This is a genomic window from Hyphomicrobium sp. MC8b (assembly GCF_905067615.1).
Lineage (GTDB): Bacteria > Pseudomonadota > Alphaproteobacteria > Rhizobiales > Hyphomicrobiaceae > Hyphomicrobium_B.
Genome location: NZ_LR898465.1, coordinates 340,046 through 395,000, shown reverse-complemented (window position 1 = coordinate 395,000; position 54,955 = coordinate 340,046). Strand labels below are relative to the sequence as shown.

Here is a 54,955-nt window from a genome sequence, read left to right as displayed (position 1 = left end):
AGAACCTCAATCAACGTCGTTTACCGTGTCCCGGAACCGCGAAAATCGTCCCGTGACCCGGTCACACCGTTCTTTTTGACGTTCAAGTCGGCCGCGACGCGCGTTTTCAGATGCGCCGGACGCCGAATGGCGGCAAGCTTTGCCGCCTTGAACGCCGTTAGAGATCGCTTTGCAGGGCTGTGGGGGGCTGCTGCACGTGCTTCAAAGTCGAAAAAAGGCTCCGGCCACCAAGGAGGTCACCACTATTGTGACCGAGGAAGAGATCACTCTCTTCCCGACAAACGCCTATGGCGGGCGCGGCGGCAGCTTTTTTCAGCAGATCTATGAAGCCGAGACGAATTCCGAGCCAAGAGCAGGCGGCCGCTTCCGCTGGATCTTAAGCACGTGCTTGGCCGCCGCCATCGGCGCTATTGCCATTCTCATCGTAGTTTATGGCTCCTCCGACAGCGACCATCTGAACGACGGGCTGCTGCCGACCCTGAAAAGCATCGGCGAAGGCGCGCTCGTTCCGCAGGTCGCCATGACGCCGAAAAATGCCGACGGACTGAAGTGGGTCATGCCCAAATCGGACCGCCTCCAGCTGACGACCGGCGCCCTCTCGACCCGCTACATCATCCACGAGTCCTCCAAGAGCCGTCGCGACAGTCGCGAGTACGTTCGCCAGAAGCCTTATGCCCGCATCGTTGCGCGCCTGGCCCCGGTACCCGCCGACCAACGGGACGAGATCCCGCCCTTCAATCCTTTCAAGCTCTACGGCAGCAGTCAGCCATCCGAGCCCGACGCCGACGAAAGCGCCGGCAGCGGACTATCGAAGTCCGACGTCTCTTCGAAAGTCGTCGAACTGCTGGGCGGAATACTGCCTCAGGAAGACGGCCAGGAACTCGATACGCAGGAAGTGCAGGATATCGTCGAGCGTAGCGCGACAAGCGATACCGCCGGCTACACTGGTGACGGCTCCGGCGCGCCGCTCGACGGCGGTGGGGCTAGCCCGCCGTCCGACGCCGACGCCGGCTGGCAGCCGAAAGCCTCGACGACGGACAACTTAAACACGACCGACATCTACAAATCGGCGGAGGCCCCCGATGAGCCGACCGACGACTTCGAAGGCGGCAAAGTCATCGTTGTTTCTGTCGGCCCCAAAGATACCTTGGCCAAAATTCTCACCAAGGCCGGCGCGCCAGAATGGGACGTTCACAGCATGATCGAGGCCGGACACAGCATTTTCTCCGAAAACGCTTTGGTTCCTGGCCAAGAAGTCCGCATCACGCTGGTTCCTTCGCTCTCCGATCCCAACAAGATGGAGCCGGCGCGGTATTCGATCTTTTCCGACGGCCACGATCATCTCGTGACCGTCAGCCGCAGCGCCGCCGGCGAATTCGTCGGCTCGTCGAAGCCCCCCTTCGACGAAGAGCTTCAGCACGCCGCCAACGGCGACGACGATCCTCAGAGCGCGACGCTCTACGCCGCCGTCTACAATGCGGCGCGCAAGCAGAATATTCCGCAGGCGACCATTCAGAAGATCTTGAGCATCAACGCCTTCGACACCGACTTCCGCCGCCGCGTCCGTCCGGGTGACACGCTCGAGATGTTTTTCGACATGAAAGACGATCAATCCCCCGATGGGCCGCCAGGCGAGTTGCTCTATACGGCGCTGTCGAGCGGCGGGACGGTCTATAAATTCTACCGCTTCCGTTCGTCAGACGGCGTGGTCGATTACTACGACGACACCGGCAACGACTCGAAAAAATTCCTCATCCGCAAGCCCGTCCGCGGTGAAGACGTGCGCCTCACGTCCGGTTTCGGCATCCGCTTCCACCCGCTGCTGAACACACGGAAGATGCACACCGGCGTCGACTGGGCCTGCGCCATCGGCACCCCCATCATCGCCGCCGGCAACGGCACGATCGAAGAGGAAGGACGCAAGGGCTACTACGGCAATTACATCCGCATCCGTCACGCCAATGGCTACCAGACGGCATACGCACATATGAGCCGGTTCGGAAAATTCCATGTAGGCGATAAAGTCCGGCAAGGCCAAGTCATTGGCTTCGTCGGCTCGACGGGCCTGTCGACCGGCGCCCACGTGCACTTCGAGGTGCTCGTCAACAATCGCTTCGTCGATCCGATGTCGATCCAGGTGCCGCGCGAGCGCAAGCTCGAAGGCAAGGACCTCGCCGAATTCCAGAAAGAGCGCGCCCGCGTCGAAGAACTGATGCGCCTCGCCCCCGTTATGACGGCCAACAAATAGCGCCTTGCGAAACCACAGATCGCTCGCGCAGGCGAGCGAAGCTGGCTTGCCAGAGCCCGCCGCGCGTCCAATTAAACTCTATCAAAATTCTCGCTTATCGACGCGTCTAACGAACGCGGGCGCCCGCCGGGAAAATGAAAGCGGCATGCCATCGTGCGGCAGAGCGCTCGGCTAAAGACACGATGACATGGATCGCACGATAGAAATTCGCATTTCGGCATCGAATTCCCGGCGTATTTTCTCATTCGCACTTTCATGTCGCTTCCGCCGCTTGCCGGGATGCCGAAATTCCTCCAGGTCTCAGCCCGCCCTTCCCTTTTCCCAGTGAGAGGATCACGCCATGTCAGAGACAGTCACCACCAAGGACGGTGTAACCATTTACTTCAAAGATTGGGGCCCGAAAGACGCTCAGCCCATCGTGTTCCATCATGGCTGGCCGCTATCCGCCGATGACTGGGACGCGCAGATGCTGTTCTTCTTATCAAAAGGCTATCGCGTCATTGCTCACGACCGCCGCGGCCACGGCCGCTCGTCGCAGGTCAGCGAAGGCCATGACATGGACCACTACGCCGCAGACGCTGCAGCCGTCACTCAACACCTCGACCTGAGAAACGCCGTCCATATCGGCCATTCGACCGGCGGCGGCGAGGTTGCTCGCTACGTCGCGAAGTACGGTGAGCCGCAAGGCCGTGTCGCCAAAGCTGTTCTCGTCAGCGCTGTTCCGCCACTGATGGTCAAAACGGACGCCAACCCCGGCGGAACGCCGATCGAAGTCTTTGACGGATTCCGCACCGCGCTCGCTGCCAACCGCGCACAATTTTTTCTCGATGTGGCGTCAGGTCCCTTCTACGGCTTTAACCGCAGCGGCGCGAAAATCTCGCAAGCCGTGATTGAGAACTGGTGGCGCCAGGGCATGATGGGCAGCGCCAAGGCTCACTATGAAGGCATCAAGGCGTTTTCTGAAACCGATCAGACTGAAGATCTGAAGGCGATCACCGTCCCCACACTCATCCTGCAGGGCGACGATGATCAGGTTGTCCCATACGCCGATGCTAGCCTCCTGCAGGCGAAGCTGCTGAAGAACAACACGCTCAAGGTCTATCCGGGCTTTCCGCACGGCATGCTGACCACACACGCCGACGTCATCAATCCGGACCTGCTCGCGTTCGTGAAGAGCTGAGCACAAGCATTGTCAGCGATCGGCAACAAAGCGTTGTCGATCGCTGCATTTATGCGGAACCATTTGTGCACGTTCTGGATTCTCATGACGTAGCGCGCGATCAAAGCCCGAATCGCAAATGATGCTATAGATTGGGAATCAATACCGTCCGCGGGGGACGACAACGAGGGAGCAGATCATGAAGACGTTTGCAGGATGTCTTGTCCTTGCCGCCGGCATCATCGTCGCGCCGGTTGCCGCCAGCGCCCATGAACGCGTAACGGACGCCGCGCTTGGGGGTCTTGCCGGTGCAGTTGTTTTCGGACCGGTCGGCCTCGTGGCAGGCGGCGTCATCGGCTACACTGCAGGCCCAAAGATCGCCTGCAAGATCGGCGCGAAACGCTGCTATCGCCATCGCGCGCGCTACCGCCGGGACCGCGCGCGCAACTAGCCGAATAATCCTCTAGAACAGATCCGGGAAAAAAGATGGGCGGCTTAATTGCCGCCCGTCTTTTTCTTGGTGTCGCTCGCCAAAAACTTAATGATCAGCGCGCGTTGTTTCTTGTCGGACAAGCCGCTGAAGATTGCGCCCATATTGTTGCCGGGAACGACCGCATTCGGATTGGCAATCCACTGGTCGAGATTTTGCTCGTTCCAAGTGATGCCCGAGTCTTTGAGAGATTCTGAATAATCAAAACCTGGAACGGTGCCGGCCTTGCGGCCTACGACACCATAGAGTGTGGGACCGATACGATTGTCGCCCTTATCGAAAGCGTGACATTCGCGGCAATGTCCATTGAAAGCAAGTTCGGGATCGTCATCGTCGGCATGAGCGACGACCGACGCTGTTGTGCCGACCAGACCGATACCCAAGGCCAAAGCCGAAAGAACGATGGCGGAGTGAAGCGAGCGGGGGAGAAGCGGAATTTTTTTCATGTCCGTAAAAACTCGTCCTTGAAAGTTTCGGTTCCGGCTTGCCGCCTTACAAATTGGACAGCCCACAGCGTAATGCGAAGACTACCGGCGTTCGACAACGCCCAAGCGACAGACGACATTCAAAATAGATATGAATGAAAATTCCGGTTCCCAATTCGCACGAGTTCCACAAATCATGAAATATCGTTTAGATCATCGCCGCACGGCATCGCCCCTAGGGACACAGCGCAATTCAGTTCCGACTTCGACATTGAGGAAATCGTATCCGATGGACATCCGGCGAAACGGCTCGCGACCGAACAATCGCGGTTCCTCAGAGTACTTCACCGGCGACGTCCACATCGAACCTCTTGTGCAGGCCACGGCGCCCGCTCGTGTTGCATGCGCTATCGTTACGTTCTCGCCAGGCGCCAGGACAGCGTGGCACACCCATCCGCTTGGACAGACCCTTATCGTCACCGCAGGTCGCGGCTGGGTGCAGCGCGACGGCGAACCACCCGAAGACATTCATCCCGGCGACGTCGTCTGGTTTCCGCCCGGTGAGAAGCATTGGCACGGCGCCGCGGCCACCAACAGCATGGTGCACATCGCCATTCAAGAGTCGGTGGACGGTAAAACCGTCGATTGGCTTGAACAGGTCGGCGACGATCAATATCCCCCCGGTTGAATTGCCCTTTTTAAATATTTCCGCAGAAACGGCATTTACTTTCGACAATTGAATTGACGAACAAGGAAAATTGGCACCCAAAATTAACGCTGGGATGAGACCACCCATGGGGAGATCATCGCCGCATTCTAAACTGACAGGCGACGGGGGAAATCAGACGCGCAACCTTGGAGACACGCAGATGTCGTTTCGATTTTTTGCCTACCCATTTCTGGCGTTGATGCTCGCCGCAACCGGCGTTGCAGAGGGACAAACGAGCGACGCTGCGCAGGCCGCGTTCAAAAAGCTTGACGATTACCTGCAAAACAATCCTATGGATTTCGAGACGAAATTCAACGCCACCTCCGACGGCAACGAGCTTTATCACGGCACTGGCCATTTTATCCTTCGTCAGCCGACCGCATTGCGCGCCGACATCTCGCTCAACGCCAACACCTACGTCGTCATTTCAGACGGCACCGTGCTGACGATCTACGATCCCCAACAGAAGAAATATTCGCAGAACGCCGCTCCGGGCTCGCTTTCAGCGGCGTTCGGGTTCTTCGCCGGCGAGCTCGGCATCGACTCTCAAGTCCTGAATTTCATGGGCGTCGTGCATGAGGCCGTCAGCGGCAACGACGGCACGACGATCAAGGCCGCCGGCAACGAGTCCGTCGACGGCAAGTCTTGCGACAAGTTTACGGTCACCGGAGCATCCGGAGACGACACTTGGCAGGTCTGGATGGAGCAAGGCGACAAGCCGCTTTTCTGCAAGCTCGTCTATCACAGTGTCGACGGCCCGGCGCAAACGAACATGTTCCACTGGAACGCCGCTCCGAAGATTTCACCGGACACCTTCACATTCACGGCTCCGGCCGGCAGCACGAAGGTCGATGTCGGCGATCTCAACATGGTCTCGCCGTAACGACGGCAAATCAGCGGCCGGCGCTGCGCGCCGCCGGCCGCCCTGCAAATTCAATTCCCATTCCGGTACTCACATGGCGTTGCGCAATTCGACCCGCCGGTCGAGCTGCATCAGGTCATCGCGCGAAAACTTTGAGCGGTCGATGCCCATGAATGGCTGCGTCGCGCCCTCTGGGATCAGTTTCAGCTCTCCGTCGTAGCCGCCATTGCGCAAGTACGCCGCAACCGTATCGAGCCGCTTGCGTGACAGATCCATGTTGTATTCGGCCGTCCCGCGCTCATCCGCGTGCCCAGTGAGCGAAATGGATTTGAACTTCTTCAGCTGCACATAATCGAGCAGAAGTTTTGCTGTCTTCTCGCCGTCGGACGTCAGCGTCGCTTCGTCGAAAATGAAGGTCATCGGAACGGGTATCGTCGCCGACTGGGGATGCTCGGAACTTGCAACCTCGGGCGGCGTCGACGCCAATGCTTGAACCTCCGGCACGGCGCCGCTGTTCTGCGATGCCGGAGGAGGCGCGGTCGCCGTCGCCGTCACCGAGCTTCCAGTCTGCGCTTGCGCAGCAGCCTCCTCGCGCGCCGATGCGACGACGTTCTCGAAATTCTTAAGCAGAGCGAGCGATGGTGACGTCCCGCGCTGAGCGGCATCGCTCACCGCTGTCTGAGACGGCAGCGCCGCCGCCGGTTTGGCGTGAGAGCCGTTATCCTCGGCCGACGTTTCGCTTGCGATCTTGAATGTGCCACTCCGCAAGCTGAACTTCGGATCGGGGCCAGCAAACTTGTGATCCGTTGCAAGCGACCAGTCGCCGTTGTCATTCGCCTTGGCTGTCGCCACCGCGACATCGCCTTCAAACACCGTGACTGAGCTACCCGGAGCGGCACGTCCCGCAAAAACCGAAGTCGCACCCGACGTCGAGACCTCGGCAAGATCAAGCTTAACGCCATCGCCAGCCGATCCTTCGCTGCTCTTGCTCTTCTCTTTATCGTCCGGTTCGGCTCCAGCCTGCCGCGACGCTGACGAGACGGCATCGGCCTTTGATCCAGCTGCCGGAGCATTGGCGACCGAAACAGGTGCCGCCGCCTCGGAAGCCGATTTGTGAGCCTCGAAAACCTCGTCACCAGGTAGCCGGAAATGGAAGACTTGCGCCAGGGCGAAAGCTCCCGCGGACAAACACAGAAAAACGATCAATAAAACCCATCGGCGCATTGCAGGCCTCTCACAACGCGAAAGCGCGCATTTTCATACTCTATTAGGGCCTTTGCAAGGATCTGACGACATTACGCGGCAATCCTTCCCTCGCCGCTTTGGCCGAGCCCTAGTAACAAACGTCGCGCATTCACCGAAGTTGGCAGGACTTCCGACAGTCACGGTGCGTTTGCTCATCCAAGACTAGGAACTATGGCTCCGACGAGGAGAGATTGATGAAACCCAAAATACGTTCCGTAGCCCTCTCATCGTTCATCACCGTCACGGCTCTTTTGTCCTCTCATATCGCCATCGCCGACAACAGCAAGAACTTCGTCTGGACGGACGGGCCGACCACACGCCTTGAGGCTCTGGCGTTGCTCGAAACACTCAATTCCGAACTTCTGAGCCACGATAGCGCCACGCTCACTCTGGATCGTTGGTGCGAAGATCACAGGCTTGCATCACCGCCGACGCGTATCATCGCCGAGTTCGTCCACGGTGCCGAAAAGCCCCTCTCCGCCGAACAACGCCAAATACTTGGTGTCAGTCCATCAGAGCCGATCCGATATCGCCAAGTCCGTCTGAGTTGCGGAGGCCATGTGCTTTCCGAAGCGGACAACTGGTACGTGCCAAGCCGCCTCACTCCGGAGATCAATCATATGCTCGAGACGAGCGACATCGCATTCGGTCGCGCTGCGCAGTCGCTCAAGTTTCGACGGCACACACTTTCCGCAAAGCTTCTCTGGTCGCCCTTGCCGCACAATTGGGAGATGGCCGGCACCCTAACGAAACCGCACGACGGAGTTCCACTCGTTGTTCCACACCATGTGCTTCAGCACGTGGCCGTGCTGACGCTTCCCGATGGCCGACCGATCAGCCAGGTTGTCGAAACCTACACCGAGGAAGTGCTCGACTTCCCGCAACCAATCGCAAAACCCTGATCAACCTGGAACAGCTCGGAGAGAGCAATGCGAGCAAAGCATCACATTTCCTCTCTTCTGTTCGACGTGAGACTTTGCCGCGTTTTATCAAAACTTGTTTCACATCGAAACGAATGCAGCGATCACATGCACCCCCACGCGTACGGGAGATGAATCGCCGCATTCGCATCGCTGTCTAATGCCTGTCTAATCCGAGTGCGATGCGCACGCCGCGCGAAACGCCGGCTCTTGAACACGCGATGGCTCATTAGACATCGAGCTGCAAATTTCGTGCGGCTGCTCTGCGAGCAATTTAACAGCGGGGGTTGTTTCGGATTTGAAAAAAGCCCTTCCCAACGAGCAATCTGATGCGAGAGGGGAGGCACCCTCGACATCGCATCCCGTTCGCCACGCAAACAACTTTCAAGCGTTGCGCTGGCTTGCCGCAACATCCGTCATCTTGGCTCACTCATATGGGCTGCGTGATCTTCAGGGCGTCTACACGCACCTCACAGGCCTGGACCTTGGATGGTCTGCAGTCGTGATGTTCTTCACAATAAGCGGCTATCTGATCAGCGCGTCTGCGCAACGGCGGTCCGCTCTAGAATTCTGGCAAGCACGTTTTTTGCGGATCTTTCCGGGTCTGATTGTCTGCACGCTGGTGACGGCGCTCGTCATATCGGCGTTTTCGACGCTGAGTTTCAGCCAATTCATCACCGACCGGCAGACGCTTCGCTACATCTTCGGTTCGGGCACATTGCTATCGACTGAATATTCGCTTCCCGGAGCATTCCAGAATCACGCCGTCACATATGCAAACGGTTCGCTGTGGACGCTGCGATATGAGGTTGCGAGCTACTTCCTCGTTTTCGTGCTCTTCGTTTTATCATATCGGACCGGCATAATTTTCGCGGGAGCGATCATATCCACCGGCTTCGCGTGTGCTCTTGGCTATGGAGTGCCTACTGCGCTCGGTCACACGATCCCGGTGCAGGCGACCAATTTCCTCACCCTGTTCGTCCCGTTTGCCATCGGCGGGTGGTTTCAGGCGAGCAAACGAAGCGGCCCCAAACTGCTTTGGGTGGTGATCGCGATCGCGCTTGCGGCAGCGTTGATGCGCACGCCGACAAACACGATCTTTGCAGCAGCCGCGATTTCGCTGCTCACGTTGTGGCTCGCTTTCCGCCCTGCACGCGTGCTGACAAGACTGGATGCGCTTCCCGACTACTCGTACGGAATTTACATTTACGCCTATCCTATTCAGCAAATGACCATCCAGCTCCTTCCTGGTTGGCATCCCTTGGCGCAAGCGCTCGTCGCGTTTCTTGCCACCCTCGTGCCGGCTTCACTGTCATGGCACTTCATCGAGAAGCCGGCCATGGCGCTGAAGTCCATCCGGCTTTTTCCTGTCGCGAGAGATACCGTCTTATGAAATTTCCGATTCAGAAAATCTGGCGCGCTGCGCTCGTAGCCATCGCCTGCCTTTCGGCTTCGCCTGCAATTGCAGACAGCAAAGCGGCGTGGATGACCGGCGTCAACCTGTCGGGTGCGGAACTCAACGCAAAGAAGAGCCGGATCAATTTCGACTACGTTTTCCCGACGATCAAAGAGATCGAATATTTCCGCGCCAAGGGCTTTCGCTATTTCCGGCTCCCGGTGCTGATGCAGAGACTTTTCCAATTCGAAGGCGGCGTTCCGGACCCGACGCCGACGGCAGACTGGAAGCAGTTTGTCGCCTTGATCGACAAGGCCGCCAACATCGACGCGATTATCATCGTCGACTTTCATCAGTTCGGCCGAACCCAATCCGGCCTCATCGGACGCGACGCGGCAGCGACGCAGGAGTTCGTCGCGGCATGGTCGGAAACCGCGAAGCGGCTCAAAGATAAGCCCAACGTTATCTTCAATCTCATGAACGAGCCGCACGAGCAGACGGCGGAGGAGTGGCTTCCGGCCGCGAACGCCGGGATTGCCGCGATCCGCCAAGCCGGCGCCAAGCAACTGCTGCTGGTGCCGGGCTCCTACTGGACCGGCGCGCATTCGTGGACCACAACCCCGAACGCGCGCGTCATGACCGGCGTCGTCGATCCGGAGAACAACTTCGCCTATGACGTTCATCAATATCTCGACTCAAACAGTTCCGGCACATCGCCGGACGCCGTCCCCGGATCGGGAAGCGAACGGCTCAAGGCCTTCACCGAATGGGCCCGTCAAAATCACGCGCGCGGCTTTCTTGGCGAGTTCGGTTTTTCGTCCGCCGAGCCAGCCCTTCGCGAAGGCGCCGCGCTGATAAAGTATATGTCCGACAACCGGGACGTCTGGATCGGATGGACGTATTGGGCGGCTGGGCCCTGGTGGGGCGATTATATGTATTCGGTCGAACCCAAGAACGGGACCGACCGCCCTCAGCTTGATGTTCTCGTGCAGGGGAACAAATAATCCGTTTCTCTGGCTGCATCGTTGGCGGACATTCCCGTCTCAACTCGCGTCAATTCGACTGAACGGCATTAATCCCGAGTTCAGGATAACAGCGGGAAACTGGCGATGACGTGCGCAAAATAATCAATATCGCACGTCCCAACGGAGACTTTGCCATGATGAAGCTTTTCGCGCCTCTACTCGGTCTTGCTGCACTTATCGCCATCGATCTGTCATATGCCGCCACACCCGCTGCCGCCCTTGGTGGCTGCGGCCCGAACCGCCATCGCAGCAGCGTCACCGGCCGCTGCATCTGGGGCGGGCAAAATCAGGGATGGTGCAAACGGCATACCGGCTTTAGGGCCGTCCGCACGCCCAGCGGCAGAATGGTCTGCGTAAGACGTTAATCTGCGACCAGTTCTGATTAAGAACTTCACCATCCGGACGTGATGCCTCGCGCATCGCGTCCGAAATTTTTGTCCAACGCGATCGGCGGCCGGCGAAACGGCAAACGTCCACGGCGGCCGGCTCCGCGCAGCGGAGTCGCCGTGGACGATCAAACAACGCGCAACCGGCCGGCTCCACGAAGTGGAGTCGGTTGCGCCAATCAACAAAGAGGCGGGACGGCAGGGCCTCACGCTTTGGATATTTTGATTGGGGATGCGGACCATTGCCGCCCCGCGCATGCCAACTCTCCGCCTCGTCCCCGGCCCATATGTCCGGAGCCTCTCGTATGAGTGCGGATCGCTCCTGAACGATCCCTGAGTCGTCGAACCCGCCATCCGCCCCGCATCCCTTTATGCAAGAAGCGTTTCACCGCGCCGAGCACCCGATCGTGCTTGTCGCGCGGCAGACAGAGAACCCGCGGCTTACCGATTTCTCCGCGCGACCCCGCATGCTCTTCCCACTCACGTCTCGCGGCACGAGCTCATGCCCTTTGTCCTTCGTGAGAAGATGCGAGGGAGTATGCGGGAGGTTTCAAGAGCGGGGATAAGTTTTTTGCAGCGATTTCTATCGCCGTTAAAACCACACGCTCTCTCTCTGATCCGTCACCCCGGCGAAGGCCGGGATCCAGCCTAGTCAAAAACATGCGAGATGCTGAAGGAATTTACCCGACACGACCACTACGGCAGCGGCAGGCTCTTTCTGGCGCACTAGAGGATAGGTTTGAAAGTCGCCGAACGAAAACTACATATCATGACAGTTTCCTGCATCTTATTGCTGGGCAGTTCGCGACGCGCGATGCCACCGAAAGCGATCTCACGTCGGCCGATATGAAAGTTCCCTCTCCCTGCATCGATGTTTGCAAATTCAAGCACGCAGGACATTGCATCGGCTGCGGCATGACCAAAAAGCAGAAAAAGAAATTTAAGCGTCTCGACGGTCGAAAGGCAAAGCTCGCGTTCGTAGAAGCTTTGCGCCTGAGACAGATCGAGATCGGTCTCAAGACCAATTGGGAACGCGCCTATCGTCGCCGCTGCACAAAGAAGGGCATCGCGTGTCCGCTCGACCGGCTCCCATCGCTGCCCTCCAATGATCTGGACGACGGAATGTCATCCTCGGGCTTGTCCCGAGGATCCATCGATCAGCGGTCGGAGCAGCAAGATAGATCCTCGGCATAAAGCCGAGGATGACACCAGGCAAAGACCTAAGTTCCTCACCGAGTGTGGCGAAGCAGCCGTCTTGAACACACGTCGGCTGCTTCTTCTTATTTCAGATTAAACGCTGAATCAGCCGCGCGTTGCGAGATCGGTCAACGCCTGCTGCACAGAGCTGGACGCACGACTAGCAGTAGTGGACGGCTTATAATCTCCGTCAGCGTCTTTGACGCTTGAACGGTCTGGCCCCTTCGTCAGGTAGTCGCCGTCTGCGGCGCGTGTATTTTTAGACTGCGCCGGAGATGTTTTTTGTAGAGAGTTTGCGGCCGTTGAGTTGACTGAAGTGATGTTCACGATTTTTGCTTCCTCGAAAATATGTTGTCGCGAGATTGAGCACCGCCCGGCAAAGCACGCTTCAAACATTCGCTTGGCAGGAACCGACTCAACATATTTCGCCGCCGTTAGTTTTCTCTTATGCGCGAGGTGAAAAGCGCAGCTCGATTTCACTCGGCCTGTTACAGCTTTGTATGATTCACGTTGCTCGGCTCAGCGGCCGCTTTCAATCATACAAATCTGTGAGTAACGGACCACGTGACGCGTTCGAAATTCCTATGAGAGCGCCATACAATTTTGTGACTAAGGCGAGCACGTAATATAAATCGCGACACCGCGCTGCTCGGTTTGCGCTTCAGCTTTTGGCGACTGCAGCGAAGCGTCGACAATCTCCACAAGTCTCATCATGCAACGAAGAATGTGCGCATCAACGCTCTTCCCACTCACGTCTCGCGGCACGAGTTCATGCCCTTTGTCCTTCGTGAGAAGATGCGAGGAAGTATGCGGGAGGTTTCGAGAGCCGGGATAAGTTTTTTCACGCAGGATGTAGAGTGAGGTTAAAGGCTGAGGCCACTAAACGCGTAGGTGAGTGAGATGGGCGATCAAGACATCAAAGCCGCGCTCGACAGGCACTGGGCCGCGTCCGAGTCCGGTGACGACGATGCCGAGGATGAGATCTATCACGACGACGTCGTGCTGGAGTATCCGCAGTCCGGTGAGCGCATCAGAGGACGGCTCGCCATCCGCACGACACGCGGACTGCTGCCGAACAAGCACTTCACCATCCGGCGCGTGATCGGGAGCGGTGATCTTTGGACAACCGAGTACGTCATCAGCTACGACGGCAAACCATCTTACGTCGTCAGCATCATGGAATTTCGCGACGGCAAGGTCTTCCGCGAAACGCAGTACTTCGGTGATCCCTTCGCACCCTGGCCCGGCCGCGCGAAATGGGTGGAGATGATGGAAGGCAGGGAATAGCGGAATACGGATCTGTCGTGGATGGCCGCCTGCGCGGCCATGACGTCAGCAGAGTTGGATCTCATCTTTCAACACCGTCATCCCGGCGCAGAGCCTGCCCCGGCGGAGGCCGGGGCCGATCCAGCCAAGCCTGGACACGCGAGATGATGACGCTTGCCTGGGTGCCGACCTTCGTCGGCATGACGGCGTGCCTACCGCTTTCTAGAAGATGCGAGGAAGTATGCGGAAGGTTTCGAGGGCGGGCATAAGTTTTTTTAGCTACGTTTGAAAAACAGTTCGTCCAGCCAAGCCGCAGCTCTGCGAATTTCTGTCAGCCCGTTATCATCAGACGAAAGCTCCTTAGCTTTTTGACGGAGACTAGCAAGGATCGAAAGCAGCTTCTGTAAAGCGAAATTTTTATCCGACCATCCCTGAATTGCGATCGCTTGCTTACGCACGTCACCCAGGGTTTTTGGTTGCTCTAAGGAGCCATCGATAATGCTAGCGATGATCGACCTGGATCCCATCGACGGCATACTTTTCGCGGTAATTCTGCCCTTAATTCGATCCATGAGTCTTCCACGGGCAGAAGGGGACGCGCCTTCCTCAACCTTAACGGCACTCACAATGTCGGCCTCGGACAGCCCCGCTGACGACATGTAATAAAAAATCGGGAGCCAATGCTTATTTGAATGGCATGAATGCAAAACGTATTCAGCTGGAAACTTGACCTCAGCTTGCTCGATAAAATTTCGAAGCACATCACTATCTTTTATCGCCGTTCGGACAATCCGCTCTCGAATAAGGTTCTCCGGCGAGCCTTGCGAAACTTCGACATCCCCAACCAGACGAAGGGTGGCCGCACCGTCCTTCTGAACAAACTTTCCCTCGCGAACTAAATGCATTTTACTCAGCAGGTCAGAACTCATGTAAATTGGCCCAGAGCGATTATCGATGCGGCCATTTTTAAGATCCAGAACCGCCGCATCGCCACCAAGTTCAATCACCCTTTTTGCGAGATTCGCCGCTTCATGCCGTGCGCGTTGATCGCGCGCAGCAAGCATTCGGCGAAAGTCTGCCGGATGAATCGCACGACTTTCACCCGGATATCTGTAGTACACTACCCCAGCTTTAAAACTGTCTTCGTCTCTCGTTGCAATAACGGGTCCATCAAGCTCCGCGTGAACGTAGACGGCCCCCATAGCAATGCCATTTAGCACTACCTCCCCGAGTTCAAATCTCGGGCAAGGCTCCATCGCAGATTTGAATGCCTGAGCGAACTTACTAGGATCGTTGTTCGAAAACCTATCGTCTTTCAAACCCTTTAAAAGACCCGTCTGGTCCTCGACGCCAAACAGCACGTAGCCTCCGCGGTTATTGGCCAGCGCCGCGACAGCCCTCAACAGTCTGTCATTGCCGGGCTTCTGAAACGTGAGTTTGCATTCGACCTCGTCCGTTTCTACTCCTCGGAGGACGTGAGAACCGTTCTCAAATTCGAAAAGCGCCTCAAGGCGTTTCGGATGAACGGCAGAAAGAGAGGCGAAATCCAACAGCGTTTCAGCCAGATTCTGCGGGGCGAAGTCTTCCCTCGTGCGCCACTCACCCAAAAACTTGTCTAGCTCTTCGTCTCCCGCAGAAATAATGTCGGGTCCATAATCTCCCTGTTCGATGTTGGTTATTCGCCCATAATTTACAGGCCGATCAGGGTGCGTGAAATAAGCTTGAATGGTTGTCTTTTCCATTCCTCGCTTCAGCATAGCTTTGATCAATGAAATTTCTTGGTCGGAAATGCTTCTTCGTACTTTTTTCGCGTCGTTTCCAACCATTGCCTGGCCCGCCCGTCGATCAAAAATAAAATCTATCGGCAGGAGCACACGTTCTCCTACCAAGTGTCGCAAAAGATAGAAAAGGAGGCGCTGTGCTCTAGCACAACGCCGCGAAGTTTCTCAACTATGAAAGGAGATTTAATGTAGTCCCCGGCGGCCGGCTGCGCGGAGCGCAGTCGCCGGGGACCATCAATCAAGCCGCAGCTTTAATCGGCCAGCCGTTGATCGTCAGTGAACCATCACGCACCGACACAGTCACCGTATCGCCGTCCTTCACGCCGCCCGCGAGGATCTGCTCGGCGAGCGGGTCCTGCACGTTGCGCTGGATGACGCGCTTCAGAGGCCGCGCGCCGTACGCCGGATCGTAGCCGCGGTTCGCGAGCCACGCCTTCGCCTGGTCATCAAGCTCGATCGTGATCTTGCGATCCGCCAAGAGCTTCTGCAGACGCGCGATCTGGATATCGACGATCTTCGTCATGTCCGCGCGCTGCAAGCGGTGGAACAGGATGATGTCGTCGAGACGGTTCAGGAACTCCGGCCGGAAGCGCGAACGCACTTCGGCCATGACTTCCTCGCGCACGGCTTCCGTCTCCTCGCCTTCCTTCTGCTCGACGAGGTACTGCGCGCCGATATTCGACGTCAGCACGATCAACGTGTTCTTGAAGTCGACCGTGCGGCCCTGACCGTCGGTCAGGCGACCATCGTCCAAGACTTGCAGCAGGACGTTGAACACATCCGGATGCGCCTTCTCGATCTCATCGAACAGGATGATCTGATAAGGACGCCGCCGCACCGCTTCCGTCAGCACACCGCCTTCCTCGTAGCCGACATAGCCCGGAGGCGCGCCGATGAGACGGGCGACCGAGTGCTTCTCCATGAACTCCGACATGTCGATGCGCACGAGCGCCGTGTCGTCGTCGAAGAGATAGCCCGCGAGCGCCTTCGTCAGCTCGGTCTTGCCGACGCCGGTCGGGCCTAAGAACATGAACGAGCCGATCGGCCGGTTCGGGTCCTGCAGGCCGGCACGCGCGCGCCGAACGGCCGTCGAAACGGCGATGACCGCTTCCTTCTGACCGATGACGCGCTTGCCCAGCGCATCTTCCATCTTCAGAAGCTTGTCACGCTCGCCTTCGAGCATCTTGTCGACCGGCACACCCGTCCAGCGCGACACGACGGCCGCGATCTGATCCGGCGTGACGGCTTCTTCGACCAGCGCGCCCTTGCCTTCCTGCTTCTCGACGTCGGCGAGCTTCTTCTCAAGCTCGGGGATCTTGCCGTAGCGAAGCTCACCCGCACGCGCGAGGTCGCCCCGGCGCTGCGCCTGTTCCAACTCGTTGCGCAAGCTGTCGAGTTCTTCCTTGATCTTCTGCGCCGAGCCGAGCTTTTGCTTCTCGGCCTGCCAGCGCGCCGTCATCGCCTCGGATTTCTCCTGCAGATCGGCGATCGACTTCTCGAGCCGTGCGAGACGATCCTTCGATGCCGCGTCGGTTTCCTTTTTCAAGGCTTCGCGCTCGATCATCATCTGCATGAGATCGCGGTCGATGGCGTCAAGTTCTTCCGGCTTGGAATCGACCTGCATGCGCAGCCGCGATGCCGCCTCGTCGACAAGGTCGATGGCCTTGTCAGGCAGGAATCGGTCGGTGATGTAGCGGTTCGAAAGCGTCGCCGCCGAGACGAGCGCGCTATCGGTGATGCGCACGCCGTGATGCAGCTCGTACTTCTCTTTCAAGCCGCGCAGAATCGAGATCGTGTCTTCCACCGTCGGCTCCGAGACGAAGATCGGCTGGAAGCGGCGGGCGAGCGCGGCATCCTTCTCGATATGCTTGCGATATTCATCGAGCGTGGTCGCGCCGACGCAGTGCAATTCGCCGCGGGCCAGCGCCGGCTTCAGCAGGTTGCCAGCATCCATCGAGCCTTCGGTCTTGCCGGCACCGACGATGGTGTGCAGCTCGTCGATGAACAGGATGATATCGCCCTCGGCCTCGACCTCGGACAGCACGGCTTTCAAACGCTCCTCGAACTCGCCGCGATACTTCGCGCCCGCGATGAGCGCGCCCATGTCGAGCGATAGAAGCTTCTTGTGCTTCAGGCTTTCGGGCACGTCGCCCTTGACGATGCGCAGTGCAAGGCCTTCCGCAATCGCCGTCTTGCCGACGCCGGGTTCACCGATCAGCACGGGATTGTTCTTCGTGCGCCGCGACAGCACCTGAATGGTGCGGCGGATTTCTTCATCGCGGCCGATGACCGGATCGAGCTTGCCGCTGCCGGCGGCTTCCGTCAGATCGCGGGCATAGCGCTTCAGCGCGTCATACGCCTGCTCGGCGTTGGCGCTGTCGGCCGTGCGGCCTTTGCGAATGTCGTTGATAGCGGCGTTGATCTTGTCGGGCGTGACGCCCGCGTCGCGCAGGATCTTGCCTGCGTCGGTCGCCGTATCGAGCGCCAAGGCGACGAGCAGCCGTTCCGCGGTGACGAACTTATCGCTCGCCTTGTCGGCCAGCTTTTCGACGGCGTCGAACACGCGCGCTAGTTCGGATGAGACATAAACCTGTCCCGAACCGCCCGTGACCTTCGGCTTCTTGGCGAGGTTCGCCTCGACCGCGCGCAACGCCGCGCGCGAATCCCCGCCCGCCTTCTGGATCAGTCCGCTCGCCAGACCCTCCGGGTCATCGAGCAAAATTTTGAGAAGATGTTCGGGGGTGACTTGTTGGTTGTTTTCCCGGAGCGCCAGCGATTGGGCCGATTGGATAAAGCCCTTGGCGCGGTCCGTGTAGCGTTCGAAGTTCATGTCGCGTCCTCCAGCACATTCCTCACGTCCTTAAGGCCCGGAAAGAATGCCATGCGAATTGATTTTTATCATCCAAGCGCGGCCAAAGACCCGATGGCCGGCATCCCCGCGCACCCGTACGATGCTTCGGATATAGGATCGGGCGCCGCCCGAAAAAGAGGCATCGACCACAAAATCTGAGGGATATTCGCGACATGGCCACTTCCGGGACCGCTAAGATCGAAGCCCTTTATCGCTATCCGGTTAAAGGTTTGACGCCGGAACCGCTCGAAAGCGTCGAATTGCGCCCGATGCAGACCCTGCCCTTCGACCGGGCGTACGCCATCGAGAATGGCCCCGGCCCCTTCGACCCGGCAAACCCTCAGCACCTCCAGAAGATCCACTTCGTCATGCTGATGCGGAACGAAGAATTGGCGACCGTCCGCTCGCTATTCGACGACAGCACCGAGACCCTCGTAATCTCGAAAGGCGGTGCCGAGATCGCCCGCGGCGACCTCCGCACGGAAGCGGGCCGCGCCGCCATCGAAGACGCCATCACCCGCATCGTGACCTCGGGCCTGCGCGGACGCCCCAAGGTCGTCGTCAGCCCCGGCCACAGCTTTTCCGACGTCGCACCCAAATGCGTCCACCTCGTCAACCGCCAGAGCCTGACCGCACTCGAAGGCATGCTCGGCGCGCCCGTCGATGCCCGGCGCTTCCGCCCGAACCTCGTGCTCGACGGCTTGGAACCCTGGCAGGAACTCGACCTCGTCGGCAAAAAGTTGCGGACCGGCGGCATCACGCTCGAAGTCTTCAAGCGCACCGAGCGCTGCGCGGCGACCAACGTCGACCCCGAGACGGGCAGCCGCGATCTCAAAATCCCATCGTTTCTTTCGAAGACGCTCGGCCATACCGACTTTGGCGTCTACGCCCGAATTGTCGACGGCGGCCGCATTCGCGTCGGCGATACGCTTGAAGTAACGGATTGATGGGGCGCGGTCGCCGTAATGTTTGACGGAAGGCTGGGCGAGCTGGGGACCGAACTGCCCCAGGGCGACCTATTTTACCCCCTCATACCGAATCGGGAGCTAGCCTATGCTGGGCATTGGCTAACAGTTTACGCGGTGGAGGCGGCGGCCGTGAAGCTTGTCGATCAATTTCCGATTTTCGAACTCGGCGGCGCTTTGAAACATCTCTCTGATGTTTCGGAGCGCAATGCCAGCGACCCCTTCGTACAGCTTTTCGCTCTTTGGGCTGCAGATGCCGCGCTCTCCAAGGTTTTAAACGGTGACCAGACGCTATCGTTTTGCAGAGGCGCAGCACTCGACCTGCTACACGAGATGCAGCGACTTCAGGCCAATTTTGCCCCCTCCGCCGATGGCAAGCCTATGACCCCCTTACCGGCATGGGAGATGACCCGAACGAAATCGAAGATTGAGATCTTCGAGCATCAACTCAGCGCAGAGTTGAAAAGAACCGCAAGTTACGCAGTCCCACTGCGAGGTATATTCAACATCGAATTGCTCGCCGAGCACGCGGATCGACACATCCACGAGACCATTCGGCACCATCTCTCGGAGTTCGCCGTATCGGAGTATCGCGAAGCCGGAAGGTGTCTTGCGTTCGGCCTTTACTCGGCCTCGGGATTTCATTCGGCACGAGCGGTCGAAGACGTTCTGAGGGTTTACTACGAGCGCTTTATTGGGCCGCCGCCAGACAAGTCGATGGGCCTTCTAGCGAGCAACTTAAATGATCTTCTCAGCAAGGTGGACGCAAAGATCCGGCCACGAGAAAACACGGTACGTCACATCAGAGACGTAACCAATTTCGATCGTAATCCGCTCATGCATCGTAATGTTAAATTGGAAGAGATCGACGCTACGACGCTTTTCAACAGCGCGTTGGGAGTGATCGTCGAGATGGTGAAGGAACTGATTTCCTTAGACGATGAAGACTTGCAAGCGCCGCTACCCCTTCACGGTGCTGCGGCGATTGATTTGGGCCTCGCGCCATCTCCGCCCCGTCGGAGATTAGCTGCTGCCTCGCCGAAGCAGATCCCGGACATCTCGAAGTCGTCTACTTCGCCAAAGACGTGACGGCCGCTCAGCTTCTTAGCCCGTTTTGTCTACCCAATGCACCTTGGATTTATTGAAACCCGTTTGAAGCGCATTTGGGATGTGGCTGTCGCTCGCGCCAAACAAAAAAGAGCCTCGAAATCGAGGCTCTTTTCTAATTCGCTTTATTCGCTGTCTTCGTTCGCGGCTGGCGGCACGGCCGGAGCTTCGGCCGGCTCTTCGCGACGCGGCCGGCGAACCGGACGGCGCAGGAAGGCGGGCTGCTCCTGCTGGTCGATGGAAGCCGCAGCTTGCGGCGCTGAACGTTCTGGACGCTCGGAACGCTCGGCGCGTTCTGACCGCTCTGGCCGTTCCGCCCGCTCGGGACGTTCCCGTTCGGCAGCCGGAGCCGGTGCCGGAGACGTCGCGACCGACGGCTGGAAACTTCCGCCGTTCGCTGGCTCGCGCTCGACGCCGTTCGGAGCCCCACTCGGGGCCTGATAACGCTCGCGACGGCGGAAACCGCCTTCACCCTGATGCGATTCACCGTTGCCGTTATGCTGTGGGCGCCGATCCTCACGGAAGCGACCCTCGCCGCCTTGGCCGTTGCGCTGCTCATACCGGTCGCCGCGGTCGCCCCGGAAATCCTGCCGATCGCCGCGATCACCACGATCGTGGCGATTGTTGTTGAACCGCTCGTGGCGCGGCTGGCGATTGTCGTAACGGTTTTGGTTATCGAAATTGCGCTGCTGCTGCGGGAAAGGCGGCTGCACGTCCGGCTGGTTGCCCTGACCGGCGATAGCCTGCTGTTGGCCGCCGCCGAACTCGTCACCATCCTCATCGCCGAACTCGTCGCTGTCGGCGCCTTCAGGCCCGGCAAGCGAATGCGTCCGCGCGGCGCCGTTCCCCATCGGGTCCACGCCGCCCTGCTGCGCCATCTGCTCGCGATAGCCCAGGATGATGCGATTATAATGCTCGGCGTGCTGGAGATAGTTCTCTGCAAGCACCGGATCGCCCGACGACAGCGCATCGCGCGCCAGGCTGATGTACTTCTCGGCGATATGCGAGGGCGTACCGCGAATCTTCACGTCGGGCCCCGAGCTCTCGAAGCTGCGCATCAGAGGATTTTGCGATTTGCGGTTATTATTATTGTTGTTGTTTCGTCCGCGACCGCGACGGTTCTGTTGACCTTGCCTCATGGGCTCCCGTTCATGCTTGTTGGTATTGCCATCTGCGCACGCCAATTTCGCGGGGCGACGCCCTGGATCCTTCGATCCAATTCAAAAAAGCTGTCTCTTAACGTCACCACAGTCCTATGGATCGTGCCCCATGGATCCGATCAAGACGGATCACACCAAGGATCGCAGCCCAAGCTCTCGCCCCCACGGCCTCGGGCAAAATCGCAGTCATCCCAATCATCACGCCAGCAAAGATACTAGAGCCGCCTCAAAGGAGCTTGCCCAGCACATATGCCGAGAAGGATAAGCCCGACACTCGCCAATCAACGGACAGAGGGGTCCGCGAAAGTTTGTGCTGATGATCTGAGATGGGAAGGCCGGCTCGGTAACCGCTCTAGCGGTATATTGGCCAGGCACATCCGATCAAACTCTTCGGCCCGGATATTACCCCGGAAACGTAATTCCGCAAATAGAAATGATCGCTTGGGTTAGAGATGTATCTCCAGCGCAACAGCGCGCGTATGGCCACCCAAATCCTGACGTCGCCCAATGGGTTGCGCCCCGGATTTTGAGAAAAGGTCTTCAACCGCTTCGGCCTGTGTCGCGCCGATTTCCAGAACCATCAGGCAAGACGCCTGCAATTCCATGATATTCCGGGCGATATCACGGTAAACGCGAAGCCCGTCGTCGCCGCCATCGAGAGCCAATTCCGGATCGAAGTCCTTAACGTCCGGCTCGAGACCAGCGATCTCTTCTGTGGATATATAGGGCGGATTCGAAATCACAAGGTCGAACGGCCCCGAACAACCGTCGAGACCAGTTGTCGCAACAAACTGAATTCGATCCGCAACGCCGAGGGCTTCCGCATTCCGGCGGGCGACCGCCAGAGCGGCGGGGCTGATATCCGTTGCCAGCCCGCGCGCATTCGCCAGCTCGGTCAGCAGCGTGACGATCAAAATGCCGGAGCCCGTCCCGATGTCTGCGATCGACAGCGGCGCTTCCGCCAACCCACGGCCCTTGATCAGATCGAGCGCCAGCTCGACGACGACTTCGGTATCGGGTCGCGGATCGAGAACGTCCGGCGTCACGATGAAATCCCGCCCGTAAAAAGCCCGGCGTCCGAGAATGCGCGAGACCGGTTCATGCGCTGCCCGCCGGGCTGCTGCATCGCTGAGGAGGCTAGCGGCGTCCCCAAGCGGGCGCCCCGATCCCGACAGCAATTGAGCGCCATCGAGCCCGAGCAACCCTTGCATCAGAAAGCGCGCATCCCGCTGCGGCGTATCGAGCCCGGCCTCGATCAGCGTTCGCGTTAGGAAGCTCAACGCCTCGGCGAGGCTCATCTCCGGCCGGAAGCCGGACGCCGCCCCGTTATCGGTGCGCGCAGCCGGCATCGTCATGCTGCGCTCAATTCGGCGAGCATCGTCGCCTGATGATCGGTTATCAACGCATCGATCAGCTCGTCGAGCCCGTTGCCCGTCATCACTTCATCGAGATTGTAGAGCGTAAGGTTGATGCGATGGTCGGTAACCCGCCCCTGCGGAAAGTTGTAGGTCCGGATGCGCTGTGAGCGATCGCCCGATCCGACCTGCGATTTACGCGCGTCCGAGCGTTCGGTCGCCGCGCGCTCGCGCTCCATCTCGTAGATGCGCGATTTCAGAACCGCCATCGCAAGACGCCGGTTTTGATGCTGCGATTTTTCTGCGGAAACAACGACGATTCCGGTCGGAATATGCGTCATGCGCACGGCGCTGTCCGTTTTGTTGACGTGCTGGCCACCGGCGCCGCCAGCACGCATCGTATCGATGCGGATGTCTTCGGGTCGGATGTCGACGTCGAGTTCCTCGGCCTCCGGAAGCACCGCCACCGTAGCAGCCGATGTGTGGATACGACCGCTGGCTTCCGTCGCCGGAACGCGCTGCACGCGATGCACGCCGGACTCGAACTTCAAGCGCGCGAAAACGCCCGAGCCCGTGATCGACGCGATGATTTCCTTGTAGCCGCCAAGATCGTTTTCGGACGCCGAGATGATCTCGGTCTTCCAGCCGTGCAGATCGGCATAGCGCGTGTACATGCGGAAAAGATCGGCCGCGAACAGCGCCGCTTCATCACCACCCGTTCCGGCGCGGACTTCCAGGATGGCGCTCTTTTCGTCGGCCGCGTCCTTCGGCAGCAACGCGATGCGCAGCTGTTGCTCGAGCTCCGTGATCCGCTCGGCAAGCGACGCCCGCTCCGCATAGGCGAGATCGACCATTTCCTTGTCGGCCGACGGATCGTTGATCATCTGTTCGAGATCGGCGCTCTCGGCCTCGGCTTTACGCAACGCATCGATCTGCGCGACGACCGGGCCGAGTTCGGAAAACTCTTTCGAGAGCTTCACGAATTCCGCCTGCGGAACGCCGTGGTTCATCAGATCCTGGATGGCCATATAGCGTTCGGATAGGCGGTCGAGTTTATCGCGCGGCAGAGCTGACATTGAGTCCGATGTTTTTATGAATAGGCGAGCCGCGAATAAAGCGGCCGAAAGAGGTGGCGACGGCGATTGAGCCCATCGCCACGCCTCAGGCACGGGTATCTACTACGAACCGCTGCCGATCTGCAATTTATCCGCCCGGCGCGTTTCCGGATCGTCAACTTCAATATAGCGCATGCCGTCCCGGATCGGCCCGTAGTGCTCCTGCATGTAGCCGCTGACCCACTGCACGGCCACGGAAAACGGCGCCGAAATCGTCGCAAATATCGACGAATGCATCATAAGCAGCAGTAGGCCGAGTGGCAGCGAAAGGGCATAAACGGCCCGCTGCGGACGTTCCCGGACCCGGTGCAGCGCTTCCTGCGGCAGACGCCGCGCCCCGCTGGCGATGACCGATCCGGCCCGTAACAGGTTCCGGCTCGAAACCGCGAGCCCTGACCGGGCGATATCCGGCTCCTCATCCGAAACGTGCACCGGCTGCTGCGGCCTTGGCCGAGGTGGAAAGCCACCATGGCTCTCGGGCATCGAACCCTGCTGAGGGATCGAGCTTTGCTGCGTCATTGACCCCTGTAGCGGCGAATACCCATGTGGCGGTTCGTACGGCTCGTGCCGACTGTGATCGTACGGCTGCTGAGGAGCCGCATATGCCTGCGGCTGAGCCGCCGGCTGTTGGAAAAACGGCTGCTGCTGAAAATGAGACGTCGGCTCGCGGAAATGCCCGTCTGGCGTGGGCGCGGGAAGCTGATTTGCAGTCGGCGCCGCGCGGACGGAAAGCTGCGTGAACAGTGTCCCGATGGCATTCAGAACCGGCCGTCCGTTGACGCCCGCCATCGACGTATAAGTCATGATGATGGCCGACGTTTCCTGCCACTGCGGCAGATACTCAACCTGCCCCGTCTCCAGCGCTTCGACAACTTCCGGTCGAACCGCGAGATAATGAGCTGCCTGCGGCACCGTCAGCCGCAGCGCCTGCCGCAAATCGATAAAAAATCGCGCAATTAGCGCTCGGCTTTCCGCCTGAGCCTGCACCGACGCCGTTGGCACTGGTGCTTCGAAACGGCTATGCCCCTGCCGCTCGTACTCATGACTTCCAACCGAAACGTTCCGCCCAACGCTTCGACGCATACCCTCTACCCGGCAAAACGCGCCGGTCCCCGATGTTAAGGATATTATCGGCTAAAAATCCTTATTTGTCAAAGCCTCCGTGCGTCGTTGGGGAGGAGCTGTTAACCGTCGAGCGCGACGTGCTCCGTTTCTGCGAACTGCTGCAAGGACATGCGCACGTCCTTCGCACCCTCTTTCAAAAGATCGTCGAGGAAAGCGGTCACCTTCGCTGCGTCGAGCGACAGTATCATCGACTTGATCGGGCCGATGGAGGCCGGCGCCATCGACAGCGACCGGAAACCGAGACCGATCAGCGTCAGGGCTTCGAGCGGGCTTCCTGCCATCTCGCCGCATAGCGTCACCGGCACGTTGTGTGTGCTGGCAGCCGTCATGAGCGACTTCAGCGCGCGGAGCGGTGCTGGCGCCAGCACATCGAAGCGACTCGCCACCCGCGCATTGGTGCGGTCTGCGGCAAACAGGAACTGCATCAGATCGTTCGAGCCGACCGACACGAAATCGACCCGCGACAGAAACGCATCGAGTTCGAACAGAAGTGCAGGCACTTCGAACATCGCCCCGACGAGAATGATCTGCGGCAGGGGATGGCCGTGCTCCGTCAGAAATGCTTTCTCACGCTCGATCAGCGCACGAATAGCCCCCAGCTCATACGTCGCCGAAACCATCGGGATCATCACCCGCAGCTCACGTCCCGCCGCAGCCTTGAGCAAGGCCCGGACCTGCAGCCGGAACAATTCCGGCCGGTCGAGCGCCATGCGGATCGCCCGCCATCCCATCGACGGATTTTCTTCCTTCGGCTGACGAAGGTAGGGAAGCACCTTGTCCCCGCCGATATCGAGCGTGCGAAAGACCACGGGCTTGCCGCGGGCTTCGTCCATCACCGACTTGTAGAGCTGCGTCTGCCGGTCGAGGCGCGGAAACGACTCCGACAGCATGAACTGCAATTCGGTGCGATAGAGCCCGATGCCGTCCGCACCGGCTTCGTCCAGATGCGGCAGGTCGACGAGCAGACCCGCATTCATCATCAGCGCAATCGGCACGCCATCCTTGGTGATCGCCGGGCGATCGCGCAGCGACTGATAGCGCTTCTGCCGGCGCGCCCGAAACCGAACTTTGTCGGAATAGGCCGAGATCACTTCGGCCGTCGGCCGCAGATGCACTTCACCCGCCACTGCATCGACGATCGCCGCATCGCCCGCCGACACGCGATCGACGATTCCCGCCGCCTGCCCGATTGCGGCAATGCCGAGCGCCTTCGCAACAACCGCCACATGGCTTTGGCTCGACCCGTCTTCGACGACGAGCCCTCTGAGCCTGCTGCGGTCGTAATCGAGCAGTTCTGCCGGTCCCATAGTTCGCGCAACAAGGATCGTATCGGGCGGCAGGCCGCCGTCATCTTCCGAACTCTTGAGCCGCCCCGCGAGCACGCGCAGCAGCCGGTCGGAAAGATCGTCGAGATCGCGCTGTCGTTCCCGCCAATAAGTATCGTGCTGGCGCAGCATGCGCGTGCGCATCGCATTCTGAACGCGTTCGACGGCCGCCTCAGCCGTCAGCCCGCCTTCGACGGCTTCGCGCAGTCGCCGGTGCCAGCCCTTGTCATGCGCGAACATGCGATAGGCTTCGAGCACATCGCGATGCTCGCCGATGTTCGACAAATGCTCGTGATCAAACATCTCGTCGATGTTCAACTGCAGCTTTTCGAGTGCGAGCGAGAGCCGCTCCAATTCGAGCGCCGGATTCTCCGCCATCAACTGCGTCACGACGATGCGGGGCTCGTGCAGCACCACATGACCGAGCGCGATACCGTCCGAGATGGGTTCGCCTTCGATGACGAGCGATTGCGAGCGCGAGGCTTCGATGGCTGCGACCGTCCCCGCCACGGCGCCCGAGACGAGATTTTCCGCGATCACCATCGCGGTCGCCTGCATCACCTCAACATCTTCGTCGGAATATTCACGCGGCGTCCGGTTCTGGATGACGAGCACGCCAAGCACCTGCCCCGACCGCGCGATCGGCACGGCGAGCAGGGAATGGTAGATCTCTTCGCCGGTTTCTGGCCGGTAAGAGAACGCCGGATGGCTCGACGCTTCCGGTTCGTTGACGGTCACGCCAAGCTCGGCCGCGCGTCCCACAAGCCCCTCGCCGCGCTTCAATCGCGTCGTATGCACCGCACTCGGATTGAGGCCTTCGGTCGCGAAAAGTTCGAGTGAGCCGTCTTGCCGCTTCAGATAGATCGAGCAAACCTCGGCAACCATGACGCCGGAAATCTGCCGCACGATACGATCGAGCTTTTCCTGGCCCTCGCCGCCATCGGCCATGATCTCGCGCAGATGGCGCATGATGACCCGAAGCGAGGTCTCGCTTGGTAAAGGTCTCGGATCGTCGCGCCGCACCATCTTGCCTTGCCCATTCGTCTCGCCGGCAAAACTCTCCGGCAAATGCACCTTAGTCACAAAGAGACGAGGCTGGTAAGAGCGCCCGGCCTCTAGTCGTTGTCGAGCCCGTAGGCCGAGTGCAACGCACGAACCGCAAGTTCGGCGTAGACTGCATCGATCAGAACGCTGACCTTGATCTCGGACGTCGAGATCGCGTGAATGTTGATGCCCTTTTCCGAGAGTGTCTTGAACATCTGCGCTGCAACACCCGCGTGGCTGCGCATGCCGACGCCGATGACCGAAATCTTCACGACGTCTGCCGAGCTTTTGACGTCGACGTGGCCGATGTCGGTCTTCGCCTGTTTCAAGACTTCAAGCGTGCGCGGCAGCTCGGCCGCCTGCACGGTAAACGTCATATCCGTATGCTTGCCGTCCGGCGTGATGTTCTGCACGATCATATCGACGTTGATATTCGCATCTGCGAGCGGCCCAAAGATGCGCGCGGCGATGCCCGGTTTGTCGTCGACATTCAGAAGCGTAACTTTCGCTTCGTCTTTCGCATAGGCGATGCCGCTTACGACCTGCTGTTCCACGATCTCATCCTCGTCGCATACGATGGTGCCGATATTCTCGATATTATCGGCTCTGAAGGGTTGCATGGCGTCCGGCGCTACGAAGCTCGACAGTACCCGAGTCTTGACCTTGTAGACCATTGCCAGCTCGACAGACCGCGTCTGCAGGACCTTCGAGCCGAGCGACGCCATTTCGAGCATCTCTTCGTAGGAAATTTTCGCAAGCCGTTTCGCTTTGGAAACGATGCGCGGGTCCGTTGTGTAAACGCCGTCAACGTCGGTGTAGATATCGCAAACGTCGGCTTCGAGCGCGACGGCGATCGCGACCGCACTCGTGTCAGAACCGCCCCGGCCGAGCGTTGCGATCCTGTTCCCGGTGGGCTCGATGCCCTGAAAGCCGGTGACGACGGCAATCTCGCCGCCTTCGATCCGCGATTTGATCTCGGCGCCTGGGATATCGAGAATTCGCGCCGCACCATGCGCCGTATCGGTCTTCACCGGAACCTGCCAGCCGGTCCACGACCGCGCGCGCAGGCCCATCGCCTGCAACGTGATGGCGAGAAGCCCCGCCGTCACCTGCTCGCCGGTGGCGACGACGGCATCGTATTCCCGCGCATCGTAAAGCGGAGAGGCTTCCTTGACCCAGGCAACGAGCTGGTTCGTCACCCCAGCCATGGCGGAGACGACGACTGCGACCTTGTTGCCGGCGTCGACCTCGCGCTTCACGTGACGTGCGACGTTCTGGATGCGCTCGATGTTGGCGACCGACGTGCCGCCAAATTTCATGACTACGGTCGCCATTCTCGAAGCGCTTCCCTTGGCCTGTGCATGCCCGCACGGCCCCTGGCATGGGTCTGACGAGCATTAAGATTTGGATTGAGTCCGGCGCTTATTAGCGGCTCGCGAGCCCCCCGGCAACAACCGAAAATTGACCCATCCGGGACAATAGCTTGACAAGATGACCGCCGGGTTGACGTGTATGGCGGAAGACGGAGACGACAATGACCGCAACGCAGCAATCCGACGCCGGTAAACGCACCCTCGATACCGAAGAGGTCGAGCGCTTTTCCCGCATGGCCACCGAATGGTGGGACCCACGTGGCAAATTCCGCCCCTTACACCAGATCGGGCCGCCGCGGCTGTCGTTCATCCGCGATAGCGCCGTCGAACGCTTCGGCCGCGATCCCAAGGCGCTCCGGCCCCTCACCGGCTTGACGGCAGTCGATATCGGCTGCGGCGGTGGCCTCGTCGCGGAACCTTTGGCACGCATGGGCGCAACCGTCACTGCCATCGACCCATCGGAAAAGAACATCGCCATCGCGAAATCGCACGCCGAAGGTCAGGGCATCGCCATCGACTATCGTGCCGTGCGCGTCGAAGACCTCGTCGCCGAAGGCCGCACGTTCGACATCGTCGCCTGCCTCGAAGTTGTAGAGCACGTGCCAGACCCGGCGAAATTCATCGGCGAATGCGTGAGCCTCGTCGCACCCGGCGGCCTCGGCGTGTTCTCGACGCTGAACCGCACGTTCAAGGCCTGGGCGCTCGCCATCGTCGGCGCCGAGTATGTGCTCGGCTGGCTACCGCGCGGAACCCACCAGTGGGACCGCTTTATCACCCCGGATGAGCTGGCTGGTTACGTCAAAGCCGCGGGGCTCGACGACGTCCGGTTCGAAGGCATCACCTATAATCCTCTGCAGGATTCTTGGTCGCGCAATCCGGACACGGACGTGAACTATCTGATGTCGGCACGGAAACCGAAACCATCGTGACGGCGTTCGCCCGCTCGGCGGCGCATTGAGAGGGGGAAGGTGCGATGTTTCCAATCGGGGACGATGACTCGCAGGTCCGCATTTCGCCCATCGTTACGACGGCGCTTATCGTCGTCAACGTGCTTTTCTTCCTGATCGAGCTGAACGGCGGCAACGAGTTCATTGAGCACTGGTCGTTCATCCCGAGCCGCTTCGCCGAAGATCCCGCGTCGAACTGGCCGACCATCTTCACCGCGATGTTCATGCACGGCGGCTGGATGCACCTGTTCGGCAACATGCTCTATCTCTACATCTTCGGCGACAACGTCGAAGAAAACTTCGGACATGTGAAGTATCTGGCGTTCTACCTGATCGCCGGTATCGCAGCGACATTCGCTCAATTCTATTTCAATCCGCACTCGAACATTCCCAACGTCGGCGCTTCAGGCGCAATAGCCGGTGTGCTTGGCGCTTACCTGCTTCTATTCCCGCAGGCTCGCGTCGATGTGCTTGTCGCGCGGGCCGTCATGTCGATGCCGGCGCTGATCGTGATCGGCTTCTGGTTCGTGCTTCAGCTCTTCAGCGGCGTCGGCTCCATTGCCCATACCGACGAAACCGCCGACGCTGGCGGCGTCGCTTACATGGCGCATGTCGGCGGCTTCGTTGCCGGTCTCGCGATTGCGCTGCTCTTCAGGGGCCGCGGCGGCCCGCCGAGAACCGCCTGAGCACCACCCCTAAAAAAGCAAAAAAGGGCCGGAACAGAGTTCCGACCCTCCTAAAAACTGTACCCAAAAGCGAGCTGTTAGATGCTCCGCGCCATCCGCTGACGCATCGGGCGTAGAACGGCGAGCGCGAGAATTGCCGCGAGAATGTTCATGCCGGCCGCCGTATAGAACACGGCATGCCAATTGCCCGTCGCCTGCGTCAGCAGACTGGAAAACGGCACGAGCAGCGACGCGGTGCCCTTGGCAGTATAGAGCAGGCCCGCATTCGTCGTTGCGAACTTCGAGCCGAAGGTGTCGCCGCACGTTGCCGGGAAAAGGCTGTAGATCTCACCCCACGCAAAGAACACCAGCCCTGTCAGCACCACGAACAGGATCGGATCGTGTCCCATGCGCGCCAGCGCCAGCAGGCCGACGCCCTCAATGCCGAACGCGATGAACATTGTCGTTTCGCGGCCGATCTTGTCCGACACCCAGCCGAAGAACGGACGCGTAATGCCGTTGAGAATGCGGTCGAGCGACAGCGCGAACGTGAGCGCGGGAAGCGTAATGCCGACGAGTGACACCGGAACATCCGCAACCTTGAAGTCCTTCGCGATGGGCGCAAGCTGCGCCGTCGCCATCAGCCCGCCCGCCGCCATCATCACGAACATCAAATACATGATCCAGAAGACCGGCGTCTTCAGCATCTCAGTCGGCGCGAACGACCGCTTGGCCGAAAGCAGCTCGACGCGCGCACCGAACTGGTCTTTTGACGGCGACCGCAATAGGAACGACACGAGAATGATGACGATGCCCTGCAGCAGCCCGAAATAAAGAAACGCCGCTTCGTATCCCTGCGATGCGATCACGATCGAGATTGGAATAATCGTCAGTGCCGAGCCCATGCCGAAGCCGGCTGCCGTCACACCGGCCGCCAAGCCGCGACGATCCGGAAACCACTTGAGCGCATTGCCGACGCACGTGCCGTAAACACAGCCTGCGCCGATACCCCCGATGGCCTGCGCGACATAGAGCATCGCCAGCGAGTCCGCCTGCGAGTTCAAAAGCCACGACAGACCGATCATGATGCCGCCAACCAGGACGAGCGGCCGCGGCCCGAGACGATCTTCAAGATAGCCTTCGAAGGGAATGAGCCACGTCTCGGTGAGAATGAAAATGGTGAACGCCCACTGGATCGCCGCCATCTCCCAACCGAACTTGGCGTGAAGCGGATTGACGAAGAGCGTCCAACCATATTGCAGGTTGGCGATCATCGTCATGCACAGCACCCCCAGCGCGAGCTGCACCCACCGTCCGGTGGTTGATGTCGCAATGCCAGAAGCCGGAGCGCGCGACTCCGTTTGAATAGTCATCCTTGGCAGTCCCCTCGGGCTTGTAATTCTTTTTCATTTCGCACTAAAAGCGCCGAAACATAAAACGTGAAAAATCACGTTCGACAAGTGCAGCATTAAAGCTAAGCGCCAACAAAGTTTTTTGCTGCACCGCCACACAGAAATCGAGGGACGAAGTTCGATGAAAATTTGCGTCGTCGGCGCAGGCGGAATCGGTGGCTTGCTTGCCGCGCGGCTTGCGCAATCGGGCGAAGACGTAACGGTGATCGCCCGCGGCCCGCACCTTGGGGCGATCCGCGCCAATGGCCTCAAACTGATCGAAGAGGACGGTAGCGAGAGCGTTTCTCGCGTTGCTGCGACCGATAAGATCGCGGACGTTTCCGAACAGGATCTTGTTGTCCTCGGGATGAAGGCACATCAGGTCGCAGCCGTCGTGCGCGATCTTCCCGCGATGTATGGTCGCGACACGGCCGTGCTCACTGCCCAGAACGGCATTCCGTGGTGGTACTTCATGCGCGTCAGCGGGCCGCACGAAAACCATCGCCTGGAAAGCGTCGATCCCGGCGGCGTGGTCGCAGATAATCTGCCTGCTGATCGTGTTCTTGGCAGTGTGGTATATCCCGCAGCCGAAATCGCCGAGCCGGGAGTAATTAAGCATATCGAAGGTAACCGGTTCTCGATTGCCGAAATCGATAATTCCAAAACCGAGCGCGTCACGCGCGTTTCGGAGGCGTTGCAGAAAGCCGGTTTCAAAGCCCCGGTCGTCTCCGACATTCGCGCCGAGATCTGGACGAAACTCTGGGGCAATCTGAGCTTCAATCCAATCAGCGCACTGACGCATGCGACGCTGGAAGATATCTGCAAATATCAACCGACCCGCGATGCCGCTGCCCGCATGATGAGGGAAGCCCAAGCCGTCGGCGAAGCACTCGGCATTCGTTTCCGCATCCCGCTCGAAAAACGCATTGCAGGCGCCGAAGCCGTCGGGCCACACAAGACGTCGATGCTGCAGGACATCGAAGCCGGTCGCGGCATCGAAGCCGACGCACTGATCGGCTCGGTGATCGAGCTCGGTCAGGTCGCAAACGTTCCGACGCCACAGATCGAAACGATCTATGCCTGCGTGAAATTGCTTTCCGCGACCTTATCGCGCGAAGGCGGACGATTGAGAGTTGAAAAGGCCTGACAACGCCGCCGACGGCACAGGCACCGGAGATATGAGAACGACGATGGCAATACCCACGACACTGCATGAGCTTCTGAATGCCGGAGACGGCCGAGCGCCGGCCATCCGGGCGTCCGGCATCGAAGCGCTGACCTACGCCGGCTTTCGCGACCTTGTGACGCGAACCATCGACAGCCTGAATGCACTTGGCATCGGCCGCGGCGACCGCGTTGCGATCGTGCTGCCGAACGGCCCCGAGATGGCGACATCCTTCGTTGCAACGGCATCGGCCGCGACGGCCGCGCCGCTCAATCCCTCCTACCGTCACGACGAGTTCGACTTCTACATGTCGGACATCAACACCAAGGCGCTCATCGTCGAGGAAGGCAGCACTTCACCCGCAGTCGCCGTTGCGAAAGAGCGCGGCATCATGCTCATCACGCTGAAGCCCGATCCTGCGAGCGGCGCCGGCGCATTCACGCTGTCGGCTGAAACGCCTGCCGAGAAACCAGCTCAGAGTGGCCCGGCGCAGAGCGACGACACCGCATTGATCTTGCATACGTCGGGCACGACGTCGCGTCCGAAGATCGTGCCTCTCAGCCATAAGAACGTTGCGGCCTCCGCTGGCAATATCGCCACCGCATTGCAGCTTTCGGCCGGTGACCGCGCCTTGAACATCATGCCGCTGTTTCACATCCACGGTCTGATTGCGGGCGTGCTGGCCCCGCTGTCGCGAGGTGGCTCGATCTTCTGCACGCCGGGCTTCAATGCGCTGAAGTTCTTCCACGCCATGGAAGAGGCGGCGCCGACCTGGTATACCGGCGTCCCGACCATGCATCAGGCAATCCTCTCGCGCGCCAGCCACAACGCCGAGACGATCGCGCGCCACAAGCTGCGCTTCATCCGCTCCTCGTCATCGTCGCTCCCGCCGCAGGTCCTGAGCGAACTCGAAGCGACCTTCGGTGCCCCCGTCGTCGAAGCCTACGGCATGACGGAAGCCTCGCATCAGATGGCGTCGAACCCCATCGGCACCGCCCGCAAGCCCGGCACGGTCGGCCTGGCCGCCGGACCCGAGGTCGCCATCATGGATACCGAAGGCAATCTCTTGCAGCCCGGCGAAGTCGGCGAAATCGTCATTCGCGGCGACAACGTCACGAGCGGTTACGAAAACAACGCCAAGGCCAACCGCGAAGCCTTCACCAACGGCTGGTTCCGCACCGGCGACCAGGGCACCATCGACGCCGACGGCTACATCACGATCACCGGCCGTCTGAAGGAGATCATCAATCGCGGCGGCGAGAAGGTCTCCCCGCGCGAAGTCGATGAAGTCCTGATGGATCATCCCGCCGTTTTGCAGGTCGTGACGTTTGCGGTCCCGCACGACAAGCTCGGCGAAGATGTCGCCGCCGCCGTCGTGCTGCGCGAAGGCCAGGAAGCGACCGAGCGCGAGCTTCGCGACTTCGCGAACGAGCACCTCGCCCACTACAAGGTGCCACGCAAGATCCTGCTGCTGCCGGAGATCCCGAAGGGGGCGACAGGCAAGCTGCAGCGTATCGGCCTGGCCCAGAAGCTTGGCCTCGCCTGATGCCGCGCTAGGCCGATGAAGATAAAGAAAAACGCCCGGCATCACCGGGCGTTTTTTATTGTCCGAAGCTGAAGCGGCAGGCGCTTAGCGATCGCCCGACTCGAGCTGGCGGCTCATCGCGAGCGCCATCAGCGTGCAGACCGCACCGGAGAGCAGATAGCCGCCTGCCGCCATCAGGCCGAAGTGGCTCGACAGCCAAAGCGCAACGAACGGCGCGAACCCAGCGCCGACCAGCCACGCCAAGTCGGTCGTCAACGCCGAGCCGGTATAGCGGTAGATCTTGGCGAAGTTCGAGGCGACGGCGCCCGACGCCTGTCCGAACGACAGACCGAGCAGCGTGAAGCCCAGCACCATGAACACGATCTCGCCGACGTCACCGCCGTTGAGGAGCTGCGGAGCGAAACCGCTGAACACCGCGATTACCGCCGCCGTGGCCGAGAGCAGGTTGCGACGGCCGACCCGGTCCGCAACGAACCCTGACGCCACGATCGCGAACAGACCGACGATGGCGCCGATGATCTCGATGATGAGGAAGCGCGACGGGCTCTGGGTCGTAAAGAGGAATACCCACGACAGCGGGAACACCGTCACCATGTGAAACAGCGCGAAGCTCGCCAGCGGCGCAAAGGCGCCGATGATAACATGGCGGCCTTCCTTCTGCAGCGTCTCGCCGATCGGCATCGGCTCAAGCTCCTGCTGCTCGAAGTGCTCGATGTATTCCGGTGTATCGACCATGCGCAGACGCGCAAACAGCGCCACGACGTTGATCGCGAAGGCAACGAAGAACGGGTAGCGCCAGCCCCAATCCAGGAAATCTTCGCTCGACAGGTTGGCTGCGAAGTAAGCGAACAGCGCGGCCGCGACCATCAGGCCGAGCGGCGCGCCAAGCTGCGGGATCATGGCGTACCAGCCGCGACGATTCTCCGGCGCGTTCATCGCCAGCAGCGACGGCAGACCATCCCATTCGCCGCCGAGCGCCAAGCCCTGGCCGATGCGGAAGATCGCCAGCAGAACGGCAGACGCCAGACCGATCTGTTCATAACCTGGCAAAAAGGCAATCGCGACCGTACAGGTTCCGAGCAGGAACAGCGTGATCGTCAGCTTCACCGCGCGCCCGTAGTTGCGGTCGAGAGCCATGAACATGACCGTACCGACCGGACGGGCAATGAACGCCAGCGCGAAGATCGCGAACGAATAGAGCGTTCCGGTCAGGGCATCGAGATGCGGAAAGATAAGCTTCGGAAAAACGATGACCGATGCGATGGCATAAACGAAAAAGTCGAAAAATTCCGAAGTTCGGCCAATGATGACGCCAATGGCGATTTCGCCCGGGCTGACATCGCCGTGCCCACCATCCGCAGATGCTGTGTTCCGCTCGAACGTGGCTGTGGCTCCACTCATCGGCCGCTCATGCTCCTTGAACCATGCTCTGGCTCTGCGCGCAAAAATATTCGCGAGCCACTCAACGTAGCTTCTGTCCCGGGTTCCCGCGCGAGGGCATTAGGCAAATTGTCCAATGTGCCAATGACGCAGAAAACGGCTTTTCAAAGCTTTTGCCTTGATCCTCGGGGTTTTGCCAAGCCACTTCGGGCGCCTGAGGACGCTATAACGTGTGTTTTAGAGGGGAGCGGAGGCCGGTCGAGCGCATCCCTACCCCCGAGAGGCCGTCAGGATTGAACGCTCAAGACTGCGAACCGGATGCGGGCTTGGTCGCGCCAGTGCCGCGACCCGCGAACCAGCGATGGCGCGGATGCCGCAGCTTGTGAATCCACAGACGCAAGCGAGCCCCTAACGAGGGTGTGATCTCGATCAGGATGCGACGGCGCTTGTTGTAAGCATCTGCGAATGACATGACCCCTCCGAAAATTTCGGATTTGAGCATAGCCCTCGCGCCGTTAAACCAGGGTTCCCCAGATGGCCGGAATTTTATGCATTGGGCACACCGCACCGCCCCGATGTTGCATCAGCAGCCGTGAAGCGAGGCCCAGCGTCCCCGCGCTCTACTTGTTCGTATTGTTGTGCTTAGGAGCCTGCGGTTCTGGCGGAGGAAGCGCCTCATATCCGCCCGCGCCACCATCGCCGCCTTCGCCGCCATCCTTCAAATCGCGGTGGTGCGCGTTGCCCCGTTCGATCGGAACGACGGGGGCGGACTCATAGGCCTTCTCGGCCTTTTCCTGAATGCGAATGCTTTCCGGAACGGAATCGGCAAACGCGAGGCTCCCGATCCCCGGGATTGCCGATGCGCCAACCGTCAGCAGCAGGCAACCGCGGCGAAGTTTGCGATAACGCTGCATCTTATGCTCCTTGGCCTTTTGCGGCCCCTTTCGCCCTGCGCCAAAAATAAACGTGTTACCCCAACTTTTCACCCAAATTCCCCAACGGATCGGTCACTTTCATACGTTATTTTGGATGACGAACGATCATGTACTCTTTGATTTTGCGCAATTTACCGTTCGTGAACCAGCGAATAAGGTTCTGCAATCGTATCGCTGAAAAATCGGCTAAAGTTTCTTTCATTCTCGCCTTAAATCTATTTCGAATTTGATCCGCCCAATGGCAACTCCCGATCCTTCCGACAACCGCGGCCGGCCTCCAGCCAACTCACCCGTCATGCTGACGGTCCTGTGCGCTATTCTGGTTGCAATAGCGACCTGGACGATCTTTTTGGTCCGCTAAGGGTTGTATCCAAGAAGGCCCAACGCACCCGTGTCGGCCGGACGGCTGCTTGCAGCCGGCCCCCGGCACCCTATGTCTCAGGCAGGCTATGTCTCAGGCGGGATAGACGCGGTCTCGTGGCTAAACGGTAGGAGCGTCACAATGAGAACGGGAATATTGGCGGCAGCCCTGGTTCTGGGAAGCGCCGTCCAGGCTCACGCGCAGCAAAGCGTCAGTCCGGCGCCGACGGGTGGAACTGAATCGATCATTCGAACCCCATCGAGCAGCAATAATGGCAGCAGCTACGGGACATCCGGAAATGTCGGCGCGCCGACATCGATGTATCCGCAGCGACTGCAGAATTATAACAACCCCGCTGCGAGCTATGGCCGGTTCGGAAATCCCGTCACCGGCAATACCCGCATGCGGAGCAATCGCCGTTAGGCGGATTGCCAATTGGCACTCCTCGATTTCCGATTGGCACGATAAACGCGTCCGGCATACGCGGTTGGGCGTCTTGTCTACTTCGCAACACGCATCGGCTTTTCTAATTGACAGTCCACAGCGGACTGCTCGTCATCGCTTATGGCGCTTGTCCTCCAGACATATGCGCCCGTCAGACCGTTGCTGAAGAACCCGTATTAAGTCACCGTCGCATCCGTTCTTTCTATTCGGCGACGAATGGCTCAACATAGGCAAGGCGATCGGTTCGGCATCGCGTCGAATGCGGGGTCGTGTCACGACGAGATGCCGAGGCGCAAATGATAACGACCGTATCCGCTTTGAGTGCGTTTGAGCTCGCCCGCATCCAGTTTGGGTTCACCGTCTCCTTCCACATTATCTTTCCCGCCATCACCATTGGCCTCGGAACGTATCTCGTCGTCCTCGAAGGGATGTGGCTGCTAACGAAGGATGCGACCTACCGCGATCTCTATCATTTCTGGTCGAAGGTCTTCGCTATCAACTTCGGCATGGGCGTCGTCTCCGGCCTCGTCATGGCCTACCAGTTCGGCACCAACTGGAGCGGCTTCACGGCTTTCGCAGGCGGCGTCACCGGCCCGCTTCTGACGTACGAAGTTCTGACGGCCTTTTTCCTCGAAGCCGGCTTTCTTGGTGTCATGCTGTTCGGCTGGAATAAGGTCGGTCCCGGCCTCCACTTCTTCGCGACGATCATGGTGTCGCTCGGAACGCTGCTGTCGGCCGCTTGGATTCTGGCGTCCAATAGCTGGATGCAGACGCCCGCAGGCTTCGAGGTCATCGACGGCCGCGTCGTTCCCGTCGATTGGCTGAAAGTTATTTTCAATCCGTCGTTCCCTTATCGCCTCGCGCATATGGTTGTTGCATCCGAGCTGGCCGTTGGCTTGTTCGTCGGCGCTTCCGCCGCGTGGCACCTGCTTAAGGGCCGTTCATCGCCCGCGATCCGCACCATGTTCTCGATGGCGATGTGGCTGATCCTGATTCTTGCGCCGATCCAGATTCTCGTCGGCGATCAGCACGGCCTGAACACACTGAAATACCAGCCCGCCAAGATCGCGGCCATCGAAGGCCACTGGCAAAACGAGCCGGGTCAAAGCGTCCCGCTCATTCTTTTCGGCTGGCCCGACATGAAGGCCGAGACGACGCGCTATGCGCTTGAAATTCCCGAACTCGGCTCGCTCGTGCTGACGCACAGTCTCACGGGCCACATTCCAGGCCTTAAGGAATTCCCGCCGCAAGATCGTCCGAACTCCACGATTATCTTCTGGACGTTCCGCATCATGGTCGGGCTCGGCTTGCTCATGGTGGCACTCGGCTTCTGGAGCCTGTGGCTGCGCTGGAAGGAACGGCTCTATTCGTCGGACTACCTCCTCCGCTTCGCGTTGCTGATGGGTCCGGCGGGGCTGATTGCCATTCTCGCCGGTTGGCTGACGACGGAGATCGGCCGCCAGCCCTGGGTCGTCTATGGGCAATTGCGGACCGCCGACGCCGTCTCAAACCATTCGGTCCTTGCGCTGTCGATCACGCTCTGCGCTTTCGTCGTTGTCTATTTCGCGGTGTTCGGCACAGGCGTCGGCTACATGCTGAAGGTCGTCGATCAAGGCCCCGACGAAAGCGGCGGACCACAACCCGATGCGGACAAAGATCCGCACCTGCGTCCTGCGCGCCCGCTCTCTGCGGTCGAAGACAAAATCGACAATCCGGCCATTTGAGGAGACGCGAACCATGGATATCGGTATCGACCTCCCGCTTCTCTGGGCCGTGATCATCGGCTTCGGCTTGATGATGTACGTCATCATGGACGGCTTCGACCTCGGGATCGGCATTCTCTTTCCCTTCGTCAAAGACCGCACCGACCGCGATACGATGGTGAATACCGTCGCGCCGGTCTGGGACGGCAACGAGACGTGGCTAGTGCTTGGCGGCGCCGGTCTTCTTGCGGCCTTCCCGATCGCCTATTCCATCGTTCTCTCTGCCATGTATTTGCCGATCATCGCCATGCTGCTCGGACTGATCCTGCGCGGCGTCGCATTCGAATTCCGCTTCAAAGCCGACGAGGCACACAAACCGGTCTGGGATAAGGCGTTCGCCGGCGGATCGTACATGGCCACATTCTCGCAAGGCGTCGTGCTTGGCTCGTTCATCAACGGCTTCCAGGTCGAAAATCACGTCTATTCGGGCGGTGCCTTTGACTGGCTGACGCCCTTCGCAATTTTTTCCGGACTGGGCTTGATCGTCGCCTACGCGCTGCTTGGCGCGACGTGGCTGATCCTGAAGACCGAGGGCGCTTTGCTCGAACGCATGCGCGAACTGGCAAAGCCGATCGTCTTGGCCTTGCTCGCGACCATCGCCATCGTCAGCTTATGGACGCCGCTGAGCCACCCTGAGATTGCCACGCGTTGGTTCTCCTTCCCCAACATCGTGTTTTTCTCGCCGGTGCCGATCCTCGTTGTCATCGCGGCAGTGGCGTTGCTGTGGGCCATCGCACGCGACACGCACGCAATGCCGTTCCTGCTCGCGTTGGGTCTCGTTTTTCTGGGCTACAGCGGGCTCGTCATCAGCCTGTGGCCGAACATCGTGCCGCCGTCGATCTCGATCTGGGACGCAGCCTCGCCGCCGCAAAGCTTAGGCTTCACGCTCGTCGGCGCGTTGTTCACGATCCCGTTCATTCTCTTCTACACCGCGTGGGCCTACCACGTGTTCCGTGGCAAGGTGAAAGCGGGAGAGGGGTATCACTGATGCCGGGCAACGCCGAAACGAAGCCCCCATCCTTGGCGCGTCGCGTCGGCTGGCTCGTGCTGATTTGGACGTTGAGCGTGCTGGCGCTCGGCGCGTTCGCCGGCCTGATGCGCCTTCTCATGACGCAAGCTGGCCTGACCGTCTGAACTGTCCGTCTGGACCCACAAGCCCGCGAAACTTTAGTCTTCCGCAGACGGCTAAGTCGCAGGATGCGCCAGATAGGCGAAGTCGGTCGTAACCCGCTCGTAAATCCCGCGCTTGAACGGCACGATCAGTTCGGGAAGGGTTTCCATCGGCGCCCAGCGCCACATATCGAACTCAGCTTTGGTTTCCGCCTTCGCCGCAATGTCGATATCGCTGTCCTCACCGAGGAAGCGCATCGCAAACCATTTCTGCCGCTGGCCGCGATAACGGCCCTTCAGCGCCACGCCGAGAAGGTGAGGCGGCAGTTCATACGACAGCCATTCCGGATGCTCGGCCAGCATCTCGACATGCGTCACGCCAGTTTCTTCGCGAAGCTCCCTCAACGCGGCGATCCGCGGCGCTTCGAACTTCTCGATTCCGCCCTGCGGCATCTGCCAGATATGCGCTTGGCCGTCGCCGGCCCACTTCGGACGCCGCCGGCCAACCCAGACGAGACCGTCGCGATTGATGAGCATGATGCCGACGCCGGTCCGGAAAGGCAGAGCATTCGGAGACAAGCTGGCTGGTGTCGGCAACACTGTCATTCCTGGTTGCAACCCTCGCATTTGTGAGTTGATTGATAGCGCATCCTGATTCTGCAGAAAAACGTAGCAGCCGTATGACATTAGACTGTCATATAAACAGGAAGCGAGGACAAGTCGCTTTTTTAATCAGAATCTGAAGCAAAAATGCAGCGTTAGGGCGACGCTAGCCACGCGTCGGGCGCGCTAACGGCGCGAACTCCATCAGAACCTCGCGATAGACCGCGCGCTTGAATGGAACGATAAGGTCGAGAAGGTCATGCGCGCTAGTCCAACGCCATTCCACGAACTCAGGTTCCAGCCCTTCGCCGGGCGTGATGTTGATTTCGCTGTCCGTTCCCAGGAAGCGATAGGCAAACCACATCTGCTTCTGCCCGCGATAGCGACCGCCCCAGGCGACGCCGATCAATTCAGGCGGCAAGTCGTAAGTGACCCAGCGCGATAGCTCCCCGATTTGTTCGACGGAAACCATCGCCGTTTCCTCAAACAGTTCGCGCCTCGCTGCTTTGGCGGGCTCTTCGCCAGCATCGATGCCGCCCTGCGGCATCTGCCACCAGGTCCCGCGCCCTTCCGCATCGCCCGGAATGTCGGCGCGACGGCCTACCCAAACCAGCCCTTCGGCGTTGATGACCATCTGCCCCACGCACGGCCGATAAGGCAGATCCTCGGGATTGATATGCGGTTTCCCTGACTTACTCATGTGCGATTGCCTCGTCCCTTGTTCCGGCCGCTCCATAACACAAAGGGCGCCGTTTCCAGCGCCCTTTGAATGCCTTGAGTTCAGACGGTGGCCTTAGTTCGGCGTCACCTTCTTGTCGTCGTCGGACGACGGTGCGGCCGGGGCCTTCTTGTCGTCAGCGTCGGTCGACGGCTTGGCGGCCGGCGTGTCCGAAGGAGACGGCGCCGCGCTGGACGTCTCCGGTCCCTTCGCCTTGCCGTCGAGGAACGAGATTGCGTACTGCAACTGCGTATCCTTCGCCGCGTCCTTGTTCACGTAGGACGGCGAGCCCGAGGGTTCCGCCAGATCGTCGTCTTTCGTCTGGTCCGGATTGCTCGGGTTCTTCAGATGGCCGCGAAGGCTCGCTTCACCGCGCGGCTTTTCAGCAGCGATCTTGTCCTTCAGGTCATCAGGCACAGCCTCGGCGACGTTGATATCCGGATCGATGCCCTTAGCCTGGATCGACCGGTTCGACGGCGTGTAGTAGCGCGCCGTCGTCAGACGGATTGCACCGTTGGCGCCAAGCGGAATGATCGTCTGCACCGAACCCTTGCCGAACGAGCGGGTGCCGATGACCGTCGCACGCTTGTGATCCTGCAAAGCACCAGCAACGATTTCAGACGCCGAAGCCGAACCGCCGTTGATCAGCACGACGATCTTCTTGCCGTCGCTGATATCGCCGGGACGCGCGTTCGCACGCTGCGTCTCTTCGTTGTTGCGGCCCTTGGTCAGCACGATCGCGCCCTGCTCCAGGAAGTCGTCGGACACCGCGATCGCCTGATCGAGAAGACCGCCCGGATTGTTGCGCAGGTCGATGATGTAGCCCTTGATGTTCGGACCAATTTCCTTGTCGAGCGTCTCGACGGCCTTCACGAGATTGGCGTGCGTCTGCTCGTTGAAGGTCGAGATCTTGATGTAGCCGACATCGCCTTCGACATGCGACTTAACCGGGTTGATGCGGATCACGTCGCGGACGACCTTGACGTCGAACGGCTCATCTTTGCCCTTGCGGACGATCGTCAGCGTAATGGGCGTATTGACCGGACCGCGCATCTTCTCGACTGCCTGCTCGAGCGTCAGGCCCGAGATGGCTTCGTTGTCGAGATGCGTGATGAGGTCGTTGGCCATCAGGCCGGCCTTGGATGCAGGCGTATCGTCGATCGGCGAAACGACTTTGATAACGCCGTTCTCCATCGTCACTTCGATGCCGAGACCACCGAACTCGCCGCGCGTCTGGACTTGCATATCCCGGAAATTCTTCGGGCTCATATAAGACGAGTGCGGATCGAGCGACGACAGCATGCCGTTGATCGCCGATTCGATAAGCTGCGTATCGTCGGGCTTGTCGACGTAATCGGAGCGAACGCGCTCAAGAACGTCGCCGAAAAGATCGAGCTGCTTATAGAGTTCGGAATTCTGCGATGACGTCGCCGAGTACGTCTGGGTGACATTCAGGAGCGTTGTCGCTCCGGCCAAACCCGTCATCAGCAGGAATGTCCAGAATGCATAGTCTGTCTTGCGCATTAGCCTTGTACCTTCTGCTGACCTGATGCCCACCAGGGATCGGGATCGATAGGACGTCCATCTTTACGAAGTTCAACGTATAATACGGGTCCGCTTACTGGTGTCGCGGACGACGAATTCTTTTGACCACCACTCATTGTACCGACGGGCTCTGCGGTCAGTACGAACTGTCCCGGCTGAACATCGATCTGCGATAGGCCCGCGAGCAGAACATGATAGCCGTCGCCTGCATTAATGATCAAGAGTTGCCCATAGCTGCGAAATTCGCCAGCGTAGACAACCCAGCCATCGCATGGCGACGTAACTTGGGCGGAATACCGCGTCTCGATGACAATCCCCTTGGATTGTCCGCCAAATTGCGTTTTCTCGCCGAATCCAAGGGCCCGCCGCCCCTGGGCCGGTAACGGCAGTTTGCCGCGCGCATCCGAAAACGGGATGGCCGGTTTGATGCGGCCCGGGCTACCGGGAATGAGCGACGCTCCCCCCGGCTCAAGCTCAACCATCGCAACCTTCTGGCCGTTGGGGGCAGTGGCGGCAGACGCCGGCTGCGTGCCTTGAGCCACAACCTTCGACGCCGCGGCGGCCGTTGCCGCTTTCGCTGCTGTTGCAGGCGGAGGCGCAGGCTGCACCGACGGCGTCGCCTCGGCGACCTTGGCAGTTTTGACCGCAGCGTCGTCGGCCGGTGGCGGCTTGATGATCTGCGGTCCCGATGCCGGAGCAGCCAACGCCACCTGCTGGCCCTGCGACCGCTGACGCGCTTTCAGCTCTTCATCGTACGTGCCGAGTCCGGTCTTTTCAGAAACGGCCGTGTCGAGCTTGTTGATGAGATCGGAAAGGCTTGTGACACTCTTGGAAATGTCCGAGGTCGCGGTGCGCACCGACGCAAGCTGCGATTTCCGGTCCTGCAACGTCAGCTTCTTGGCTTCCATCAAACTCGCGAGCCGAGTGCGAGCTTCATTGAGCCGGTCCGTCTCGGCCTGAAGTCGCGCGCCTTCGGTGCGAATGTTGCCCATTACGCGCTGCAGATCGGCGAGCTGCGTCCCAAGCGCCACCGCCTGATCTCTGAGCCCCGGAAACGCCGACGACAACAGCATGGCGCTGCGAACCATCTTGAGCGCATCCTCGCGTCGCGTCACGAGAACCGGCGGCGGGTTGCGCCCCATGCGTTGAAGCGCACTGAGCAGCGCCGCGATCTCGACATGCCGCTGCGCCAGCGAGCCGCGAACGATCCGCTCCTGCTCTTCGAGTTCCGACAACCGGCCTTCGATCGCGGTCATCTTGCCTTCGCTGCGCTGAATGAGAGCAGCCGTATCGATAAGCCGGCCATTCAACTGCTCGCGTTCCGCATCGAGCTGCGCGACGTCCGATTGGATCGTCAGCTCCTTGGCCGCGTTAACGTCGAGCTCGTGCTTCTTTTCCTGCAGGACGCGCTTAGCCGTCTCGGCATCGGTCGGCAGCGGATCCTCGGCGAACAGCGGCGACGGCAGCAGCGCGAACGACAGCGCCAGCACGCCGGCAAAACCCACGCGTCCGCTCACGTCGCCGATGCGAGGCCGAAACGTCCGCAACGCAGGTTGGTTCTTTGACACGAGGCCTCAGGTTGATGGGCGCATAGGACCGGTAAGGACGGATCTCGCCCGCCTTGAAACCGGTTGTGCGAATGATGCGGCTGAAAAATTAAGGGATTTGCAGCGGAGAGCAAATTTCAAATGCGTAATGCTATGCGGACGGACAGTCTTCGACGCCTTGGCCACTTGCAGATTGCCCTGCCCCTCCGGAAGGCTTAAGCACATCGTTCGATTTCGCTGCGGACAGGCTGAATGCAATATTTTCTCTATCATGCCACTACGGTTGCCGTTTTTGCCGTTCTGATCGTCCTGCTCTTGGGCTTGTGGAACATGATGCGCGGCAGCAGCCCCAACCTGAGCCAGAAGCTGATGCGATGGCGCGTCGGGCTCCAGTTCGTCGCGATTCTCATTATTCTTGCCTACGTCATTGTGACCCACTAATGGCCGAAGTGCCCTTCGGGGCGTCACCGCCGATTTTTGGCGAAACAAGATAAACCGGATTTGAGACGATGGTCGTACTCAATCGCATCTATACCAAGACCGGCGATGCCGGCACGACGGCACTAGGAACGGGCGAGCGCGTCCCGAAAACGTCCCCGAGAATAGCGGCTTACGGCACCGTGGACGAAACAAACGCGGCCGTCGGCGTCGCTCGTACCCACCTCGCCGGGAGCGAACCTGACGTCGACGCCATGCTCCTTCGCATCCAGAACGACCTGTTCGATCTCGGCGCCGATCTCTGCGTTCCTGACAAGGGTGAAAAGCTGGCATACGAGCCGCTTCGTGTTGCCGATGCCCAGGTGACGCGCCTCGAAGCCGAGATCGATCAGATGAATGCCGAGCTGACGCCTCTGCGCTCCTTCATTCTTCCCGGTGGCACGCCCGTAGGCGCCGCCTTGCACGTAGCGCGCACCGTCTCGCGCCGCGCCGAGCGGATGATGGTCGAACTGGCCGCCGTGCCCGGCGAAGCGGTCAGCGCGCCGGCCCTGAAATACATCAACCGTCTTTCCGACTTCCTCTTTGTCGCAAGCCGCTACGTCAACGACCGCGGCAAGGGCGATATCCTGTGGGTTCCGGGGAAAAATCGCTGACGCCAAAGCCCTGCACGCATGGGCAAATCGGCACAATCCCAAGCTTCGCAATATTCTAAGAGATGACGCCCGCCATTAGGCGAAAGACTTATCCAAGGCTGGCCTTGTTAACCTCCGCCGCGACGCAAGCGACGATTGACTTGAACCCAACCCAACCTTAGCTTTCGCTCTTCGCAGTTGCGAAAATCGCGCTTTTTTGCTGGAACTTGAACCCCGCGGGCGCGTCCCGCTCGACCCGCGAGCGGAAATGCACTGTGGAGAAACCCGCGTTCGTCCGAAGCGCGGGAAACAACAAACAGGGGAGCGCCAGAGGATCTGGCGGAAGGCATGAAGATCGTAGTGCCGGTCAAACGCGTCGTTGACTACAACGTTAAAATTCGCGTCAAGCCGGACGGCTCTGGAATCGACCTGGCGAACGTCAAGATGTCGATGAACCCGTTCGATGAAATCGCCGTCGAAGAGGCTGTGCGCCTTAAGGAAAAAAGCGGCGCCAAAGAGGTCGTTGCCGTCTCGATCGGATCGGCCAAATCTCAGGAAACGCTGCGCACCGCGCTTGCCATCGGCGCCGACCGCGCCATTCTGATCGAAACGCCTGAAGGCGCCGTCGTCGAACCGCTCGCCGTCGCCAAGCTGTTGAAAGCGCTGGTCGAAGCCGAAAAGCCCGATCTCGTCATCCTGGGCAAGCAGGCGATTGACGACGACAGCAATCAGACGGGCCAGATGCTCGCAAGCTTGCTCGACTGGCCGCAAGGCACGTTTGCCTCGAAAGTCGTGCCGGAAGCAGGCTCCATCACTGTCACGCGCGAAGTCGATGGCGGCTTGGAAACGATCAAGCTCAACCTGCCGGCGATCGTCACGACTGATCTGCGGCTCAACGAGCCGCGTTATCCGTCGCTGCCGAATATCATGAAGGCCAAGAAGAAGCCGCTCGATGTCAAGAAGCCGGAAGACTTCGGCGTCGACATCGCACCGCGGCTCAAAGTTTTGAAGACTGCCGAACCGGCGACGCGCAAAGCAGGCGTCAAGGTCGGCAGCGTTGCAGAGCTGGTCGAGAAGCTGAAAAGCGAAGCGGGAGTTCTCTAATCATGACGACACTTCTCCTCGCCGAACTTTCCGGCAAGACACTCGCACCTGCCACTGCCAAAGCGCTTTCCGCGGCGAAGGACCTTGGCGGAGACGTCCACATCCTGGTTGCTGGCTCCGACGTTGGTAGCGCCGCCGAGACCGCAACCAAGCTCGCAGGCGTTTCGAAGGTTCTCGTCGCGGACGCCCCTCAGCTCGCCAATGGATTGGCGGAAGAGGTGGCCGCGGTCATCCTGTCGATTGCGAAGGATTATTCCGCCATCGTCGCCGCCGCGACGGCGTTCGGCAAAAACGTTTTGCCGCGCGTCGCAGCCAAACTCGACGTGATGCAGATCTCCGACATCACCAAGGTCGTCTCGCCCGACACGTTCGAGCGTCCGATCTATGCCGGCAACGCCATCCAGACCGTGCAGTCGGCCGAACCGGTGAAAGTCATCACCGTCCGCACCGCTGCGTTCGCGGCCGCGCCCGAAAGTGGCTCTGCCGCCGTCGAGACGATTTCGGCCCCGGCTGCCGTGGGCATCTCGACCTTCGAGAAGGCCGAGTTGTCGAAGTCGGATCGCCCGGAGTTGACGTCCGCCAAGATCATTATTTCCGGCGGCCGCGGCATGGGCAACGGCGAGAACTTCACGAAGTATATCGAGCCGATTGCCGATAAGCTCGGCGCCGCGATGGGTGCTTCGCGTGCTGCCGTCGATGCCGGTTTCGTGCCGAACGATTGGCAGGTCGGCCAGACCGGCAAGGTTGTCGCTCCCGATCTCTATATCGCGGTCGGCATCTCCGGCGCCATCCAGCATCTCGCCGGCATGAAAGACTCCAAAGTCATCGTTGCGATCAACAAGGACGGCGATGCGCCGATCTTCCAGGTCGCCGACTACGGGCTCGTCGCGGACCTGTTCCAGGCGCTGCCCGAGCTTGATGCCGAACTGCAGAAAGCCAAGGCCTGAGATAAACGCGCTAGACAACATCGAAACCCGCGAGGACCCGACTTCATGTCGCAAGCTCAGAAGCTGATGGAAAAAGGCAAGGTCAGCGTCCAGCCTGCCCGGACGATCAGCAAGGTCGGCGTCATCGGCGCTGGCCAGATGGGCAGCGGCATCGCCCACGTCGTGGCCCTCTCGGGGTATTCGGTCGCGATCAACGACCTCAAGAAAGAGTCCTACGACAAGGGCATTGAGGTCGTCACAAAGAACATGGCGCGCCAGGTCTCCAAGGGCCTTATCAGCGAGGAAGCCCGCGATCAGGCGCTTGAACGCATCTCGTTTGCGCCGACGCTCGAAGCCTTCGGCGACTGCGATCTCGTCATCGAAGCGGCCACCGAAGACGAAAGCCTGAAACACAAGATCTTCGCCGCGCTCTGTCCGCACCTGAAGCCGACGGCGATGCTGGCGTCCAACACGTCATCGATTTCGATTACGCGTCTGGCGTCCGGCACCGACCGCCCGGAAGACTTCATCGGCATGCACTTCATGAACCCAGTGCCGCTGATGGAACTCGTCGAATTGATCCGCGGCATCGCGACGGAAGACGAGACGTTTGCTACAGCCAAGACCTTCGTCGAAAGCCTCGGCAAGAAGACGGCCGTATCGGAAGATTTTCCGGCCTTCATCGTCAACCGCATTCTGCTGCCGATGATCAACGAGGCCGTCTACACGCTGTATGAAGGCGTGGGCACCGTCGAAGCCATCGACAAGGCGATGAAGCTTGGCGCCCACCATCCAATGGGCCCGCTCGAACTCGCCGACTTTATCGGCCTCGACACCTGCCTGAGCGTCATGCAGGTGCTTTATGAAGGCCTGTCGGATTCGAAATACCGCCCCTGCCCGCTTCTCGTGAAATACGTTGAAGCCGGCTGGCTCGGTCGCAAGACCAAGCGCGGCTTCTACGATTACCGCGGCGAGAAGCCCGTCCCGACGCGCTAAAACATCAACTTCCGAAAAGCCCGCTGACCGCGCCAGCAACGCCGCCGCGTTCGATCAGCGCCCCCAGCCCCGGATAGACGACCAGCCACGACAGCGCCGCGATCGAAATCGTAACGGCAATCGCGATCGGCCATGCCATCCCCCAGAACCGCCGATGGCTTTCGGTGACGAACACCAGGATGGCAATCAGCGTCAGCACCGCCAACCCTTGCCATAGCGTTCCGAGATCGACGGCAGTTCCATTTTTCAGCAAGCCGACTGCGAGCAAAAAGAAAAAGATCGCGACAAGGCTCGACATCAGCGCGCCATAGCTGACGCTCAAAACGCAAAGCTTCACATATGACATCGGCGACCGTTTCCGCGTCCCGAGCCACCGGCAAACGTAATATTGGATCGGCGTCAGGATCGCCATGCCGACGTATTGCACGATCTCGTTCGTGATGACCGCCGAACTGTTCGCCGTGTTGGGCACATGAAACAGCGCCGCAAAGGCGCGCGGCAGCAACACATAGATGAGGGTCATCTGCGCACCGACCGTGGCCGTCAGAAAACCCCACTGCGAGCGATAGGTCGGATCGTCCGTCAACCGGATGATGGTATCGACAGGATGGCGCAGAAACGACAGCCCGACGGAGAGAATACCGTTGCGGCCATGCGAGCTGAAAAATTCCGACGACAGGCTGCCCCAGCCTTCGGAGCTTGGCGCCGGCGCTGACGCCGCGGCCGCTTGGGTCCCGCAGGAAGTGCAGAATTTTCCTTGCAGTGCCGTCCCGCAGTTGGCGCAAAAACGCGCGCTTGCCATTCCCGCCTCGGTCATGATCGTGCCCCCACGCACCGCTCAGGTCCGGCGCACCTTTAGCATGGCGGCCCGACGCCAGAAACTGGCGCCTGCGGACATTCCACGCTATGCAGCGCCAACGCCGTTGGGATGGAATAAAAACATGGTTCATACGAAGCGCGTCGCTTTGGTGACGGGCGCAGGCTCCGGCATCGGCCGCGCAGTGGCCCTGAAACTTCAGGCCAACGGCTTTGACGTCTCGCTGCTCGGCCGTCGCGTCGATGAACTACAAAAAACGGCGGACGCCGCAACGCAGGACGGCGGCAAATGCCTCATCGCGCCTGCTGACGTCGCGGATGAAACGGGGGTCGCAAAAGCCTTCAACGCAACCCGCGAAACGTTCGGCCGCCTCGATCTTCTCTTCAACAACGCCGGCACCTTCACGCAAGGCGTTCCGATCGACGAACTGCCGCTCAGCGAATGGAAACGCGTTGTCGATGTAAATTTGACGGGATGTTTCCTCTGCGCCCGCGAAGCCGTTCGCATTATGAAGGCGCAAGATCCCAAAGGCGGCCGCATCATCAACAACGGCTCGATTTCGGCTCAAGTCCCGAGGCCGTTTTCGGTGGCGTACACGGCAACGAAGCATGCCATCACTGGGCTGACGAAGTCTCTTTCTCTCGATGGCCGCGCCGACAACATCGCCTGCTCGCAAATCGATATCGGCAACGCCGCAACTGACCTGACATCAAAGATGGGCAGCGGCATTTTGCAAGCAAACGGCTCGACCATGGTCGAACCGCGCATGGACGTTTCGCATGTGGCGGATGCCGTGCTCTACATCGCCAACCTGCCCCTCGACGCCAATGTTCAATCTATGACGCTGATGGCGACCACGATGCCCTTCATCGGCCGGGGTTGATATAAAATCCAAACTATCCGCTTCTGCTTCAGCGAGAGAGCTTCGGCTTCGCTTCCGTCGTCAAAAAACCCGTCAAATCCCGCGTCAGGTAATGCACGTGCTCGGGAAGCTCGCGCCACTCGCGCACTTTCAATTGCGCCGGATGGTCGATGTAGTCGGAATGAACGAGCACCGTCGTCATGCCGAGGCTCGACGCCGGTTCCAGATTGTGCGGCATGTCTTCAAACATCGCCGCACGCGCGCCGGAAACGGCGTGAAGCTTCAGCATTCTGTCGAACGCTTCGCGCTCCGGCTTCGGAACATAATCCAGCGCCGCGATATCGCAGATATCCTCAAACAGATGCAGCACGCCGAGCTTCTGCGCCACGTTCTCGGCATGCCGCCGTGAGCCGTTGGTGAAAATCAACCGCCGCCCCGGCAGCGCGGCGATCGCCACGGCAAGATCGGGCAACTCCGGCACCACCGACAAATCGATGTCGTGCACGTATTCGAGAAACGGTCCTGGCTGTAGTTTATGCACCTTCATCAGGCCCGCGAGCGTCGTGCCGAATTGCCGGTAATACGCCTTCTGCAAATGCCGGGCGTGTTCACGCGGCACACCCAGCGTTTTCGCGATAAAGGCGCTCATGCGCTGATCGACTTGCGCGAACAGATCGCACGACGCCGGATAGAGCGTGTTGTCGAGATCGAAGATCCACGTCTCGACGTGATCGAAACCAGGTCGCGTCATGGCTGCAGCCGGCAAGCCTGCCTGTCCTGCCGGAGCTGCCATTAGCTGCGGCCCTTCTTGCGCTCGGCCCGTTTGACGAGGGTGCCGACGCCATGCTCGGTGAAGAGTTCGAGCAGCACGCAATGCGGCACCCGCCCGTCGATCACGACGACGCCCTCGACTCCTGCTTCGACGACTTCGATGCAGCCCTCGATCTTCGGGATCATGCCGCCCGAGATCGCGCCTTTCTTGATCATCGCTTTCGCTTCGTCGATCGTTAGACTCGGAATGAGCTGCTTGTTCTCGTCGAGGACACCCGTGACGTCGGTCAGCAGCAAGAGGCGCTTGGCTTGCATGCGCGCCGCAAGCGCCGAAGCGAACGTATCGGCGTTGACGTTCAGCGTCTCGCCTTCGCGGCTGATCGCAACCGGCGCGATGACCGGAATGAGATCGGACTTCGAAATCACTTCAACGATATGCGGATTAACTTCCAGCGGATCACCGACGTACCCGATATCGACATGCTTCATGATGTTCGACTGCGGATCGGGCATCTCCGTGATCTTTTTCGCGATCATCAGATTGGCATCTTTGCCCGAGATGCCGACGGCCTTGCCGCCCTGCCGGTTGATCGCCGACACGATCTCTTTGTTGATCTTGCCCGCGAGCACCATCTCGACGACTTCGACGGTCGGCTTGTCGGTTACCCGTAGCCCGTGGACGAAATCGGATTTGATCGCGAGCTTCTGCAGCATATTGCCGATCTGCGGCCCGCCGCCGTGCACGACGATCGGGTTGATGCCCGATTGCTTCAGATAGACGATATCCTGCGCGAACGCCTTGAACAGCGCCTCATCGCCCATGGCGTTACCGCCGAATTTGATGACGACGTTCTTTTCGTCATAATCAATGAGGTGCGGAATCGCTTCCGCGAGAATGCGCGCCTGCTGATGCGCTGTCAGCGGACTTTCGGCCGACGAAGCGGCTTGAGTTGCGGCAACTTTTTCCGAGAGAGGTTTCGCTGACGTCACGAGTTTCCCCCTATGGCCAAAATGCACCGCCTGGCGGGGAGCCGGGCGCGTTGTCGCGGTCTTATAGCGGCTCGGTGGCGGGTCTCAATGGATTTCCAGGCGTTGCTGCCCTGCGGGCGGTCCTGACGCAGGTAAACGCCCGCCATCTGGGGACGAAAACCATTCTCGGCCTGCCAACGCGCGTGCCATTGCTATAACCTTGCCATCAGCGTGTGTTTTCGACACGCTATCGCAACGAGTCTTGGCCAGTCTGCCCGTCTTGGCCTTCGTTTCAGGAGATGTCGTGGGCGTGACGGCACCAGATATTACCCAAATCCCGATGTCGTCTGAACTGGCGGCAACGCTGGCGCGCGGCGCCGAGTTTGCCGGCGCGACGGGGGCGTCAGAGGTGTCGCTTGAGCATTTGCTCGCGGCCCTTTGTGACGATCCCGATGCCGTTGCGGTGCTCGACGCGAGCCATATCAGCGGTGAACGGATCAAAGGCGACGTCATTTCCCGCGTGCTCGAAGGCACTCCGAGCGGCGCTCCGCCGCAGGATTCGCTCGGCGTCTCGGCCGAGGTTCGCCGCATTCTCGAAGCCGCGGCGGCCGCCGCGCGTGGCAGCCGCAGGCGTGACATCAACGGCGCCATCGTGCTCGCAGCCATCGTCGGCGATGCCCGAAGCGTCGCCGCTGAAATCCTCGAAGCGCACGGCTTGACCTTCGAAAACGCCATTCGTGCGCTTCAAGCTGCGCTCAATCCGCCGCGTGAAGCACCGGCGCCGCCACAACAGCCCCAGCCGCCCGTCGCCGACGACGTCCTGGCCCGCGCCCGCGAACGCGTGCAGTCGCGCTCCGCGCCGTCTCTGCGCGACATCATGAAGGACATGCCGCGGCATCCGTTATCCGAGCGCTCCGATCCGCTGCCCGTCGCTCCGCCGTCGGCGCACGATCCCTCTCCGCAAGCGGCGTTTCCGGAGCAGTCCCAACACCCAGATCCCATCCCAGCGCCGCCATTTCCTCAGACCCCCGCATTCGACGGGCCATTTGGCCGGGAAGCGTCCAGCGGGGAGCAGGGCGAGCCGATCGGTCCGCCGGCACCGCATTCGTTCGACGCCGGCCCCGGTGCAGAGCCGCACCAAGCCGAACCTTTAAGGCCGTCTCCGGCTGCAGCCGAGCCTGCGCCCATGCCGTCGCGGCCGTTTTCCGCACCGTCACCCGCCTCTCAGGAACCGCGTCTGCCGACCGGCGTCAGCGAGCCGAGGCCAGAACCGCGGCATGAACCATCGTTCGGGGGGCCCACTCCTGCCTCGGATCATGGCCCCGGCCAGGGTGCGGGACCACGCCCGGGTCCCGGCATGACGCCGTCCGGGCCAGGCCAAATTACTGCCCCGGCGCCGTATCCGCGCGAGCCATCCCTACCGCTGCCCTCACGGCAACAACCTGGTTCCGGTGCGCCGCCGCAGGGCCCACAAGCTTTTCCGTCGCCCTATCAGCCGGCCGGAGGCCAGCAATCGGCAACTCCTGGACCGACTGGAAATCCAGGCGCCGCCCCTCCACACCAGCGCGGCATGTTCGATCTGCCGCCGCGCCCACAGCCCTCGTCCGTCCAGCCGCCGCCCATTCCAGCGCCGGGCTTAGGTGGTCCGGCATCGGGCCGGACGCGTCCGGAAGGACCAGCCCCAATGCAAGGCGGATCGCCGCAATTCGGGCCGCCCGGACCGAGCCTGTCGCCAACAGGCCCGATGGGCGCGCATCCAATGAGCGCTCCGGGCGCCGCGCCTGCACCCATCCAGGGTCAGCGACCGAATCTCGGGCAGGACACAGTCTTTCGTCCCGGCGCACCGATCGGCGCGCCTACAGCGCCGCAGTCGCCGGCACCGCCGCAAGCCCAGCGCCGCGCTCCCGCACCGAAGCGTGGCAAAGGCGCGAACGTCGAAACCGGTCAGCTTGCTGAAAACATTCCGCGCTCGATGCGCGTCGGCAAAACCGTTCGCGCCGAGATCCGCATCGCGAAATCGTCCGTGAAGGCGCTGACGGAAGGTCTCGACGGCGGCGGTCAGGTCTGGCAGCACACCGTCGCCGTGACGAAGGCGATGTCGGTCCGCATCCGCGCGCCCGATGGCGGCTTCTATATCGAATCGACCTCGCCTGAGACGCAGTGGATCGAGAGCAATCTCGGCTATTCGAGCGATGATTTCGCGAGTTGGCGCTTCAACATCACGCCGCAGTATCGCGGCTGGTCGGATCTCCAGATCATCGTCTCGGCACGCTCGATCGGCGCTGACGGCGTTGCCGCTGAAACGGCGCTTCCCGATCAGATCGTCGAAGTGAAAGTTCGCGCCAACATCGGCCGCACCGTCGTTCGCATTTTCAGCTGGACGGTCGCAGCCGTGATCGGCGGCGCGCTCGCGACGTTCGGCGAGTCAGGCATGGCGATCGTGACGACGTTAATGAAGAAGTTCGGCCACTGAGCCTTAGCTGCCGTGGGATGCAAGCAGCTGCGCGATCGTTCCGCGCAGCTCTTCGAAGCCCAGGGCTTTTTCCGACGACGTCAGAATGAGCTGAGGAAACGCCGCCGGGTGTTTCGCGAGCGCCTTCTGCGTCCGCTCGGCGACTTTTTCGAGATCGGTCTTGCTGATCTTGTCGACCTTCGTCAGCACCACCTGATAGGACACCGCGGCGCCATCGAGCAGCGCCATGATCTCATCATCGACCGGCTTCAGCCCGTGCCGCGCATCGACCAGCAGGAACACGCGCAGAAGCGTCCGCCGCCCAGCGAGATAGGCGCG

Annotated in this window: 50 protein-coding genes (1 of these 50 only partly in view); 28 read left to right on the top strand and 22 right to left on the bottom strand. The window is 60.2% G+C overall.

The features are described 5' to 3' along the window. The first annotated feature begins 247 nt into the window (after positions 1 to 247). From ACLB1Z_RS01945 to ACLB1Z_RS01935, 3 genes are all read left to right on the top strand, one after another. Positions 248 to 2,248 (top strand): M23 family metallopeptidase, encoded by a 2,001-nt coding sequence (locus ACLB1Z_RS01945; RefSeq protein WP_409561804.1) that lies wholly within the window; start codon positions 248 to 250, stop codon positions 2,246 to 2,248. Positions 2,249 to 2,588: 340 nt separating this feature from the next. Beyond that, positions 2,589 to 3,428, top strand: coding sequence for an alpha/beta fold hydrolase (locus tag ACLB1Z_RS01940; RefSeq protein WP_409561803.1), 840 nt, complete (start codon positions 2,589 to 2,591; stop codon positions 3,426 to 3,428). Between the two features lie 178 nt (positions 3,429 to 3,606). Further along, positions 3,607 to 3,858, top strand: coding sequence for a hypothetical protein (locus ACLB1Z_RS01935; RefSeq protein ID WP_013950526.1), 252 nt, complete (start codon positions 3,607 to 3,609; stop codon positions 3,856 to 3,858). 44 nt (positions 3,859 to 3,902) lie between these two features. Here the strand turns inward: ACLB1Z_RS01935 and ACLB1Z_RS01930 are convergent, their stop codons facing one another. Continuing rightward, entirely contained in the window at positions 3,903 to 4,343 is a 441-nt protein-coding gene (locus tag ACLB1Z_RS01930) for a c-type cytochrome (RefSeq protein WP_409561802.1), read from the bottom strand. 268 nt (positions 4,344 to 4,611) lie between these two features. Here ACLB1Z_RS01930 and ACLB1Z_RS01925 point away from each other — a divergent pair, with 268 nt between their 5' ends. Both ACLB1Z_RS01925 and ACLB1Z_RS01920 read left to right on the top strand, forming a co-directional pair. Next, entirely contained in the window at positions 4,612 to 5,010 is a 399-nt protein-coding gene (locus tag ACLB1Z_RS01925; RefSeq protein ID WP_409561801.1) for a cupin domain-containing protein, read from the top strand. Positions 5,011 to 5,191: 181 nt separating this feature from the next. Next, entirely contained in the window at positions 5,192 to 5,914 is a 723-nt protein-coding gene (locus ACLB1Z_RS01920; protein WP_409561800.1) for a DUF2092 domain-containing protein, read from the top strand. 69 nt (positions 5,915 to 5,983) lie between these two features. Here ACLB1Z_RS01920 and ACLB1Z_RS01915 read toward each other — a convergent pair whose 3' ends face one another. Beyond that, positions 5,984 to 7,117 (bottom strand): OmpA family protein, encoded by a 1,134-nt coding sequence (locus ACLB1Z_RS01915; RefSeq protein ID WP_409561799.1) that lies wholly within the window; start codon positions 7,115 to 7,117, stop codon positions 5,984 to 5,986. Positions 7,118 to 7,332: 215 nt separating this feature from the next. Here ACLB1Z_RS01915 and ACLB1Z_RS01910 point away from each other — a divergent pair, with 215 nt between their 5' ends. The 6 genes from ACLB1Z_RS01910 (at position 7,333) to ACLB1Z_RS01885 (ending at position 13,349) form a co-directional block, all read left to right on the top strand. Continuing rightward, positions 7,333 to 8,040 carry a hypothetical protein gene (locus ACLB1Z_RS01910; RefSeq protein ID WP_409561798.1) on the top strand — a complete coding sequence of 236 codons (708 nt, stop codon included), beginning with the start codon at positions 7,333 to 7,335 and terminating at the stop codon, positions 8,038 to 8,040. Positions 8,041 to 8,356: 316 nt separating this feature from the next. Continuing rightward, positions 8,357 to 9,451: an acyltransferase family protein gene (locus ACLB1Z_RS01905; protein WP_409561797.1), complete on the top strand. Its 1,095-nt coding sequence runs from the start codon at positions 8,357 to 8,359 to the stop codon at positions 9,449 to 9,451. After that, on the top strand, positions 9,448 to 10,458 hold the full coding sequence (locus ACLB1Z_RS01900) for a glycoside hydrolase family 5 protein (RefSeq protein ID WP_409561796.1): 1,011 nt from the start codon (positions 9,448 to 9,450) through the stop codon (positions 10,456 to 10,458). Before ACLB1Z_RS01905 ends, ACLB1Z_RS01900 begins: the two co-directional genes overlap by 4 nt. A gap of 155 nt (positions 10,459 to 10,613) precedes the next feature. Continuing rightward, positions 10,614 to 10,844, top strand: coding sequence for a hypothetical protein (locus ACLB1Z_RS01895; RefSeq protein WP_409561795.1), 231 nt, complete (start codon positions 10,614 to 10,616; stop codon positions 10,842 to 10,844). A 936-nt stretch (positions 10,845 to 11,780) separates the two neighbouring features. Further along, positions 11,781 to 12,059, top strand: coding sequence for a DUF1289 domain-containing protein (locus ACLB1Z_RS01890; RefSeq protein WP_409561794.1), 279 nt, complete (start codon positions 11,781 to 11,783; stop codon positions 12,057 to 12,059). A 903-nt stretch (positions 12,060 to 12,962) separates the two neighbouring features. Next, positions 12,963 to 13,349 (top strand): nuclear transport factor 2 family protein, encoded by a 387-nt coding sequence (locus tag ACLB1Z_RS01885; protein WP_409561793.1) that lies wholly within the window; start codon positions 12,963 to 12,965, stop codon positions 13,347 to 13,349. A 254-nt stretch (positions 13,350 to 13,603) separates the two neighbouring features. On the opposite strand, the gene ACLB1Z_RS01880 is transcribed toward ACLB1Z_RS01885, so the two are convergent. Both ACLB1Z_RS01880 and clpB read right to left on the bottom strand, forming a co-directional pair. Next, positions 13,604 to 15,202, bottom strand: a complete 1,599-nt coding sequence (locus tag ACLB1Z_RS01880) for an ATP-binding protein (RefSeq protein ID WP_409561792.1) — start codon at positions 15,200 to 15,202, stop codon at positions 13,604 to 13,606. Between the two features lie 145 nt (positions 15,203 to 15,347). After that, a complete protein-coding gene (gene clpB, locus ACLB1Z_RS01875) occupies positions 15,348 to 17,939 on the bottom strand; it encodes an ATP-dependent chaperone ClpB (protein ID WP_409561791.1) in 2,592 nt (863 codons plus the stop codon). Between the two features lie 194 nt (positions 17,940 to 18,133). Here clpB and ACLB1Z_RS01870 point away from each other — a divergent pair, with 194 nt between their 5' ends. Continuing rightward, positions 18,134 to 18,907, top strand: coding sequence for an MOSC domain-containing protein (locus ACLB1Z_RS01870; protein ID WP_409561790.1), 774 nt, complete (start codon positions 18,134 to 18,136; stop codon positions 18,905 to 18,907). Positions 18,908 to 19,057: 150 nt separating this feature from the next. Then, on the top strand, positions 19,058 to 20,014 hold the full coding sequence (locus ACLB1Z_RS01865; RefSeq protein WP_409561789.1) for a hypothetical protein: 957 nt from the start codon (positions 19,058 to 19,060) through the stop codon (positions 20,012 to 20,014). 143 nt (positions 20,015 to 20,157) lie between these two features. On the opposite strand, the gene ACLB1Z_RS01860 is transcribed toward ACLB1Z_RS01865, so the two are convergent. From ACLB1Z_RS01860 to ACLB1Z_RS01835, 6 genes are all read right to left on the bottom strand, one after another. Further along, a complete protein-coding gene (locus ACLB1Z_RS01860) occupies positions 20,158 to 21,090 on the bottom strand; it encodes a DUF4167 domain-containing protein (protein WP_409561788.1) in 933 nt (310 codons plus the stop codon). A gap of 548 nt (positions 21,091 to 21,638) precedes the next feature. Then, entirely contained in the window at positions 21,639 to 22,547 is a 909-nt protein-coding gene (gene prmC, locus ACLB1Z_RS01855) for a peptide chain release factor N(5)-glutamine methyltransferase (protein WP_409561787.1), read from the bottom strand. Beyond that, positions 22,544 to 23,575, bottom strand: coding sequence for a peptide chain release factor 1 (prfA, locus tag ACLB1Z_RS01850; RefSeq protein ID WP_409563327.1), 1,032 nt, complete (start codon positions 23,573 to 23,575; stop codon positions 22,544 to 22,546). The genes prmC and prfA overlap by 4 nt, the downstream gene beginning before the upstream one ends. Before the next feature lie 150 nt (positions 23,576 to 23,725). Next, positions 23,726 to 24,664, bottom strand: a complete 939-nt coding sequence (locus ACLB1Z_RS01845) for a hypothetical protein (RefSeq protein ID WP_409561786.1) — start codon at positions 24,662 to 24,664, stop codon at positions 23,726 to 23,728. A gap of 182 nt (positions 24,665 to 24,846) precedes the next feature. Beyond that, positions 24,847 to 27,138: a phosphoenolpyruvate--protein phosphotransferase gene (gene ptsP, locus ACLB1Z_RS01840; protein WP_409563326.1), complete on the bottom strand. Its 2,292-nt coding sequence runs from the start codon at positions 27,136 to 27,138 to the stop codon at positions 24,847 to 24,849. Between the two features lie 89 nt (positions 27,139 to 27,227). Then, positions 27,228 to 28,490: an aspartate kinase gene (locus ACLB1Z_RS01835; protein WP_409561785.1), complete on the bottom strand. Its 1,263-nt coding sequence runs from the start codon at positions 28,488 to 28,490 to the stop codon at positions 27,228 to 27,230. Between the two features lie 200 nt (positions 28,491 to 28,690). Here ACLB1Z_RS01835 and ubiG point away from each other — a divergent pair, with 200 nt between their 5' ends. Both ubiG and ACLB1Z_RS01825 read left to right on the top strand, forming a co-directional pair. Next, positions 28,691 to 29,458, top strand: a complete 768-nt coding sequence (ubiG, locus tag ACLB1Z_RS01830; RefSeq protein ID WP_409561784.1) for a bifunctional 2-polyprenyl-6-hydroxyphenol methylase/3-demethylubiquinol 3-O-methyltransferase UbiG — start codon at positions 28,691 to 28,693, stop codon at positions 29,456 to 29,458. Between the two features lie 44 nt (positions 29,459 to 29,502). Then, on the top strand, positions 29,503 to 30,162 hold the full coding sequence (locus tag ACLB1Z_RS01825; protein WP_409561783.1) for a rhomboid family intramembrane serine protease: 660 nt from the start codon (positions 29,503 to 29,505) through the stop codon (positions 30,160 to 30,162). Positions 30,163 to 30,239: 77 nt separating this feature from the next. Here the strand turns inward: ACLB1Z_RS01825 and oxlT are convergent, their stop codons facing one another. Further along, positions 30,240 to 31,514, bottom strand: a complete 1,275-nt coding sequence (gene oxlT, locus ACLB1Z_RS01820; protein ID WP_409561782.1) for an oxalate/formate MFS antiporter — start codon at positions 31,512 to 31,514, stop codon at positions 30,240 to 30,242. A 160-nt stretch (positions 31,515 to 31,674) separates the two neighbouring features. Here oxlT and ACLB1Z_RS01815 point away from each other — a divergent pair, with 160 nt between their 5' ends. Together ACLB1Z_RS01815 and ACLB1Z_RS01810 are read left to right on the top strand one after the other, a co-directional pair. After that, positions 31,675 to 32,679, top strand: coding sequence for a ketopantoate reductase family protein (locus ACLB1Z_RS01815; protein WP_409561781.1), 1,005 nt, complete (start codon positions 31,675 to 31,677; stop codon positions 32,677 to 32,679). Positions 32,680 to 32,722: 43 nt separating this feature from the next. Beyond that, the gene (locus tag ACLB1Z_RS01810; RefSeq protein WP_409561780.1) at positions 32,723 to 34,243 is read left to right on the top strand and encodes an acyl--CoA ligase; all 1,521 of its coding nucleotides are present in this window, start codon (positions 32,723 to 32,725) and stop codon (positions 34,241 to 34,243) included. A gap of 84 nt (positions 34,244 to 34,327) precedes the next feature. Here ACLB1Z_RS01810 and ACLB1Z_RS01805 read toward each other — a convergent pair whose 3' ends face one another. The 3 genes from ACLB1Z_RS01805 to ACLB1Z_RS01795 form a co-directional block, all read right to left on the bottom strand. Then, positions 34,328 to 35,644 (bottom strand): MFS transporter, encoded by a 1,317-nt coding sequence (locus ACLB1Z_RS01805; RefSeq protein ID WP_409561779.1) that lies wholly within the window; start codon positions 35,642 to 35,644, stop codon positions 34,328 to 34,330. 280 nt (positions 35,645 to 35,924) lie between these two features. Beyond that, positions 35,925 to 36,095: a hypothetical protein gene (locus ACLB1Z_RS01800; RefSeq protein WP_409561778.1), complete on the bottom strand. Its 171-nt coding sequence runs from the start codon at positions 36,093 to 36,095 to the stop codon at positions 35,925 to 35,927. Between the two features lie 148 nt (positions 36,096 to 36,243). Further along, entirely contained in the window at positions 36,244 to 36,537 is a 294-nt protein-coding gene (locus ACLB1Z_RS01795; protein ID WP_409561777.1) for a hypothetical protein, read from the bottom strand. 523 nt (positions 36,538 to 37,060) lie between these two features. Here ACLB1Z_RS01795 and ACLB1Z_RS01790 point away from each other — a divergent pair. The 4 genes from ACLB1Z_RS01790 (at position 37,061) to ACLB1Z_RS01775 (ending at position 40,260) form a co-directional block, all read left to right on the top strand. Beyond that, positions 37,061 to 37,342 carry a hypothetical protein gene (locus ACLB1Z_RS01790; RefSeq protein ID WP_409561776.1) on the top strand — a complete coding sequence of 94 codons (282 nt, stop codon included), beginning with the start codon at positions 37,061 to 37,063 and terminating at the stop codon, positions 37,340 to 37,342. 317 nt (positions 37,343 to 37,659) lie between these two features. After that, on the top strand, positions 37,660 to 39,087 hold the full coding sequence (locus ACLB1Z_RS01785) for a cytochrome ubiquinol oxidase subunit I (RefSeq protein ID WP_409561775.1): 1,428 nt from the start codon (positions 37,660 to 37,662) through the stop codon (positions 39,085 to 39,087). Positions 39,088 to 39,106: 19 nt separating this feature from the next. Next, the gene (gene cydB / locus ACLB1Z_RS01780) at positions 39,107 to 40,114 is read left to right on the top strand and encodes a cytochrome d ubiquinol oxidase subunit II (protein ID WP_409563325.1); all 1,008 of its coding nucleotides are present in this window, start codon (positions 39,107 to 39,109) and stop codon (positions 40,112 to 40,114) included. Next, complete coding sequence (locus ACLB1Z_RS01775) at positions 40,114 to 40,260, top strand: DUF2474 domain-containing protein (protein ID WP_409561774.1); 147 nt, start codon at positions 40,114 to 40,116, stop codon at positions 40,258 to 40,260. The genes cydB and ACLB1Z_RS01775 overlap by 1 nt, the downstream gene beginning before the upstream one ends. 51 nt (positions 40,261 to 40,311) lie before the next feature. Here the strand turns inward: ACLB1Z_RS01775 and ACLB1Z_RS01770 are convergent, their stop codons facing one another. From ACLB1Z_RS01770 to ACLB1Z_RS01755, 4 genes are all read right to left on the bottom strand, one after another. Beyond that, positions 40,312 to 40,842, bottom strand: coding sequence for an RNA pyrophosphohydrolase (locus ACLB1Z_RS01770; RefSeq protein WP_409561773.1), 531 nt, complete (start codon positions 40,840 to 40,842; stop codon positions 40,312 to 40,314). A gap of 163 nt (positions 40,843 to 41,005) precedes the next feature. After that, on the bottom strand, positions 41,006 to 41,539 hold the full coding sequence (locus ACLB1Z_RS01765; protein WP_409561772.1) for an RNA pyrophosphohydrolase: 534 nt from the start codon (positions 41,537 to 41,539) through the stop codon (positions 41,006 to 41,008). Positions 41,540 to 41,632: 93 nt separating this feature from the next. Continuing rightward, complete coding sequence (locus ACLB1Z_RS01760) at positions 41,633 to 43,081, bottom strand: S41 family peptidase (protein ID WP_409561771.1); 1,449 nt, start codon at positions 43,079 to 43,081, stop codon at positions 41,633 to 41,635. Further along, positions 43,081 to 44,670, bottom strand: a complete 1,590-nt coding sequence (locus ACLB1Z_RS01755) for a murein hydrolase activator EnvC family protein (RefSeq protein WP_409561770.1) — start codon at positions 44,668 to 44,670, stop codon at positions 43,081 to 43,083. The genes ACLB1Z_RS01760 and ACLB1Z_RS01755 overlap by 1 nt, the downstream gene beginning before the upstream one ends. Positions 44,671 to 44,901: 231 nt before the next feature. Between ACLB1Z_RS01755 and ACLB1Z_RS01750 the strand changes: the two genes are divergently transcribed. From ACLB1Z_RS01750 to ACLB1Z_RS01730, 5 genes are all read left to right on the top strand, one after another. Beyond that, a complete protein-coding gene (locus ACLB1Z_RS01750) occupies positions 44,902 to 45,090 on the top strand; it encodes a twin transmembrane helix small protein (protein WP_013950485.1) in 189 nt (62 codons plus the stop codon). A 68-nt stretch (positions 45,091 to 45,158) separates the two neighbouring features. Beyond that, positions 45,159 to 45,740, top strand: a complete 582-nt coding sequence (locus ACLB1Z_RS01745; RefSeq protein ID WP_409561769.1) for a cob(I)yrinic acid a,c-diamide adenosyltransferase — start codon at positions 45,159 to 45,161, stop codon at positions 45,738 to 45,740. Positions 45,741 to 46,067: 327 nt separating this feature from the next. Beyond that, positions 46,068 to 46,823 carry an electron transfer flavoprotein subunit beta/FixA family protein gene (locus ACLB1Z_RS01740; RefSeq protein WP_409561768.1) on the top strand — a complete coding sequence of 252 codons (756 nt, stop codon included), beginning with the start codon at positions 46,068 to 46,070 and terminating at the stop codon, positions 46,821 to 46,823. 2 nt (positions 46,824 to 46,825) lie between these two features. Continuing rightward, positions 46,826 to 47,770 carry an electron transfer flavoprotein subunit alpha/FixB family protein gene (locus tag ACLB1Z_RS01735; protein ID WP_409561767.1) on the top strand — a complete coding sequence of 315 codons (945 nt, stop codon included), beginning with the start codon at positions 46,826 to 46,828 and terminating at the stop codon, positions 47,768 to 47,770. A gap of 45 nt (positions 47,771 to 47,815) precedes the next feature. Continuing rightward, positions 47,816 to 48,745, top strand: a complete 930-nt coding sequence (locus ACLB1Z_RS01730) for a 3-hydroxybutyryl-CoA dehydrogenase (RefSeq protein ID WP_409561766.1) — start codon at positions 47,816 to 47,818, stop codon at positions 48,743 to 48,745. Positions 48,746 to 48,749: 4 nt separating this feature from the next. On the opposite strand, the gene ACLB1Z_RS01725 is transcribed toward ACLB1Z_RS01730, so the two are convergent. Beyond that, complete coding sequence (locus ACLB1Z_RS01725; protein WP_409561765.1) at positions 48,750 to 49,562, bottom strand: hypothetical protein; 813 nt, start codon at positions 49,560 to 49,562, stop codon at positions 48,750 to 48,752. 124 nt (positions 49,563 to 49,686) lie between these two features. On the opposite strand from ACLB1Z_RS01725, the gene ACLB1Z_RS01720 reads away from it, so the two are divergent. Next, the gene (locus ACLB1Z_RS01720) at positions 49,687 to 50,445 is read left to right on the top strand and encodes an SDR family oxidoreductase (protein ID WP_409561764.1); all 759 of its coding nucleotides are present in this window, start codon (positions 49,687 to 49,689) and stop codon (positions 50,443 to 50,445) included. A 28-nt stretch (positions 50,446 to 50,473) separates the two neighbouring features. On the opposite strand, the gene ACLB1Z_RS01715 is transcribed toward ACLB1Z_RS01720, so the two are convergent. Together ACLB1Z_RS01715 and argB are read right to left on the bottom strand one after the other, a co-directional pair. Continuing rightward, entirely contained in the window at positions 50,474 to 51,217 is a 744-nt protein-coding gene (locus ACLB1Z_RS01715; protein WP_409561763.1) for a pyrimidine 5'-nucleotidase, read from the bottom strand. Further along, a complete protein-coding gene (argB, locus tag ACLB1Z_RS01710; RefSeq protein WP_409561762.1) occupies positions 51,217 to 52,185 on the bottom strand; it encodes an acetylglutamate kinase in 969 nt (322 codons plus the stop codon). Before argB ends, ACLB1Z_RS01715 begins: the two co-directional genes overlap by 1 nt. A gap of 289 nt (positions 52,186 to 52,474) precedes the next feature. Here argB and ACLB1Z_RS01705 point away from each other — a divergent pair, with 289 nt between their 5' ends. Then, a complete protein-coding gene (locus ACLB1Z_RS01705) occupies positions 52,475 to 54,637 on the top strand; it encodes a Clp protease N-terminal domain-containing protein (RefSeq protein WP_409561761.1) in 2,163 nt (720 codons plus the stop codon). Between the two features lie 3 nt (positions 54,638 to 54,640). Here the strand turns inward: ACLB1Z_RS01705 and yihA are convergent, their stop codons facing one another. After that, positions 54,641 to 54,955: the 3' end of a ribosome biogenesis GTP-binding protein YihA/YsxC gene (gene yihA / locus ACLB1Z_RS01700; protein ID WP_409561760.1), read on the bottom strand. The gene runs 342 nt beyond the window's last position; only the last 315 of its 657 coding nucleotides appear in the window; its start codon lies beyond the right edge, outside the window; it ends in the stop codon at positions 54,641 to 54,643.

Coding starts and splice junctions, on each gene's coding strand:
- ACLB1Z_RS01940 (WP_409561803.1), top strand. CDS start 2,589: ATGTCAGAGACAGTCACCACCAAGGACGGTGTAACCATTTACTTCAAA.
- ACLB1Z_RS01935 (WP_013950526.1), top strand. CDS start 3,607: ATGAAGACGTTTGCAGGATGTCTTGTCCTTGCCGCCGGCATCATCGTC.
- ACLB1Z_RS01930 (WP_409561802.1), bottom strand. CDS start 4,343: ATGAAAAAAATTCCGCTTCTCCCCCGCTCGCTTCACTCCGCCATCGTT.
- ACLB1Z_RS01925 (WP_409561801.1), top strand. CDS start 4,612: ATGGACATCCGGCGAAACGGCTCGCGACCGAACAATCGCGGTTCCTCA.
- ACLB1Z_RS01920 (WP_409561800.1), top strand. CDS start 5,192: ATGTCGTTTCGATTTTTTGCCTACCCATTTCTGGCGTTGATGCTCGCC.
- ACLB1Z_RS01915 (WP_409561799.1), bottom strand. CDS start 7,117: ATGCGCCGATGGGTTTTATTGATCGTTTTTCTGTGTTTGTCCGCGGGA.
- ACLB1Z_RS01910 (WP_409561798.1), top strand. CDS start 7,333: ATGAAACCCAAAATACGTTCCGTAGCCCTCTCATCGTTCATCACCGTC.
- ACLB1Z_RS01900 (WP_409561796.1), top strand. CDS start 9,448: ATGAAATTTCCGATTCAGAAAATCTGGCGCGCTGCGCTCGTAGCCATC.
- ACLB1Z_RS01895 (WP_409561795.1), top strand. CDS start 10,614: ATGATGAAGCTTTTCGCGCCTCTACTCGGTCTTGCTGCACTTATCGCC.
- ACLB1Z_RS01890 (WP_409561794.1), top strand. CDS start 11,781: ATGACCAAAAAGCAGAAAAAGAAATTTAAGCGTCTCGACGGTCGAAAG.
- ACLB1Z_RS01885 (WP_409561793.1), top strand. CDS start 12,963: ATGGGCGATCAAGACATCAAAGCCGCGCTCGACAGGCACTGGGCCGCG.
- clpB (WP_409561791.1), bottom strand. CDS start 17,939: ATGAACTTCGAACGCTACACGGACCGCGCCAAGGGCTTTATCCAATCG.
- ACLB1Z_RS01870 (WP_409561790.1), top strand. CDS start 18,134: ATGGCCACTTCCGGGACCGCTAAGATCGAAGCCCTTTATCGCTATCCG.
- ACLB1Z_RS01860 (WP_409561788.1), bottom strand. CDS start 21,090: ATGCGCAGCTTCGAGAGCTCGGGGCCCGACGTGAAGATTCGCGGTACG.
- prmC (WP_409561787.1), bottom strand. CDS start 22,547: ATGACGATGCCGGCTGCGCGCACCGATAACGGGGCGGCGTCCGGCTTC.
- prfA (WP_409563327.1), bottom strand. CDS start 23,575: ATGGCCATCCAGGATCTGATGAACCACGGCGTTCCGCAGGCGGAATTC.
- ptsP (WP_409563326.1), bottom strand. CDS start 27,138: ATGGTGCGGCGCGACGATCCGAGACCTTTACCAAGCGAGACCTCGCTT.
- ACLB1Z_RS01835 (WP_409561785.1), bottom strand. CDS start 28,490: ATGGCGACCGTAGTCATGAAATTTGGCGGCACGTCGGTCGCCAACATC.
- ubiG (WP_409561784.1), top strand. CDS start 28,691: ATGACCGCAACGCAGCAATCCGACGCCGGTAAACGCACCCTCGATACC.
- ACLB1Z_RS01825 (WP_409561783.1), top strand. CDS start 29,503: ATGTTTCCAATCGGGGACGATGACTCGCAGGTCCGCATTTCGCCCATC.
- oxlT (WP_409561782.1), bottom strand. CDS start 31,514: ATGACTATTCAAACGGAGTCGCGCGCTCCGGCTTCTGGCATTGCGACA.
- ACLB1Z_RS01815 (WP_409561781.1), top strand. CDS start 31,675: ATGAAAATTTGCGTCGTCGGCGCAGGCGGAATCGGTGGCTTGCTTGCC.
- ACLB1Z_RS01810 (WP_409561780.1), top strand. CDS start 32,723: ATGGCAATACCCACGACACTGCATGAGCTTCTGAATGCCGGAGACGGC.
- ACLB1Z_RS01805 (WP_409561779.1), bottom strand. CDS start 35,644: ATGAGTGGAGCCACAGCCACGTTCGAGCGGAACACAGCATCTGCGGAT.
- ACLB1Z_RS01800 (WP_409561778.1), bottom strand. CDS start 36,095: ATGTCATTCGCAGATGCTTACAACAAGCGCCGTCGCATCCTGATCGAG.
- ACLB1Z_RS01795 (WP_409561777.1), bottom strand. CDS start 36,537: ATGCAGCGTTATCGCAAACTTCGCCGCGGTTGCCTGCTGCTGACGGTT.
- ACLB1Z_RS01790 (WP_409561776.1), top strand. CDS start 37,061: ATGAGAACGGGAATATTGGCGGCAGCCCTGGTTCTGGGAAGCGCCGTC.
- ACLB1Z_RS01785 (WP_409561775.1), top strand. CDS start 37,660: ATGATAACGACCGTATCCGCTTTGAGTGCGTTTGAGCTCGCCCGCATC.
- ACLB1Z_RS01775 (WP_409561774.1), top strand. CDS start 40,114: ATGCCGGGCAACGCCGAAACGAAGCCCCCATCCTTGGCGCGTCGCGTC.
- ACLB1Z_RS01770 (WP_409561773.1), bottom strand. CDS start 40,842: ATGACAGTGTTGCCGACACCAGCCAGCTTGTCTCCGAATGCTCTGCCT.
- ACLB1Z_RS01765 (WP_409561772.1), bottom strand. CDS start 41,539: ATGAGTAAGTCAGGGAAACCGCATATCAATCCCGAGGATCTGCCTTAT.
- ACLB1Z_RS01760 (WP_409561771.1), bottom strand. CDS start 43,081: ATGCGCAAGACAGACTATGCATTCTGGACATTCCTGCTGATGACGGGT.
- ACLB1Z_RS01750 (WP_013950485.1), top strand. CDS start 44,902: ATGCAATATTTTCTCTATCATGCCACTACGGTTGCCGTTTTTGCCGTT.
- ACLB1Z_RS01745 (WP_409561769.1), top strand. CDS start 45,159: ATGGTCGTACTCAATCGCATCTATACCAAGACCGGCGATGCCGGCACG.
- ACLB1Z_RS01740 (WP_409561768.1), top strand. CDS start 46,068: ATGAAGATCGTAGTGCCGGTCAAACGCGTCGTTGACTACAACGTTAAA.
- ACLB1Z_RS01735 (WP_409561767.1), top strand. CDS start 46,826: ATGACGACACTTCTCCTCGCCGAACTTTCCGGCAAGACACTCGCACCT.
- ACLB1Z_RS01730 (WP_409561766.1), top strand. CDS start 47,816: ATGTCGCAAGCTCAGAAGCTGATGGAAAAAGGCAAGGTCAGCGTCCAG.
- ACLB1Z_RS01725 (WP_409561765.1), bottom strand. CDS start 49,562: ATGACCGAGGCGGGAATGGCAAGCGCGCGTTTTTGCGCCAACTGCGGG.
- ACLB1Z_RS01720 (WP_409561764.1), top strand. CDS start 49,687: ATGGTTCATACGAAGCGCGTCGCTTTGGTGACGGGCGCAGGCTCCGGC.
- ACLB1Z_RS01715 (WP_409561763.1), bottom strand. CDS start 51,217: ATGGCAGCTCCGGCAGGACAGGCAGGCTTGCCGGCTGCAGCCATGACG.